Origin of the sequence: uncultured Cloacibacillus sp., assembly GCF_963926575.1 — a bacterium.
Taxonomy (GTDB): Bacteria; Synergistota; Synergistia; order Synergistales; family Synergistaceae; genus Caccocola; species Caccocola faecigallinarum.
In genome coordinates this window covers 281,564-321,943 of the sequence record NZ_CAWUXW010000005.1, presented here as the reverse complement: position 1 = coordinate 321,943, position 40,380 = coordinate 281,564, and the positions used below count along the sequence as shown (strand labels likewise).

Below are 40,380 nucleotides of genomic sequence, written 5' to 3'. Positions count from 1 at the left end.
ACGCGCTATCTCAGAGTGCGGCCCCGCGCGCGCGAAGCCGCTTTTTTTCGTTCTACCTCATGTTCGCGAAGCGTTCGACCGCCTTCGTGAAGCTTTTTATCGTCTTGTCAGCGTCGCCGTGTTCAATTCCGTCGCGCACGCAGTGGTTGATGTGCCCTTCGAGGACTATCTGCCCGACCCTGTGGAGCGCGGACTTCGCGGCGTTTATCTGCGCGAGCACGTCCTCGCACGGGATATCCTCGTCCACCATCCTGTCGATGGCCTTTACCTGCCCGATGATTTATTGAGCCTTCTGTGAAGGTTCTCCGCGTCCATACATTGTCTCATTCGTCCTCACTCCGTTCCGCCTTTATGGTAGCACGCGCGCCGCCGCAGCCGCAACGGCGCGCGTGCAGCGTGCAGAAAAATCCCCTCCGCGAGCGAAGGGGATTAAGTTTTGCGTTATGCTGAAAATTTCCGCGGCAGCGCTACATCGCGCCCGCGGATTCCTCCACCATCTTGTCTACGTCTTTGCGCAGCGACTCCGGCAGGCCTAGGATGTCGAGCGAGAGGAAGCCTTTGATGATGAGCGACTGCGCCTCAGTCTCGCTGAGGCCGCGCGCCATAAGGTATTCCGTCTCCTCCTGGTTTATCTTGCCGACCGCGGCTTCGTGCGACATTTCGAGATCTTTGGTGGCGCGCCTCGAGCTCCGGTATGGCGTGGATTTTGCCTTTGTCGGAGAGCAGCAGGCCGTTGCATTCAAGATGCGCCTTGACGCCCTCCGCTTCGCCGATGAGGTGTCCGCGCGCGTATATTTCGCCGCCCGTGGAGACTGTGCGAGATACTATCTCGGCGCGGCTGCCGCGCCCGCGCAGGTATACGCGCGATCCAGTGTCCATCTTCGAGCCTTCGCCCGCCATGAGGACGGTGTTGAATGTCGCGACGGAGCGGTCGCCGTTCAGATAGACGGTCGGGTACATTTGCAGGTCTTTCGCCGGCTTAAGGCAGATGTAGTTCGATATGTATTTGCCGCCTTCTTCGACGACGACGACGGTGCGCGGGCGGACGGCCATCTCTTCGGCCCAGTCGTGCACCATCGTGAAGGTCAGCGTCGCGCCTTTTTTGATGTAGATTTCGGAGACGCCGACGTGGAGGCCGGAGCGGACGTGCGGCCCGGATGCGCAGCCGGAAATTACGCTGAGCTCCGAGCCTTCTTCCGCGATGATGATGTTGTGAACGTCCTGCGCGAGCGCGTCCGTCTCGATGTACATGCAGGCCTGCACAGGGAATTCCGCTTTCGCGCCTTTTTCTGCGCGTATGAAGTAGCCGCCCTCTTTGCGGCTGGCGGCGCGCTCTGTGAAGGCGTCTTTGTCTTTTTCGATGAGCTTCCAGCTGTAATCCTCGAGGCCGTACTTGAACTGCGCGTAGGAGACTGGCATGACCTGTACGCCCTTTAGGTTCGCGTTGCAGAAGACCGTATCGTGGTCGGTGTGGACTATGGTCCCAGCCGATTTCTCTTTTTCGTCTATTCCAGCGCGCAGCATGCGCTCGCGGTCTTCGGCGGGGAGCTCTGCGAGATTTTTGACCTCTCTGTGCTCCGGCGCGTCGCTGCGGAATTGGTCGAGATGTTCTTCAACTTTATATTCTTTCATTACGCTCTCCTCCCTGCGCATCCGGCGCAGCGGAAGCACTCCGTGTAGCCGTGGCTGCGGATCTCGCCGAGCAGCTCGGCGGCGTTGCCCGAGCATACGATTTCGCCGTTCATCAGCACGTGGCCTTTGTCGACGAAAATATGGTCCATTATCTGCCCGGGTGTGCGTTATGACGAGCCCTGCTTTGTAGTCGGCGCGGCGGCTCTTTATCGAGCGGCAGCCCGCTCCGTCGAAACTGTCGCGCCCCAGCGCGATGCGCGCGGCCTTGCCGATGAGCGCCATGTTTTCGAGGTCTACGCCGGACTCCGGCTCGTCGAGGCAGACGAAGTCGGGCGACTGCAGGATTATCTGAAGCATCTCCGTGCGCTTCATCTCTCCGCCGGAGAGCCCCGCGTTTATCTCGCGGTCGAGGAACTCGCGCGCGTCGAGCTTCTCAGCCGTGCGCTCGATCTCCTCGTCGGTCAGCGACGGGCGGCTGAACGAAATAAGCGAGCGCAGCGTGACGCCGCGTATCGTCGGCGGCCTCTGGAACGATATGCCGACGCCGAGGCGCGCGCGCTCGTCTATCGTCGCGTGCGTTATGTCCTGCCCCTTGAAGCAGATCGAGCCCTGCGTCACATGGTAGCGCGCGAAGCCTATCACTGTGTTCAGCAGCGTCGTCTTGCCCCGAGCCGTTGGGCCCGAACAGCGCATGGATCTCGCCCTCGCCGACCGAGAGCGAAACGCCTTTCAGGACCTCCGTGCCGTCTACGGTCACGTGCAGGTCTTTTATTTCAAGCAATTTTTCTTCCGCCATTATCTATCTTCAACCTCTTATCCAAGAGAGATTCGTGAGAAAATTCCCACACCCACGCATTGAAGTATATAACTTAATATCGTTTTGCGGAAGATTGCAGCGCGCCCAAAGCCGCCGTTCGGAAAAATGTGTAAAGCCCCGCGCCGAAAAGCCGGAAAAACGTGTAAAAACCGCCGCGATTTTGCCGGAAAAATGTGTAAAACATAGGCTTGTTTTGCCGGAAAAATGTGTAAGGCCGGCGCAAAGCCTGGCGCGGCGCGGGTTTTCAGCGCGCGCCGCCGCGCTGCATCCCCGGATACTCGAAATCCTTCACCCGCATCGCGGCGTAGGCGGCGTCTATTTCGGCGAGCAGCGAGGCGAGCGCGGGGCGGCCGGGATATTTCGCGGCTTCGTCGCGAAGGCAGCGCAGCGTGTAGAAGGCGTTCTCAGCGCGCGGGGCCGTCCGCGCCGAAGATTTCGCGGTACATCGTGAGGTCGACGGGCATGTCGAAGCCCTCTTTGACGGCTTCGTAGCCGTATAGCATCCAGACTTCGCGGAAGCCCGCCCATGCTATCGCGGATGCGCACATAGGGCATGGCGCGTGGCTCGCGACGAAGATGCAGTCACGAGGCGCGGGACGCTCCGCCAGCGCGAAGAAACGGCGCAGCGTGTCTATCTCGCCGTGGTAAATCGGGTTCTCGACGCGGTCGTTGCTGCCCGCCGCGACGACGGAGCAGTCCTCCGCGCGCAGCACGAGGCCGCCGAATACGTGGTTGCCGCGCTCGACCATGCGCTCCGTCAGCGGCAGCAGCGCGCCGCGTATCGCGCGCAGGATTCTCTCTATCTTTTCGGCTTCGGTCATTTTTATCACTCCCGGTTTTTAGTTTGTCGGCTTGCTTCGCCTGCTGCGGCGATGTTTCAATGAATTCTTTTGCCCATAGCGGCTGAAAAATTCAGCGGCTGTGTGCTATCATTATATTGAACATTATAGCCTGTTTAGGCGTAAGTATTCATTACGGAGGCGCGTCATGGAGGAGATTCTGCGCAACGGCTATCTCGAACAGCTCCTGTCATACCGATGGGACGGGCAGGTGAAGGTCATAACCGGCATAAGGCGCTGCGGAAAATCTTACCTTCTGCGGCGGCTTTTCAGAAATTATCTGCTCGCCAATGGCGTGCGCGAGGAGCAGATAATTTCAGTCGAGCTCGACCTGACGCGCGACATACGTTTCCGCAATCCGCTCGAGCTCTCGGCCTACGTCCGCGGCATAGCGGAGGGGAAAAAGGATGAATATTATCTTTTTCGTCGACGAGATACAGATGTCCGACGAGACGGCTAATCCGTACAATCCCGCCGGAAAGAAGATAACCTTCTACGACGCGCTGAACGACCTGCGCAGTCTGCCGAATCTCGACGTTTACGTGACGGGCAGCAATTCGAAGATGCTTTCGTCGGACATTCTGACGGAGTTCCGCGGGCCGCAGCGACGAGATCCGCGTCCACCCGCTCAGTTTTTCGGAATTTCTGCCCGCCTCCGGCTGCGGCAGGGACGAGGCCTTCGAGCGGTACGCGTTTTACGGGCGGCATGCCGTTCGTGCTTTCGCGCCCGAACGAGGCTGCGAAGATGAATTATCTGAAGTCGCTTTTTTCTGAGGTCTATCTGAAAGACATCGTGGAGCGTAAAAAAATCGAGCGCGAGGACGCGCTCGGCATGATTCTCGACCTTCTCTGTTCCTCGGTCGGCTCGCTGACGAATCCCGCCAAGATTACCGACTCGCTGAAATCGCGCTCGCGCGTCAGCGTTTCTCCGAACACGGTAAGGGGCGTACATATCGCATCTGGAGGACGCGTTTCTTTTCTCCGAGAGCAAGCGATACGACGTAAAAGGAAAGTCGTATTTCGATTATCCGAGCAAATATTACTGCGAGGACGTGGGGCTGCGGAACGCGCGTCTCGGCTTTCGCCAGCAGGAGATGACGCATATCATGGAGAATATAATCTACAACGAGCTCGTCTCGCGCGGCCTGTCGGTGGACGTGGGCGTGGTGTTCGCGCGCACGGTGAACGACAAGGGAAGCTCCGTCCGTTCGCCGCGCGAGATAGATTTCGTCGTCAACTCTGGCGGGCGGGCGCGTCTATATCCAGTCGGCCTACGCGATGGAGACGCCGGAAAAGGCCGCGGCCGAGGCCCGCCCGTTCGCGCTCACCGGGGATTCCTTCCCGAAGATAATCGTGCGCAGGGACACCGCGGGACGATGGTACGACGAAAGCGGCGTGCTGAACATCAACGTTATGGATTTCCTTCTGGATAAAAACCTTATCTGAAGCGGCCGCGCAGTCTCATTGAATTCTTCCGCCCATTGCGGCGAAAGTATTCAACGGAGCGTTTCAGCTCAGCTGCGGGGGCGCGGCGCGTTTTGTGCGCCTTCTGCCGCCGCGTCTTCTCGGGCGGCGCGGGGCGGGCGTCTCGTTTTCGGCGCGCATCAGCCAGTTGTTGAGGGCGTTCGCGCTCATCGCCGTCTCCTTCGCGAGCTGCGCCTCCGGGTTGTGGTGCAGGAGGCGCTTCGCGCGGCCCAGCTCGCGCGCCTTGGGGCAGTCGGCGAGGCGGATGTTTTTCTTGCTTTTGAGGCGGCTGATGTATTTTTTCGAGCTCCTCCAAATCCGCGCAGGAGAGTGTGTCGGGAAGGTCGGGCTCGGGGACCTCCGGCGGCTGCGAGAGCTCGGCGAGCTTGCGGAACGAGTCTATGCCGAGCTCGCCCGCTATCTTGAGCGCGAGCCGCGCGCAGCCCTCGGCGTCGGAGCCGGCGTGGTGCGCGCGCAGCGGCACGGAGTAGCGTTCGCAGAGAGATTCGAGGCTGTATTTGTTGTTTTCGCCGTGGATACCGGCGCGCAGCGCGAGCTCGAGCGTGCAGATGTAGCCCGCGGCCTTGTAGTCGTATTTGAGGCGGAACGAGCGCAGCGCCGCTTCGAGCGTCTTCGCGTCGTCGCGGAAGCTGTGCGCCGCGAGCGGACGGCCCTCGATGTCGGGCAGTATCTCGCGCCAGACCTCGGCGAAGGAGGGCGCGTCGGCCACGTCCTCGTAGGTTATGCCGTGTATTTCGACGGGCTTCTGCTGGAAGAAGCAGATGCGCTTCGGCGGCTTCACGAGGTATTCGGCGCATTTTACGACGCGCCCGCGCTCGACTACGCAGAGCCCTATCTGGCATATCGAGCTCTGGCAGTTGTTCGCGCGTTCGAAATCTATCGCCGTGAAGGTGAATTCGTCGCTTTTCGGCAGATTGTCGGCGGTCTTGATAATCATGCGCGCGCCTCCGAACCTGGCAGGCTCTCCGCAAGGTAAGGGCGCGTCACGGATTTTTCGCAGGAGAGCATGTCGCGCGGCAGTCCCGCGAATATTATCTCACCGCCGGAGTTTCCGCCGCCCGGGCCGAGCTCCACGATGTAGTCGGCCTCTTTCATTACGTCTACGCTGTGTTCGACGAGGAACAGCGTGTTGCCCGCGTCGGTCAGCTTGTTGAAGAGCTTCATGAGCGTCTTTATGTCGTCGAGGTGCAGGCCGTCGGTCGGCTCGTCGAGGATGAAGATGGAGCCGCGCTCGTTCAGGTGCGAGGCGAGCTTGACGCGCTGGAGCTCGCCGCCCGAGAGCGTCGTCATCGACTGGTTCAGATGCAGGTAGCCGAGGCCCGTGCGGCGCAGCGAGGTGAGCTTTTCACAGAGCGGGCGGCCCGCGAAGAATTCCGCGGCCTCGTCGACGGTCATGTCCATAACCTCGGCGATGTTCTTTCCCTTGTAGGTGTAGGCGAGCGCCTCCTTCGAGTAGCGTTTTCCGCCGCAGAGGTCGCAGACGGTCTCTATCGAGTCCATGAAGGCCATGCCCGAAACTATGACGCCCGAGCCTCCGCAGGCGGGGCAGGCGCCCTTTGAGTTGAAGCTGAACCACGCGGAGGAGACCTTGTTTTCCGCGGCGAATATCGCGCGTATGTCGTCGGCGACGCCGAGGTAGGTCGCGGGCGTGGAGCGCAGGTTGATGCCTATGTTTTTCTGTCCTATGAAGATTACCTCTTCTTTTATCTGATTCTGGAAGGATTCCATCAGCGAGCTCTTGCCCGAGCCCGCGACGCCAGCGATCACCGTCATTACGCCGAGCGGCAAATCGACGGAAACGTCCTTGAGGTTGTGCAGGCTCGTCGGCCCTACGCGGAACCAGCCCTTCGGCTCGCGGAGCGTTATTTTGAACGGGCTCTTCATCCGGAGCATCCGTCCCGTAACTGTGCCGGACTTCAGCAGCTCGTCGTAGCTGCCCTCGAAGACCACCTCGCCGCCCCTGCTTCCCGCCCCGGGCCCCATGTCCACGACGTGGTCCGCGAGCTTGACGACCTCGCGGTGGTGCTCGACGATGAGCACGGTGTTGCCGTGGTCGCGCAGCGCGCGCAGGGATTTCTTGAGCAGGTCGATGTCCTTAGCGTGGAGGCCGACGCTCGGTTCGTCGAGGACGTAGGCCATGTCGGTGAGCGCCGAGTTGATGTACTTCGCTATCTTGATGCGCTGCGCCTCGCCGCCCGAGAGCGTCCCGGTGCCGCGCGAGAGCGAGAGGTAGCCGAGGCCGATCTGCACGAGCGCGCCGAGCCTGCGGCCCAGCTCGCGCTTGATGTCCGCCGCCATCGGGTCCGTTATCGAATTTACGAACTCGAGCGCCTCTGGCACCGGCATCGCCGTAACGTCCGCGATGTTCCTGCCGTTAATCAGGCAGCTGCGCACACGCTCGTTGACGCGCGAGCCGCCGCAGTCGGGACAGGTGAAGGTCGTCACCATATTGTCGAGGATGTGCTTGAAGCGCGCCCCCTCCTTCGTGTTTATGATGCTGCGGTACATGCGCGGGAAAATCCCCTCGAACTTCGCGCTCTTGGGCCAGTTCGACGGCGGGTTCTTGAGCCGTATCTGCGGCGAGTGGAGGAAGAGCTCCAGCTCCTCGGGGCTGTAGTCTTTGATTTTCTTGTCGAGGTCGAAAAGTCCGCTGTAGGCGTAGCGCTTCCAGCGCCAGAGGCCGCGTCCGAAGGTCGGGAAATGTATCGTGTCCTCGTCGTTGAGGCTCTTGTCGAAGTCCACAAGCTTGTGGATGTCGAGCTCCGTCACCTCGCCGAGGCCGTCGCATCTCGGGCATTTTCCGGCGGGGTGGTTGAAGGAGAATGTGTCGGAGTAGCCGATGAAGGGCCGCCCGACGCGCGAGAAGAGCAGGCGCAGAATCGAGTAGATGTCCGTGTAGGTGCCGACCGTCGAGCGCGTGTTCGCGGCGGGCTTCTTCTGGTCTATGACTATCGTGACGGGAAGGTTCGCGATGCGCTCGACCTCGGGCCGCCCGTACTTCGGCAGAAACTGCTGCACGAAGCTCGGGAATGTCTCGTTCAGCTCGCGCCGCGACTCGGCGGCAATCGTGTCGAGGCAGAGCGACGACTTGCCCGAGCCCGAGACTCCGGTGAAGACCGTAACGGCCTTCTTCGGTATCCGCACCGATATGTTTTTCAGATTGTTTTCGTAAGCGTTGGTGATTTCTATATAATCGCGAAATTCGCGCGGCATTTCCTGCTCCGCTCCCCGTCCTGTCGTTTACCGGATTATTATATCACCCGCGCGAGGGGCTTCGCGCCTGCGAGGCTGCGTGCGCCGCGGCGCGCGACGCTGGAATAAACAGTGAATAAAAATTCAAAACAAAATTGAAATAAATAGCGTTATATTTTTATACCGGCCTTTTAGCGGGGCGTCATTATTCGGCTCATTCGTGATAATAAGCGAAGGATTGGAAATATATATACGCTTGTGAATGTCATTGTGACGAATAACAAAGTTATAAAATTTTTTTTGCTGACATAAAGCCCTAAAAAATCCGCTTCACGATAATGTACAAGCGATTTTTATTTCGTATAGGTAAAAATACTTAGCGATGACAGCGTAAAATACGCTGATAAAAACACAACTACAATAGAATAAAAAGAAAACGATATTTTTAACATATTAAGATTTGTGATTTTACGTATTATTTACTTTATTAAAGCGATGTGATATATTTTTCGAGGCAGGGGTTACATCATTAAAAAATGACCGAAAGGTCAAAAATATCAGAAAGAACGGTGATAGTTGTGAGAAAATTTGCATTTTTACTGTTATTGGTTTCCCTGTTCGCTTTTGCGGCCGCCCCGGCATTCGCCGACGCCGCCTCTAAGGAAGGCTGGCCCGAGCAGCTCAAGTTCTCCGCAGGACCTCCCGGCGGAAACTGGTTCGCCCTCGGCAGCACGCTCTCCGATATGTGGTCGAAAAACACTATCTCCGTCACCAGCAGCTCCGGCGGCGGCGTCTCGAACATCATCAACTGCGACCGCGGACGCGGAGACTTCGGCTTCACCAACACCTCGATACTCGGAGCCGCCATCAAGGGCGAGCAGGACTTCGAGGGACGCGCGACCAAAAACGCCACCATCCTCGCCAACCTCTACACGCAGTACACCTATTTCGTAATGAACAAGAGCTTCGCGGAGAAGCACCAGATAAAGACCTTCGGCGACATCATCACGAAAAAGATCCCGACCAGGATGGCGACGCTGAAGCCCGGCACCGGCTCGGAATTCGTCTTTAAGTCGCTGCTCGCGAAGGGCTACAACACGAACTACGACGCGCTCAAGGAAATGGGTTGCTCCATCGAGTTCGCCTCCTACGAGGGCGGCGCGGACCTCATGGCCGACGGACACCTCGACCTCTTCGTATTCTCCGTCGGTAAGATAGCCTCCATCGTTATGAACATCGAGAGCAACACCGACATCGTCTGCCTCGACGTCGACCAGCCCGCGCTCGACGCGCTCGCGGCGGCCTACGGAACCGTCACCTTCACGATAGAGCCCGGCATCTACAAGAGCGTCACGAAGCCCGTCAAGACCGTCGGAGACTACACCTGCATAGTCGTCCGCGACAACCTTCCCGACACGCTCGCCTACGAGCTCTGCAAGTCGATGTGGGAACACAAGACCGAGCTCGCCCAGGCCGTCAAGGACATAGACGAGCTCAACCCGCAGATAGCAATCCCCGACGGCGTGCCGATGCAGGCCGGAGCGAAAAAATACTGGGAAGAAATGCGCGCCCAGTCCAAATAACCCTACCGTCAGCAACGCGGCGGAGCCTGCCTCCGCCGCGCTTTCACGAAATTTCAATCTCTGCACGTCCGACAACCCCCTGCGCATAAAAATCCACGGCCTGTCCCAGGCGGACAGAGCAGGAGAGTGTTAAAAAATGAGAAAACTAAGCGGCTTAAGCTACAAATTCATCTACGTCTATTTCGTCATCATCGGACTGTTCCACCTTTACACCTCCGTATTCGGAGCTTACGAATCATATTTGCAGAAGAACATCCATCTCGGCCTCGTGCTTCCGACGGCCTTTTTCCTCTTCCCGATGTACAAGGGCGCGCCGAAGGACCGCGTGCCTATATATGACTGGATACTCGGCGCGATATCGGCGATACCGTCGCTCTACGTCGTACTCAACTACGACGACATCGTCATGCGCGTCATACAGGTAGACCCAGTCACGCAGGCGCAGTTCATCTGTGGAATCCTGCTTTTCGTGCTGCTGCTCGAGGGGACGCGCCGCGTCGTCGGAATACCGCTGACGCTCATCGCCTTCCTCTTCGCGGCCTACATGTACTGCGGGCAGATGCTCCCGGGCGACCTCAAGGGGCTTTCGTTCACGATGCACGAGGTCGTGGAGCAGATATACCTCACCGACGAAGGCATATTCTCGATGCCGCTCGGTGTCTCCGCGACGCTCGTCGCCTCGTTCCTCATCTTCGGCGGCTTCCTTGAAAAATGCGGCACGGGGCCGTTCTTCATGGACGTGGCGCAGGCCTTCACCGGCACAGCCCCCGGCGGCCCCGCGAACATAGCAGTCATGAGCTCCTGCCTCTTCGGCTCGATCTCCGGCTCCGCGGTCGCCAACGTCTACGGCACGGGAACCTTCACAATCCCGCTCATGAAGAAGATAGGCTACGCGCCGCACTTCGCGGGAGCGGTTGAAGCGGTCGCCAGCTCCGGCGGGCAGATAATGCCGCCTGTCATGGGCGCGGGCGCGTTCCTCATGGCCTCCTTCCTCGGCCTGCCCTTCACCGACATAATCATCGCGGCGCTCGTCCCCGCGCTGCTCTACTACGCGGCGGTATTCTTCATGATCCGCCTCGAAGCGATGAAGAACGGCCTCCGGGGGCTCTCGAAGGAAGACCTTCCCGACAAGCGCGAGGTTCTCAAAAAAGTCTATCTCTTTATACCGATAGTCGGCCTCGTTGCCTTCCTATTCATGGGCATGACGCCGATGCGCGCCGCCGCGATAGGCGCCTTCCTCTCGTGGCTCGTCTCTCTTCCGCAGCCCGAGAACCGCATGGGGCCGAAGGCGATAATCGACTCCATCTACAGCGGCGTCAAGAGCATCACGCTCGTCTGCGTCGCCTGCGCCACGGCTGGCATCGTCCTCGCCTCCGTCTCGCTGACCGGCGTCGGAGTCAAGCTCGTCGGAATAGTGCTCGCGCTCACGCATGGCATCCCGCTCCTCGCGCTTGCTCTCGTCATGGTAGTTTCGCTCATCCTCGGAATGGGGCTGCCGACGACCGGAGCCTACATCCTCGCCTCGGCGCTCGGCGTGCCGGTGCTGACGAAGCTCGGCTTCGAACCACTCGCGGCGCACCTCTTCGTCTTCTACTACGCGATTATTTCCAACATCACGCCGCCCGTTGCGCTCGCGGCATACGCCGCAGCCTCGATCGCAGGCTCGAACCCGAACCGCACTGGCTTCACGGCATGCCGCCTCGGCTTCCTCGCCTTCGTGACGCCCTTCGCCTTCTGCTACGACCCGGGCATCCTGCTGCAGAGCGACCTGATAGGCAACATTTACGGAATAGTGGCCTGCGTCGCGGCCTGCTTCGGCTTCGGCTTCGCGATGGAGGGCTACCTCAACCGCCTGCTCGCGCCGTGGGAGCGCGCGCTCTTCGTCGTCTTCGGCTGCATGGGGCTGCACCCGAACCCGATGATAACAACCGCAGGCGCCGCCGGCGTCATCATTTTCTGGATCTTCATCGTGAAAACGGGGAAAAAGAACAAAGCCACGCCCGCTGCGGCGTAGCGCCGAAAGTTAAAAAATCGACGGAAAAAGGGGCGGCGCTGCGCCGCCTCTTTCGTTTTGCGCGCACGGCGCGAACCGTGCGCGCTTTGCTATAATAGCGCCAAAGAGGTGGAATTTACGATGAAAAAGGCCGTTATAGATATAGGGACGAATTCCGTGAAACTCACGCTCGGGGAAGCGGCGCCGGACGGCGGCGCGAAGATGATCTGCGACATGAACGTCATCACGAAGCTCGGCGAGGGGATGCGCGCGAGCGGCGCGCTCGGCGCGGAGGCGATGGAGCGGACCGCGCAGGCCGTCGCGAAATTCGCGGACTTCGCGCGCGCGGAGGGCGCGGACGAGATTTTATGCGTCGGGACTATGGCGCTGCGCCGCGCGTCGAACGCGGATGACTTTTCATCGCGCGTCAAAGCGCTCTGCAATCTTGACGTTTGCGTGCTGCCCGGCGAGGCCGAAGCGGAGCTTTCAAGCCAAGCCGCGATAATGAGCCTCGATGGCGCCGGCTGCGGATTCGTCACGATTTTCGACACCGGCGGCGGAAGCACGGAGTTCGTTTTTCTGAAAGACGGCGCCAGCCTCGACGCGGTCAGCGTCGACGCAGGGGCGGTGACCTTGACGGACGAATACTTTGCAAAATCACCGGCGAATCCGCAGACCGTCTGCTCCGTCACGGCTTCGCTGATCAAAAAATTCGCAGAGGCCGGAGTCGGGCGCGAAGAGGGGCGCGTTATAGGCGCGGGAGGCAACCTCACTGCGATGGCAGCCGTCGCGGCCGGCATGGCGGAGTTCGACCGCTCGAAAATCCACGGCGCAAAGCTCTCAAAGACGGAGGTCATGCGCCAGGTCGCGCTTTACGCGCAGAGCACGGCGGAAGAGCGGCGAGCGATCCCCGGCCTCTCGCCAAAGCGCGCTGATATAATTCTCGGCGGGGCCTGCATAATACTCGCCGTCATGGAGGCAGCTAAAGCGAACGAAATCACGGTCAGCGACCGCAGCCTGCGCCACGAGCTGCTGCGCCGGCTCTGCGCTGGGGAAGGCGCTCCGCTCGCATAAAGGACGGCCGCGCCGTGAATTTCGCAGCTTTTTTCTCATACGTCATACTTTCGACGATCACGCCGGGGCCGAACAACATAATGTCGATGAGCAACGCCGTGCGCTACGGCTTCATGCCGTCGCTGCCGTTCAATTTCGGCGTCCTCGCGGGAAATCTTTGCCTGATGTCCGCCTGCGCGCTGTTCAGCTCGCTGCTGTACGAGCTCATCCCGACGATAGAGCCTTTCATGCTCTGCGCGGGCGCGGCGTACATTTTGTGGCTCGCCGTCACGGTCCTGCGCACCAAGCCGCGCGATACGCAGACGGGCGATTTCGCCAACAGCTTCACCGCGGGCACGACGCTCCAGTTCGTCAATGTGAAGGCGATACTCTACGGCGTCACCGCGATGTCCTCGTTCGTCCTGCCGCACTACCGCGAGCCGGTCGACGTCGCCGGCTTCGTGCTCTTCCTCGCCTTCATGGGCTTTGCGGGAACGCTCTGCTGGGCGGGCTTCGGCGCTGTATTCGAGCTCTTTTTCAGCAAATACAGAAAGCCCTTCAACATCGCGATGGCGCTGATGCTCGTATACTGCGCCGTGACGATGATTGCGGAGCTGTGGAAGTAGCGGGGGAATAAAGATTGAGCGGAGTCGTTTACACAAATATCCCGCCGGTTATGGCGGCGATAAAGGATGGGGATATAGAAACGCTTCGCGCCTTGCTCGACGCGGGGCACTCGCCGGACGAGCCGCAGCGCTATCTGTGGAAATGCGGAAATATGGATCGGGAAGGAGAGGCCGCGCCGCTTGAACTGGCCGTCATCGAAGGCCGGAAAGATATGGCGGAGCTGCTGATCAGCCGCGCTGCGGATATTTCGCGCTGCGGCGACGAGCTGCTGTACGCCTCGCTGCGCGGCGCGCTGTACGGTAGGGAATCCAGGCTTTCGATGTTCGCCTTCCTAATCGGCGCTGGGGCCGGAATAAGCGCGAATCAGAAATCAGTATCGCGGCTTTTCTCACATCTGGAAAATTATCACGGCTCGGACGTTCCGCCGCTTCTCGACAGGCTCGGCATGAACTTGGAAAAATTCGGCGGCGAAGCCCTGCGTACTATGGCGGCTTTCGGAAACATGACGCTGGCGGAATATCTGCTCGCCAAAGGCGCCGACATAAACTATCACAAGCCCGATATGGTATTCCCGTACGCATCGACGCCCGTCACGGAGGCGGCGCGCCGGGGAGATTTCGAGATGGTGCGTTTCCTCGTCGAACACGGCGCGGACGTCACCATTGCGGACAAATACGGCGACCGCCCGTACACACTGGCGGTGCAGAGTAAAAATCAGGAAATGGCGGATTATCTCATGGCGCTTGAGCCGGAGGACTGGCACAACGAACAGGAAAAGGCGCGCCAGCTCAAGCCCTACAAGCTGCCCGCGGCTATGACGGAATATCTGAAAACGGGGCCTCTGCGCCTTGAGTTCCCGGAGTACGAGCTGACGAAATGGGCGGAGCTTTACTCCTATATGGACGTTCAGGAGACCGTCTGGAAACGGCGGAAGCTGCTCTCAATCATGACGCGGCTCGACAATTACGACGGCTATATGCTTCTGTGGAGTCCGAAGGACAAACGGCTCTGGTATCTCGACGAAGAGCACGAGGAGTTCCACCCGCTCGCCGCATGGGACGATTTCATCGCCGCCCCGGGCCGCTACCTCAACGGCATGATAGAGGGAGAGTTCGAAGAATAAGGACGAGCGCGCGGCAAAACAGAAGCGGAAAAAGCTTGGCGTCGTCTTCTTCAGCAAATACAGGAAGCCATTCAACATAGCGATGGCGCTGATGCTCGCATACTGCGCCGCGACGATGATTGCGGGGCTGTGGAAGTAGGGCGGGCCTTTATTTTTTTGCCTCTTGCGCGGCTCGGCGGGATGAGGCTGGGCTGTAATGAAAAAGGCCGGCGCGGAGAACGCCGGCCTTTTCGCGCGCACCGCGGCGCTTACTCGCGGGCGCGCCTGTCGGGAGAGTTGACGCGGGTTATGGAGATGCTCTTACTCTTACGATAATCGCGAAAGCTTCGCTCTAGTCCTCCATCATGTAGGGGTACTTGAAGTCGCGCGGCGGGAGCAGATTTTCCTTAATCGTCCGCGGCGAGACCCAGCGGCTCAGGTTCAGCCGCGTCCCGGCCTTGTCGTTCGTGCCCGACGCGCGCGAGCCGCCGAAGGGCTGGAGCCCGACGGAGGCCGCGGTCGTCTTGTCGTTGATGTAGAAGTTCCCCGCCGCGTAGCGCAGGAGGCTCTTCGCCTCCTCTATCGCGGCGCGGTCGGCGGCGAAGACGGAGCCCGTCAGCCCGTAGGGCGAGGTCTCGTCGCAGAGGCGCAGCGTCTCCGTCCAGCGCGCGTCGTCGTAGACGTAGACCGTCAGTATAGGGCCGAAAATCTCTTCCTCCATCGAACGGAAATGCGGGTCCGTCGTCTTAATGACCGTCGGCTGGACGAAATAGCCGACGTTCTTGTCGCCCGCGCCGCCGTAGAGGATTTCCGCGTCGGGCGAATTTTTCGCGTAATTTATATAATCCATGCAGTTGTCGAATGAGGCCTCGTCGATTACCGCGCAGACGAAATTGCGGAAGTCTCTCGGGTCGCCCGTGCGCGTCTCGGCGAGCATCGCGCCGAGCTCCGCGTTCAGCTCGTCCCAGCGGCTCGCCGGAATATAGGCGCGCGAGGTTGCGGAGCACTTCTGCCCCTGGTACTCGAATGCGCCGCGCATCAGCGCCGCGGCGACGGCCTTCGCGTCCGCCGAGGCGTGCATCACGAGGAAGTCCTTGCCGCCGGTCTCGCCGACCAAGCGCGGGTACGAGACGTACTTGTTCAGGTTCTCGGCCACGCCGCGCCAGAGGCTGTTGAAAACCTGCGTCGAGCCCGTGAAGTGTATGCCCGCGAGCTCCTTGTGGTTCAGCACGACGCGGCTGCCGACGGAGCCCGGCCCCGGCATGAAGTTCAGCACGCCCGCGGGGACGCCCGCCTCCATGAAAATCTTCATCAGATACCAGCTCGAGAGCAGCGACGTGGTCGCGGGCTTCCATACGACGGTGTTGCCCATGATGACGGGAGCCATTGGAAGATTCGCGGCGATGGCGGTGAAGTTGAACGGCGTCACGGCGTAGACGAAGCCCTCGAGCGGCCTGTACTCCAGCGAATTGATGACGCCCTCCTCCGACGCGGGCTGGTCGCCGTAAAGCTCATCCATGCAGTGCACCGTGAAGCGGAAGTAGTCTATCGTCTCGCTCGCCGCCTCAATCTCCGCCTGCCACACGGTCTTGCTCTGCCCGAGCATCGTCGCGGCGTTCAGCAGGTAACGGTACTTCTTGTCGACAAGCTCCGCGATTTTCAGCGAAATAGCCGCGCGCTCCGTCCACGGCGTCGCGGCCCAGCGCTCGTGCGCCGCCGTCGCCGCCTTTATTGCGCGCTCCATCTCCTTCGCGCCCGCCTTGTGATATACGGCGAGCGTATGCGCGTGGTCGTGCGGCATGACTACGCGCCCCGTATCTCCCGTATATACCTCCTCGCCTCCGATGACGAGCGGAATCTCCGCCGTCTCCGACTCTATCTGCTTTATAGCCTCGCGCAGCAGCGCCCGCTCGGGGCAGCCCGGCGCGTAGCTCATCGAATGTTCGTTCTCCGGCCTCCTGAATCTGAAAAGCGCGTTGTTCATGCAGAACCTCCTGAAAGCTTTAATCGCAACTAAATTGCAATAAAAGCATAGCACCGCGTCCCGTGCCGTTCAAGCAAACAGAAGCGATATAAAACAACTAAAAGCCGAATTTAACGGAATAAAAACATGCGCGGAAATGATTTTTTGAAATTTTATACGCTGATGAATTTCGCCCTGCGCTCTCTCCGATTGGGAGAAAGACCGCATAAAGAAGCGGCGGGGCGTTTTTTGCGCTCCGCCGCTTTGCATGTCGTTTTCCCGTTTTCTACGCCTTTATCGAAACTACCTCGAATCCCGCGTCCTCTACGGCGCGGCGGATTTTTTCGTCTTCGACGGGGCGGTCGTAGGAGACTACCGCGGTTTCGGATTTGAGGCTTACCTTTGCGGAGGCTCCGTCGATTTTGTTTATCGCCTCGGTGACGCTGCGGACGCAGTGGTCGCAGTGCATTCCGGAGATTTTTACCGTTTTTCTGCCGAGGACGGGGCTGTCTAGCCGCTTTTCGGCGGGGGCCTTCGTCAGGCCGGAGCCGCCGCCTCCGCAGCAGGGGCTTTCGCCCTTGAAGTGTTTTACAGCGCCGCGCACGGCGAAGAACATGAGCGCGGCTACAAGCGCCAGTATTACGGCGTCAGTCATTCAACGCATCTCCCTTTTTGCTTTTCGTCCTACTTTTTGCGCAGCTTGCCGCTGATGAACTTGTGTCCGCAGTAGACGGCCGCGCCGATGAAGTATATGACGAGGAACGCCGCGAAGGCGTAGAACATCGAGCCTGTGGAATCTCCCATTTTTCTAGTCCTTTTTCTCTTTGAAGAGGTTTTCGTAGCGGTATGCGTCACGGCACGCCGAGCTGCAGCCCGCTCACCCGCCTCCGCACGCGCCCGCGGCGTTTCCTTTTTTCTTTTTGAGGCTGCGCGCCGCGACGAATATGCAGTACGCGGCTATAGCGGCTATTATCAGGATGTCTGCGCTCACGGGCTTTTCACTCCTTTTTGATGAACGGAGCCGGATACTTTTTTGCGTACCCGGCCCCGTTTCGGACTTTACTCAGATTATACCAGTCTTACGCGGCCTGCTGCACGGAGCGTTTCGAGTAGACCTTCTGGTTCTTGTACGGGTCGGGTCTGAAGAGCATGTAGAGGAGGAAGAGCGCCACTATGAAGGCCACTCCGGTCCAGAGCGTGAAGCCGCCGCCCGTGAAGAACGTGCCGAGCTGGAAGACGCAGAGGCAGACCATGTAGGAGAAGATGTTCTGGAAGAGTATCGCGAACCAGAACCACTTGCGGCTCTGCATCTGCTGCGCCATGGTTGCGATAGCCGCGAGGCAGGGCGAGTCGAGCATGTTGAAGAGCAGGAAGCTGAAGGCCGCGAGGGTCGTCGGGAACCATGCCGCCACCGCTTCCGCGACGGTCACGGCGTCTTCCACGTCTCCGGTTACGTTGGCGAGCACGCCCATCGTGGAGACGATCGCCTCTTTAGCGGTGAAGCCGGAGAGCGAGGCCGCGACGGACTGCCAGTTGCCGAAGCCGAGCGGTATGAAGAGCGGCGCGATGGCTCCGCCGATTTTGGCGAGGAGGCTCGCGGAGCTGTCTTCGACCATGCCGAAGCCGCTTTCGGTGAAGCCGAAGCCGCCGAGGAACCACATTACTACGCAGGCGACGAAGAGTATTGTTCCGGCCTTGATTATGAAGCCCTTGAGTCGCTCCCAGACGTGCATGAGGACGGTCTTAGCCGAGGGCACGTGGTACTGCGGCAGCTCCATGACGAAGGGCGCGGGCTTGCCGGAGAAAGGCGCGGTTTTCTTGAGCATTATCGCGGCGCAGAGTACCGCGGCGATTCCGATGAAGAACATGAGCGGCGCTATCACTCCGCCGGCCTCGTAGCTGCCGGTCGCGTAGCTCGCTATGACTCCGCCCATGAGCGCGATGACGGGGAGCTTCGCTCCGCAGGGGATGAAGGTCGCCGTCATTATCGTGAGGCGGCGGTCGTTGTCCTGTTCAATCGTGCGCGAGGCCATGATTCCGGGGATGCCGCAGCCCGAGGAGATGAGCAGCGGGATGAAGCTCTTGCCGGAGAGGCCGAAGTGGCGGAATACGCGGTCCATGACGAAGGCTATGCGCACCATGTAGCCGCAGTCTTCGAGTATCGAGAGGAAGAGGAAGAGTATCGCCATCTGCGGCACGAAGCCGAGCACCGCGCCGACGCCGCCGATGATTCCGTCGACGACGAGGCTCATGACGAGGTCGCCAGCGCCCACGGCTTCAAGCGCGCCGCCCGCGAGCCCCTGCACCCAGCCGACGAAGGTGTCGTTCGTCCAGTCCGTCACCCACGTTCCGACTGTCGTGACGGAGATGTAGTAAACGACGAACATGACGGCCATGAAGATGGGGATGCCGAGCAGGCGGTTCGTCACTATCTGGTCTATCTTGTCGGAGGCGGTCATCTGCTCCTTGCCCTTCTTGACGGCGGTGGAGACTATTTTCTGGATGAACTTGTAGCGTTCGTCGGTGACGATGCTCTCCATGTCGTCGTCGTGCTTCTCCTCGACGGCTTTTCTGACGGCGGCGAGAGCCGCGGCGCCGCTCTCCGAAAGCTTCATGCTTTCCGCGACTTTGCTGTCGTTCTCGAGCAGCTTTATCGCGTACCAGCGTTTCTTGTCCTCGCCGACCGACTCAGGCAGCACGGCCTTCACGTCGTCGATGGCTTTTTCCATCTCTTTGGAGAAAATTTCGCGCGGCAGGTCGGCCTCTTTTTTCTGCGCTACTTTGACTGCCTCTTTGATAAGCGCGTCGAGCCCCGTCTCCTTGAGCGCCGAGGTCTCGACGATCGGGCAGTCGAGAAGCATTGAGAGGCGCTCTGTGTCTACCTTGATGCCGCGCTTCGCGAGCAGGTCGGACATGTTGAGCGCGATGACGACGGGAATGCCCGTCTCGATGAGCTGCGTCGTGAGATACAGGTTTCTCTCGATGTTCGTCGCGTCGACGAGGTTGATTATTACATCCGGGTTTTCCTTGAGCAGATAGTCGCGGCTGACGACCTCTTCGAGCGTGTAGGGGGAAAGCGAGTAAATGCCGGGAAGGTCCGTGATGATGATTTCCTCGCCGGTTTTGACGCTTTTCAGCCGCCCCTCTTTCTTTTCCACCGTGACGCCGGGCCAGTTGCCTACGTACTGGTTGGCTCCGGTCATGGCGTTGAACATGGTAGTCTTGCCGCAGTTGGGGTTGCCGGCAAGCGCGAATCTCATGGTCATTCCATTTACCTCCTTGAAAAATTCCTATAAACGCAAATAATTCCGCAGGCTATTTGACCTGCACGCACTGCGCGTCGTTCTTTCTTACCGACAGCTCGTAGCCTCTGACCGTTATTTCCACGGGGTCGCCGAGCGGCGCGACCTTTCTTATATAAAGCTCGGTGCCTTTTGTGATGCCCATGTCCATGATGCGGCGTTTGTACGCGCCGTCTCCTTCGATCTTCGTCACGACCACCGTGCTTCCGACCTGCGCTTCGCCTAGAGTCATCGCCCTATCTCCTTTCCGTTCCTCTTCGAAATATCTATGAATACAACGGGCTATATCAGTATGTGGCGCGCCATGTCCTCGTTTATCGCAACGCGCGAGTCCTTGACGTTCACAATGACATTTCCCCCGATTGCCGAAATTACCGTGATTTCCGCGCCGGTGATAATCCCGAGGTTTCCGAGGAACCTTCTTGTCTCCTCGCTGCCTCCTACGCGGCCTATCACGTTTTTCTCCCCTACTCCCGCAAGCGTCAGCGGCATCATTTCTGCATCAACCCACTTTTGTTTCGGCGCGCCTGAGCACGCTGTGTTAGCGGCAACTAATCCGCTTCGTTCGTTAGTTTATGCTAACATTTGTGTATCGTCAAGGGGGTTAGCCGCAATTTACCGAAATTAAAAATTAAAAAAATCCGGTCTGCGGCACGCCCGGAGAGGCTTGTTTACATATACCCCTATGGGTATAATGACGGTGGAAACGCAATCGTTTTTTATACGGAGGGTGACTGCGGTGATTGTTGAAAAACTGGAAGAACTTCTCGAATGGGGCGGCGTGAAGCGTGACGCCGCGTTCCTCGCCGTCTCGGGCGCGGCGCTCGCGGCGAGCTTTTTCGGCGCGGACGTTCTGCCCTTCGACGCGGCGTGGATTGCAATCGCGCTCTGCGGCGCGCCGATAATCCTCGAAGCCTTTATCGGCCTCGTCACGGCCTTCGACGTCAAGGCCGACCTGCTCGTCTCGATGGCGCTCATCGCCTCGGTGAGCATCGGCGAGGACTTCGCGGCGGGCGAGGTGGCCTTCATCATGCAGATAGGCGCGCTGCTCGAAGACCTGACCGTCGCGAAGGCGCGCGCGGGCATAGAAAAGCTGGTGCGCCTCACGCCGAGGACGGCGCGCGTGCTGCGCGGCGGCGCGGAGGAAATCATAGCCGCGGAGACGGTGGCCGCGGGCGACGTAATCCGCGTGCTGCCGGGCGAGACGATACCGGCGGACGGAATTGTGCTTGACGGGCAGACATCCGTGGACCAGTCCGTGATGACGGGCGAGCCGATGCCTGTGGACAAGGGGCCGGGAGACGAAGTTGCGAGCGGCACGGTGAACCAGTACGGCAGCTTTACGATGCGCGCCTCGCGCGCGGGCGAGGACAGCTCGTTCCGGCGCATGGTGCGCCTCGTGCAGTCCGCCGACGCGGGCAAGGCGAAGATAGTGCGCCTCGCCGACCGCTGGGCGACGTGGATAGTCGCCGCCGCGCTGAGCTCGGCCCTCGCGGTCTGGCTCGTCACGGGCGAGGCGATACGCGGCGTCACGATTCTCGTAGTCTTCTGCCCCTGCGCGCTCGTGCTCGCGACGCCGACGGCAATCATGGCGGCGGTAGGCAACTGCACGAAGTACGGCATCCTCGTGCGCGAGGGCGACGCGCTCGAACGGCTCGCCGCAGTCAAAAACGTCGCCTTCGACAAGACCGGAACGCTGACCTACGGAAAGCCCGCCGTCGCCGCGGTGCGAAGCTTTGCGCCGGGCGTGACGGACGCGGAGCTGCTTTCGCTCGCGGCGTCGGCCGAGCTGCGCTCCGAGCACCCGCTGGGCAAGGCGCTCGTCGAGCGCGGCCGCGCCGAGGGCGCGTCTTTGCGCGAGCCCGAGGAATTTTCCATGCTTCCGGGGCTCGGGGTATCTGCTTCGTCCGCGGGGCGTAAAATCCTCGCGGGCAACGCGGAGCTGCTCGCGCGCGGAGGCGCGTCGCCGTCGCCCGAAATTCAGGCCGCGGCGGCGGAATACGCGAAAGAGGGGGCCATCGTCGTCTGGCTCGCGCTCGACGGAAAATGCGCGGGCTTCGCGGCGTTTTCGGACGAAATGCGCCCGAGCGCGCCCGAGGCCGTCCGCCGGCTGAAAAAGCTCGGCGTCGCGCCCGTGCTGCTCAGCGGCGACCGCGGCGAGGCCGTCGCGCACGTTTCGCGCATGGCCGGAATCGACAAAACGCGCTGCGAATGCCGCCCCGAGGATAAAATCAGGATAATCAGGGAATTCCAGGCCGCGGGCAGTCCCGTCTGCATGGTCGGCGACGGCGTCAACGATGCGCCCGCGCTGCGCGCCGCGCACGCGGGCATAGCGATGGGCGCGGTTGGCAGCGATATAGCCGTAGAGTCGGCGGACATCGTGCTCGTCGGCGACGACATAGGCGTGCTGCCGCACCTCTTCGCCCTCTCGCGCCGCATGATGAGGACGATAAAGCTGAACATGGCCTTCTCGATGGCGCTGAACTTCGCCGCGATAGCGCTCGCCGCCGCGGGGATACTCCACCCCGTGGCCGGCGCGCTTGTCCACAACGCTGGCTCCGTGCTCGTAATCATAAATTCGTCGCTGCTGCTGAAGTGGAAGGGCGCGGCGTAACACAACAAAAAAGAGGGGCCTCGCGGCCTCTCTTTTTTTGCGTAAATCCTCTTCTGTATCATTTGTGGCAGAAAATTTTCCGCCGCTCCTATAAAATCGCCTCAGAGTCCGGCTCGACCGTTTCGAGCGAGCAGCGGCGCGCGAGCGCCTCGCGGTCGGTTATTTCGACGCGGCCGCGGCGCGTGCGCACGACGCCCTCGCTTCGGAGCTGCGCGAGGCCGCGCGTGAGGTTTACGCGGCTCGTGCCGAGGATGTCCGCGAGTTCCTCCTGCGTTACCGCGTCGAGGCCGCCCGCGGGGGCGAGAAGGTAGAGCAGGTTGCAGAGCTTGAGGAAAGAGCCGTTGTACTCCTGGTGCGCCGTCTCGTAGAGCAGCAGGTTCACGTAGGAGGCGTACCACTCGACGAGCGCCGCGGCGAGCGCGGGATTCTCGCGGAAGTCCGCCTTCGTAAACTCCAGCGTCTCGACCGGCGAGAGCGCCTCCGTCGTAATCGCGAGCTCTATCCTGTAGCCGCGCTCGTGGTAGACGGGGAAGAGCGTCCCCGCGCCGTGGAACGAGATTATTTTGCGCCGCCCGTTCTCGTGCTCGACGCAGCATCGCGCCGCGCCCGAGAGTATGTAGTGCATCCGCCCGAAGGGCTCGCCCGGCGGCCACAGAAATTCGCCGCGCGCGAAGCTCCGCCGCCCGTGCGGGCGCGAGAGGAAATATTCGTGAAAGGCGGAGAAGTCGCCCGTGAAAAAATAACGCGGCGTACGCACGGCGGTCACGCTCCTTTGCGGGGCTTTTTGCGTATTTTATCACGCGCGGACATGACGATGACGAAAGAACATAAAATGTGCGGGGAGGAAAAATTTATGAAAAAGGTAAAAATAACGGTGCTCAGGACGACGTTCGACAGGGAGCTGGCCGCGGAGTACGGCGCGCCGGGGCTCGGCCCCTGCCCGATGATGCTCGAAGGGCAGACCTTTTACGCGGACTACGCGAAGCCCGAGAGGCTCTGCGACGAGGCTTGGAAGGCGATATACCAGTATGTCTTCGCGCTCGCGCACGGGGGGAAGGATACGCTCTTCTATTTCGGCGACTGGATAGACAAGCGCGGCGTCGCGATATGCAGCTGCAACGACGGCCTGCGCCCCGTGATTTTCAAGCTCGCAGCGACGGACGAGGAGGCGGCGATAGATTATACGCCGGTGCGGTGAGGCGTGGAGAATCTGCTATAATGAGGGTGTAGGAGTAAAATCTCCAAAAAGCGGAGAACCATGCCATTAAGTTGGAACTGAAAAAGCGGAGCACCCTGCCATGAGTGGGAGTTAAAAAAGTAAGGCGCGGAGGATTTTTCGTCTCCGCACCTTTTTCGTTTTTTGTTGACTTTATTTGCCGAGGTAGCCGCCGTCTACGGGGATGACCGCGCCGGAGACGTAGTCGCTTGCGGCGCTGGCGAGGAAGAGCGTGACGCCCTTGAGGTCGTCGGGCTTTCCCCAGCGGTGCGCTGGGATGCGGCCCGTTATCTCTTCGTAGTAGCGCGGGTTCGTCGTCTTGATGTCTTTCGTGAGCGCCGTCTCCATGTAGCCGGGCGCTATCGCGTTGACGCAGACGCCGCGGCTTGTCCATTCGTTTGCGAGCGCCTTCGTGAGCTGCGCGACGCCGCCCTTGCTCGCGGCGTAGGCGGGGATGCGCTCGCTGCCGAAGAATGAGGTCATCGAGGCGACGTTGATGATTTTGCCGCAGCCGCGCGCGAGCATGGCGCGGCCCGCGAGCTGCGATAGCGCGAATACTGCGCTGAGGTTGACGTTTATTATCTTCTGCCATTCCGCGAGCGGGAAGTCCTCGGCGAATGCGCGATGCTGCACGCCCGCGCCGTTTACGAGAATGTCCGGCTCGCCGAGCTTCGCGGCGGCCCTTTCGTAGAGCGCTTCTATCTTGTCGAGCTCTGCGAGGTCGCCCGCTTCGTATAGCACCGGCGCGCCCTCCGCGCCCATCTCGCGAGCGGCGCGCGCGAGCGTAGCTTCGTCGCGTCCTATTATGAGCACGCGCGCGCCGGCCTCGTGCAGCGCCTCGGCCATCGCGCGGCAGAGGCCGCGGCCTCCGCCCGTGACTATGGCCTTTTTGCCTTCGATGTTGAAGAGTTCGCTGACGTTCATGCTTTTCGCTCCTTCGGTAAGCTCGTGACGCTTTGCCGGATTTTATAAAAAAATCCCGCCGAACGGCCGCCGCCCGTCGTTTTTGCCGCGGGCGCGCGCGTGCGGCGGTTTTCCGTGATTTCCGCGGCTTTCTGCTATTTCGCTTCCGCGCTTAATTTTTCGGCTATGCGCACGGTCTCCATCGCGTCCTTCGCGTAGTAGTCCGCGCCCGCATATTCTGCGAGGTGCGGCGTGAGCACCGCGCCGCCAACGATTATCTTCACGTCCGGGCACTCGCGGCGCAGCAGCGCGATAGTATCTTTCATGCTCGCGACTGTCGTAGTCATGAGCGCCGAGAGGCCGACTATCTTCGCGCCGGTCCCGCGCACGGCTTCGGCGACACGCTCTGGCGGCACGTCGCGGCCGAGGTCCGTCACGTCGAAGTTGTAGTTCTCTAGGATGACGCGGACGATGTTCTTTCCTATGTCGTGTATGTCGCCGTAGACGGTCGCGATGACGAGCTTCGCGCCCTTCTGCGCGCCGCCCTCGCGCGCGAGCTTCGCGCGCAGCACCTCGAAGGAGGCTTTCGCGGCCTCGGCGGATTTTATGAGCTGCGGCAGGAATATCGCGCCGGTCTCGTAGTCCTTGCCGACGGCGTCGAGCGCGGGGATTATCTTTTCTTCTATAACTTCCATCGGCTGCGTGCCGCCCGCGAGCAGCTCTTCTGCGGCCTTCGCGGCTTCGTCCTCGAGGCCGTGGGTTATCGCGTAATGTATGTCGGCGCGGCTTTCCTGCTTAGCTTCCGGCTTCTGCTCTGGCGCGGCGGCGGAGCAGCGCGCTATGTAGGCGGCGGCCTCTTTGTCCTCGCCGAGCAGCACGCGGGCAGCGGCTACGGTTTCAGCCATTCCCGCGTCGCCGGGGTTCATTATCGGCGCGTCGAGCCCCATCGCGAAGGCCATCGCGAGCATCGTGCGGTTGACGACGGGGCGCATCGGCAGGCCGAACGATACATTGCTGACGCCGAGGACTGTTTTGACGCCGAGCTCTTTTTTGACGAGCGCGAGCGCCTTCAAGGTCTCGGCGGCCTGCTCCTGCTGCGCGCTCGCGGTCATAACGAGGCAGTCTATGAGCACGTCCTCGCGCGGGATTCCCGCGGCTTTCGCGGCCGCGACTATGCGGCGCGCGATTTCAAGGCGCGCCTCGGCGGTCTTCGGCACGCCGTTTTCGTCGAGCGCGAGGCCGAGGACGGCGCAGCCGTATTTTTTCGCTATCGGGAGAATTGATTCGAGAGATTCTTTTTTGCCGTTGACGGAGTTGAGCAGCGGCTTGCCGTTGTAGACGCGCGCCGCGCGTGCGAGCGCCTCGGGCGACGAAGAGTCGAGCTGGAGCGGCAGCGGCGTGACGGCCTGGATTTTCTGTGCGGCCTCCGCGAGCGCCGCGGCTTCGTCGATGTCGGGCAGCCCCGTGTTGAGGTCGAGCGCTTGCGCGCCCTGCTCCTGCTGGCGAAGCGCCTCGCGCAGCAGGTAGTCGGTGTCGTGCGCACGCAGCGCCGCCTGGAGCGCTTTTTTGCCGGTCGGGTTGAGCCGCTCGCCTATGACCGTGATTCCGCCGTCGAAGTCAACGACGCGCGACGGCGAGCAGATTACGGTGCGGCGCGGAGCGTCCGGCTCCTTCGGCGCAAGGCCCTCTATCGCGCCGCGGACGAGGCGGATGTACTCGGGCGTCGTGCCGCAGCAGCCGCCTATGAAGCGCACGCCCTCCGCGACGAATTCGCGCGCGTACTCCGCGAACTGTTCCGGGGTAACGTCGTATGCCGTTTCGCCGTCGCGTATGACGGGCAGCCCGGCGTTGGGCTGAACGAGGACGGGGATGTGCGCGCAGGCGAGGATGCGCTTCACTATCGGCGCGAGCTGTTTCGGCCCGAGCGAGCAGTTGACGCCGAGCGCCGAGACGCCGAGCGCCTCGAGCGTCGCGACCATCGATTCGACGCACGCGCCGAAGAAGGTCGTGCCGTTCTCCTCGAAGCTCATCGTCGCGAATATGGGCAGCTTCGAGTTTTCCTTCGCCGCTATGACGGCGGCCTTGAGCTCGTAAAGGTCCGTGAAGGTTTCGAGCAGTATGAAGTCCGCGCCCTTGCCCTCTCCGGCGCGGACGATTTCGGCGAACACCTCGACGGCCTCGTCGAATTCGAGGTCGCCCGAGGGCTTGAGCACGCGGCCGCACGGGCCGATGTCGAGCGCGGCGTAACGTCCGCCGAACGAATCCGCCGCGGCTCTCGCGTTGCGCACTCCGGCGCGCACTATATCCGCGAGCGGCGCTCCGGCCTTTTCGGCCTTGAAGCGGTTCGCGCCGAAGGTGTTCGAGAGCACGACGTCGGCTCCCGCTTCGAGATATTCTTTATGTATCGCCGTTATCTCTTCGGGCGCGGTCAGGTTCAGCGCCTCGGGCACGGCCCCGAGCTTCAGGCCGCGGCGCTGGAGCATCGTCCCCATAGCGCCGTCGAAGAGCAGGATTTTGCCCATGTCTATCATTCCGGCACGCTCCTATCCGCGCTTGACGCGCAGCGAATAGAGCACGCCGCGGATGTTTTCGCAGATGCGCTTCGCTATCTCGGGCTGGTTCATCGTGTAGAGGTGGATGCCGTCGACGCCGCTTGCGAGCAGGTCTATTATCTGCGCCGTCGCGTAGGCTATGCCCGCCTCGCGCATCGCCATCGCGTTGTGTCCGTATGCGCGCAGCAGCTTCTGCACGCCCGCCGGCACCGACGCGCCGCAGAGCGTCACCATCTTGTTTATCTGCGCGGGCGAGGTTATCGGCATGATGCCCGCCTCGATGCGCTGCGTTATGCCGAGCGCGCGAGCCCTGTCGCGGAACTCGTAGAAATGCTCGTTGTCGAAGAAGAGCTGGCTTATCAGCGCGTCGACGCCGCACTCGCATTTCGCCTTGAGGTACTTCAAATCCTCCTCCATCGAGTATGCCTCGATGTGCTTCTCGGGATAGCATGCCGCGAAGATATGGAAGTCGTAATTTTCGTTGATGAATTTGATGAGGTCGCTCGCGTGCGAGAAGTCCTTCGTCCCCTCGCCGACGATGTCGCCGCGCATCGCAAGGATGTTCTGTATCCCCTTGTCGCGCAGCGCGTCGAGCGTCGCGCGCATCTCGTCGCGCGTCGAGCCGATGCAGGTGAGGTGCGCGAGCGCGGGGATCGCGTAGTCGCGCTGGATTCGCGAGGCTATCTCAGCCGTGTTCTCGCGGCTCGAGCCGCCCGCGCCGTAGGTGACGCTGATAAGGTCGGGGTCGAGGCTCGCGAGCGCGTCTACCGTGTTGAAAATCTGCGAGAGGTCGCCCTTGCCCTTGGGCGGGAAAATTTCAAATGAAAAAGTCGGCTTGTCGAGCTTGAAAAAATTCTTCATGTCCTTCGGTCTCCTCTATTCCTTCGCCGCGAGCGCGGCTTCGACTATCTGCGCCGCGCCGTCCTCAGTGTTCGGCGGGGCTACGATGTCCGCCGCCTCCTTCACCGCGTCGCGCGCGTTGCCCATCGCGACGCCCGTGCCGGCCCAGCGTATCATCTCCGCGTCGTTGCCGCCGTCGCCTATCGCCATAACGTCCTCGCGCGCGACGCCGTAGAGCTCGCAGACGCGGCGCAGCGACTCCGCCTTGTTCACCGACGGATGCACCATCTCGATGAAGGCGTTCCACGAGGTCGCCTGATAAATCCGTCCGCCGAACTCGCGGCGCACGTCGTCGCACATCTTGGCGAAAAGCTCCTTGTCGAACGAGACGCCGAGCATCTTCGCCGAGTCGCAGCCGCAGGTCCAGAACCTCTCGCCGAGCGCGACGGCCTTCTGTCCGCAGATGTTCTCGTAAAATTTGCAGCGCTCGTCCGCGTCGTCCATGACGACGAGCCTGTCGTCGCAGTACATCTGCACGTACCAGCCGCGGTCGCGGAAGAACGAGAGTATGTCCGCCGCGAGCTCGCGCCCGAGATAGCGTTGGTACAGCGTCTCGCCGGTCGCCGTGTCGCGTATCAGAGCGCCGTTGTAGAAGATGCATGCGCCCTTTATGCCGACGTCGTTTATATGTATCATCGCGGAGGGGTACATTCGCCCCGTCGCCGCGACCACGCGGATTCCGGCGTCCTGCGCGGCGCGCAGGGCGCGCTTCGTCCTCTCCGTGAGGCGGCTCTCGCCGTCGAGCATCGTCCCGTCCATGTCAAGCGCAATAAGTTTCGGTCTTTTCATATCGCCCACACCGCCATTGAAATAATTTCCGAGGCCACGGCGACGGCTCCCATTACGTCGCCGTTGGTCCCTCCGAGCCTTTCGTTCATATATTTAGCCGCCGCGAAGCCCGTGAGTCCCGCCGCCGCCGCGCATACCGGAAGCCGCACGGGGGCGAAGGGAAGGAAAATCACGAGCGCGGCGAGCGCGCTGAAAAGGTCGTAGAGCGTATAGTCGTCTACCCAGCCTTTCGCCATGCCGCTCTCCCACGGGTAACGCCCGAAGTAGGCCGCGGCGTTCTCCGCGAAGCGCGCCGCCGCCGCCGCGGTGACGCAGGCGCAGAGCCTTTCGCCGGGCGCGACGGACGAGAGCAGCGACGTCCAGAGGCCGAAGGCGATTACGAGCGACGCTCCGCCGAACGAGCCGAGGCGGCTGTCCTTCATCACCTCGCGCAGCTTGTCGCCCGAGCGCCCGGAGCCGATTCCGTCCCAGACGTCGCCCCAGCCGTCGAGGTGCAGCGCCCAGCCGATGACGAAATAGAAGGCCGCGCCGGCCCACGCGCAGGCGAGCGGCGCGAGGCCGAAGAATCCGGCAACAGTCACGACGAGCCCCGTGAGCAGCCCCATGAGGCCGCCCGCCGCTGGCGCGAGCGTCAGCACGCGGTTCCCCGGCGGCATCGTCTCCGGCCACCATTTCTGCGGCAGAGGGATGCGCGTCAGCAGAGTCCATATAACGACGAAGCGCGCCGCTATGTCGCGGCGCATCGAGGGCGAGGTCAGCTCGGCCTCCAGCCGTTCGGAACATTCGCGGAATTTATCTTTGAAACCTTCTATTGGAGCCACCTCCGTGAAATGAAGAAAAGAGCGGGATTTTTACAGGCCGAGCGGCGCGCCGCCCTTGACCCAGAGCGGGCAGCCCGCGACTACGAGAGCGACGCCCTCCGCGTAACCGGCGCAGAGCTGGTTCATGCGCCCCTGCATGTCGCGGAAACGCCGCCCCATGCGGTACGGCGGCACGAGGCCGAGGCCGACCTCGTTGCTCACGACGACGAGCGAGGCGTCGGGCTTCACGCTCTCGAACAGCCCGCGCGCGAGCGCCGTAATTTTCGCCTCCTCGGCGAGCCATTCTGCCTCGCCGCCCTCCTCCGAGGCGGGGGAGGCGAGGAAGAGCCGCGTCAGCCACATCGTGAGGCAGTCCATGAGCATCAGCCCGTCCGTGCGCGCGACTGCGGCGGGCAGCCCGCGCGGATCGCCCTCCCACGTCGCCCACGAGGCGGGGCGGCGCGCGCGGTGCAGCTCGATTCGCTTTTCCATCTCCGCGTCGGCGCAGTCCGCCGTCGCGAGGTACGTCACGGGGCCTTTATATGCGAGCGCTATCTTTTCGGCGTATGTGCTCTTGCCGCTCCTCGCGCCGCCGAGGATGAGAGTTATATGTCCCATGATTAAAGCCCGAAGTCTATGTTGTTGATGAGGTTTTCGAGCGTCTGGCCGACGAAGTCGCCCTTGCTCGTGCCGCCGCCCGTGTCCGTGCCAGGCCCCATCGGTATCTCGAACTTGAAGCGGAAGGTCGTGTTGCCGTCCTTCATCGTCTCGTTGTCCTCGGGGTCGCCGCCGCTCGACGGTATCAGCGCCTTCGACGAGCGCATGTTCATCGCCTGCGAGACGCGCAGATGCGTAATCTCGGGATTCGAAACCGTGCCGCCGATGCCCATGCCGATGAACTTGAATTCGTTCTTCGCGAAGCCCGATATGACGCCGCCGAGAAGGCTCTGCAGCGCCTCTTCCTTGTTGAGCGTGCCGGAGGCGAGGTCGGAGCCGGCGCTGATGATGCCCTGGAAGGCTCCGAGCACGGAGTTCAGCGCGCGGATGTTGACCTTGCCGAGCGCGAAGAACGAAAGCTCCTTCTCGCTGTTTATCGCGCCGTCGACCATGACGTTGCGGTAGAGCATGTCGCCGTCGGGCGCTATCGCCTGGCTGCCGGGCAGAAGCGTGAAGATGCCGTCCATGTAGGTGAAGGTCGCCTGCACCGTCTTGTAGCGTATCGGCTTGCCGCCCGTGAACTTCTTCGCCTTCTCGACGAAGCTGAAGCCCGAGAGTTCGCCGTCGGTGAGCGAGAGCGCGCCGCCGCCGCGCACCGTGGACATGCGGCCCGTCTCGCCGCTGCCGCGTATCTTGAGGTCGGCCTTGCCGCTTATCGAGCCCTTCATGTTGGGCGCGAGCTGGCTCATGAGCGCCTTTAGGTCCGTGCCCATGACCGTGAGGTTGCCGCCCCAGCGGCTGTTTTCAAAGTCGAAGCCCGCGCCGCCGGAGAGCGTGCCGCCGTTGGTCTTGGCCTTGAGGTCTTCGACTATCATGTAATGCTTGGAAACGTAGAACGGCGCGCTGAGATCCTCAAACTTCACGCCGAGCAGCCGCAGGTAGGGCGAGGTTATCGAGCCTGTGCCAGATATCTCCGCGAGCTTGCCGGAGCCCTCCATCGAGAAATTCGCCGTGCCGCCGAGGCGCGCGCGGAAGTTGTCGGGCATGTAGGCGCTGAACTGGCGCACGTCTATATCCGTGCCCTTGATGTTGAAGTCGCCGTACCATTCGCCCTCCTCGGACCAGAAGCGGCCGTGGGCGCCGAAGTCCCCGTCGCGCAGGACTGCCTTCGCCTCGGTGATTTCGACCTCTTTCATCGTGCCGCCGCATTTTACGTTTATCATCGGAAGCATGAAGCCGCGGTATCTGAGCGGCGCGACGTGCGCCGTCGCGTCGAAGCGCGGATTGCCCACCGTGCCGCTGACGACCACGTCGCCGTCGACGAGCCCCTGCACGGAGCGCGCGGCGGGCAGATGGCGGCGCACGAGCTCGTAGAGATTGAGCTTTTTGATGCCGGCGCGTATTTCAAGCTTCGCGTCGGAGAAGGACTGCCCCGGCGCGGGCATTTCGATGCGGCCCGTGCCGCTCGTCTCGCCCTTGAGGAACAGCCCCGAGGTGCTTTCTATTAGAATCTCCTTCGGGCTGCCCGTTATCACTCCCGCGAGCTCGTCTACGCGGAATTCGCGCCACGCGAGTTTTTTGCCCGAGAAGTCGAAGCTCCAGTTCAGCCCGTCCGCGGCGGAGCCCGCAGTGACCTTGCCCGAGACCTCGCCCGAGATGTCCTCGTTCGCTTCGAGCAGGCCGTTGATTATCGAGAAGTCGACCTTCGAGAACCGCCCGTCCATCTTCCACGACGCGGGGACGGCGGTGCCGTCGGCCTTCTTCGACGGAAGCGTCACGTCGCAGTTCACCGTTCCCGTGCCGCCGCCTGCGTATGCCGTCACGGGCGAAAGCTTGAGCGAATCGCCCGAATAGGCTATCCCGGCCTCGAGCTTCGCTATCTTGAGCGTGCGGAACTGCGCGGCTCCGGTCTTGACAGTTGCCTTTACGACGGGCGCGGAGGGCGCGCCCGCGACGCTCCAGCTGCCGCTCGCGACGCCTGAGACCTTGAGGGTCTTGAGTATGTCCGCGTAGGAGTAGAAGCGCTTCACGTCGGCGTTCTTAAAGGTGCCCTTGAAGTTGAGCGCGCCGCCGTTCGCCGCCTTCTGCGAGAATGTACCCTCAGCGGTCGCCGTGACGCCGTTCCACTGCGCCGATGCGCGTTCGAGCGAGAATACGCCCGTCTCCATCGCGTAGGATGAAATTACGCTGATATTTGAAATTTTGCCGATTTTGTCGACGCTGACCGACGGCGTCGAGGCGCGCAGGCCGACGACCCATTTGCCCATCAGCCCCTTGCAGGTGCCGGAGACCGCTATGCTGCCGTCGGCCTTGAGCTTCGCCGTCTGCGGGAAGCTTTTCAGCACCTTGTCGAGCACTATGCCCTCGCTTGTGAATGTCAGGTCCGTCGGAATTTTATCGCCGAGGCTCAGCGTCCCCTTCAGCGCGAGGACGCGCCCCTCGGAGGTTCCCGTCAGGTCGAGCACGCCCGCGGGCTTTCCGTCGAAGACCGCGCTGCCGCGCAGGTCCTTCAATTTTATCTGCTTATAGCCGAGCTGCGAGGGGCCGAGCTCCACGCGGCCCTTTAGCGCGTTGAGCGGCCCTTCGAGGTTCGCCGTCAGCGATGAAATCTCGCCGCTCGCCGCAGCGGCCGCGCCGTTCGCGCTGCCGCCGAGCTGGCTCTTCCAGTCGTCGAATTTCAGATTTTTCGCCTCTGCGGAGAATTTGAGATATTTGTCGGGCTTCGTCATGTCGAGCTCAAGGCTGCCCGCGAGCTCGGAATCGAAGACCTTGCCCTGGTTCAGCTCCGCCTTTATCAGCTCCGGCGTGACGCTCCACTTTACCGCGACGCCGTCTAGCGGCATGCCGCGGACGACGGCCTTGTTCAGCGTTCCGGAGCCCTCGGAGACGAATTTGCCGTCCGCGAGCGAAGCCGAGCCCTCGCCCGAGAGCCGCCCCTTCACGCCGTACTCGCCAATCTTCGGCACGAGCTTCGCCGCCGTCGAAAGGTCGAAGTCCGCCAGCGCGAACTTCACGTCCTGCGAGGGGAACAACGCGCCGGAGATCTCCGCGCGCCCGCCGTCGAGCTCCACGGCGAGGCCGCTCGAGCTCCAGCCGCCCTCCGGCGTGTTTTCCACAGCGCCGTCTATCACGACCGCGACGCCGTTCACGGAGGCGCTCGCCTCCGCGTCGAAGTGCTTCGAATCCTCTATGCGCAGCGCGCCCTTATCGACAGCGACCGCGCCGTAGGGCGTCTCCACCTTGACATCCCGAACGAATATCAGGTCTATCGGGATGTTGAGCGGCGCGCTCTCTTCTTTCTTTTCGGTCTTGGGGATGAGCGACTGTATCTTCTCCATCGATGTGTCGACGCCGGAGACCGCGAGGCGCGACAGCCGCGGCGAGCCGCTCACGAGGCTCGGCACGGAGAGCGAGGCCGTTACGCGCCCGACCGAAAGCATCGTCTCGCCGCCGCGCGATATCTCGATGTCGCGCACGGAGAGGCCGAAGACCGGATGCCAGCGCAGCGCGCCGACTGTGAGGTCGGCGTTCAGATACTGCTTCGCGTACTCGGATATCTTGGCGCGCGCGAAGGCGCTCAGCGAATCCATCTTGTAATAGGCGACGCCTCCGCCGCCTCCGATGAGGAAAATCAGCAGTACGAAAAATACGAGCCAGCCGCGCCCTCGCGCGCGCGGTTTCTTTTCTTTTTTATCTATATTTTCGACGGCTTCCGCGTTCTTGTTCTCTTCTGCGCCGTTCTGCAAGATGATCACCCTGTTACGCCGCGCCTCCGGGCAGCCTCCGACGCCCGCGCACGGCACATTTTAGTCTCGCGTCGTTACAGTGAGACACGATAATTTTATCACGTCAAGAGCCTTTTTTACGCCCTTCCGCGCTCTTCGCGGCGCGCGGCTTTTTCTCCGTTGCCGCGGGGTCCGCCGCGTCGGGCAGAGCGCCGCCCGCTACCTCCCACAGATACATCGCGGCGAGCGTCCCGCAGGGCGAGTAGCGGCGGCGGTAGCGCTCGAAGCGCTCGCGGTCTATCTCGCGGTGACGGTAGAGCATACGAAGCCCGCGCCTGATGCCGAAGTCTCCGAAGCTCAGCACGTCGCGCCGCTGGAGCGTGAAGGTCAGCAGCATCTCCGCTGTCCACAGCCCGACGCCGCGCAGCCGGCAGAGATATTCGGCGGCCTCCTCGTCGCTCATTCCGCGCAGAGCCTCCGCGTCGAACTCTCCCGAGGCCGCGCGCCGCGCGAGGTCGAATATATAGTCCGCCTTGCGCGCCGAGAGGCCGAAGGGCATGATCCCCTCCGCGCCGCGCGCGAGGATCTTCTCCGGCGTCACCTCGCCGAGCCCCTCGCGCACACGGGCCCAGACGGCGCGCTGCGCCGCGCCCGAAATCTGCTGGCCGACTATGTGATGCACGAGCGCGGGGAAAATCTCCGGCTCGACCTCGCGCCGTATCGGCCCGATGACTTCGATGGCGGCCGCGAGCTTTTTGTCCCGCTTCTTCAGGTATTCGACTTCTTCGTCAGTGTAGGAAAAGTACATAGCGCCGTCCTCCCGCCGTAAGCTTACGGAAAAGATTATAGCGTGACGGCGCGCCGCGGTCGAAGCGGAAAGGCGCGAAGCGCGCGCGGGCCGCGCGGAGTTTGCGGCGCGGGCGCCGAATATGGAAAGACGGCCCCGCGCGCGGAGCCGTCCGTTTGCTGCAAAGCTTTGGAAATTTTTGCTTCTATATATAAAACGCCGCGGCCTGCCTAGAAGAGCTTCTTCTTCCACAGCAGCCACGTCGCGGCGAGCGTCAGCGTGACCGCAACGCAGCCGACGATGACGAAACCCGCGGGGTTGTCCGTCCACGGCACGGGGACGTTCATGCCCCAGAAGCTCGAGACCATCGTCGGAATCGCCATGACTATCGTTATCGAGGCGAGCACCTTCATGACTATGTTAAGGTTGTTCGAGATGACGGAGGCGAAGGCGTCCATCATGCCCGCGAGAACGTCCGTCTGAATCTGCGCCATCTCTATCGCCTGGTCGTATTCTATGCGCACGTCGTCCAAGAGGTCCTCGTCCTCCTCGCGGAACTTAATGAGATGGCTCACCTGCGAGTTGGAGCAGAGGCGCAGCAGACGCTCGACGACGACCTTGTTCGAGCGCAGGGACATGGAGTAGTAGGTAAGACCCTTCTGGAGGTCGAGGAGCTGAAAAAGCTCCGCGTTCTTCATCGACTGGCGAAGGTCCTGTTCTATCTGGTCGGAGCGCCGCGTCATCTGGCGCAGGTCCTTCAGGAAGAGCATCGCAGAGCGGTAGAGTATCTGGAAAAGGAAGCGCGTCCTCTTCCACGTGTTGAAGTAGCGGAAGCGCGACTCCGAAAAATTCTGAATGACGTCGTTGTGTTCCTGACAGACGGTGACGAAGTAGTCCGGCGTGATGATTATGCCGAGCGGCAAGGTGTCGTACTCGGAGATGTTGCTGTCGTGGTTGACCGGAACGTTGATAAGGACGAGGATGTGATTGTCTTCTATCTCTATACGCGAGGATTCCTCGGGGTCGAGCGCCGAGCGGACGAAGTCCTGCGGCGCGCCCGTGATGTCTTCTACCTCGTTGAGCTCGTCCGCCGTCGGACGGATGAGCGAGATCCACGCGCCGGACTCGATGTTCTCCGGCTTCAGCTCGACGAGCTGCGTTTCTGTCGTCTTGATTATCTTGAGCATTGAATTCCCTCCATACCCGGTTCATCCCGGGCATGGAACGGCCCGGGAAAGGCTAGCTGCGAATTGTGCGTGATTGTCCTACAGGTTCAGGACTGGGGCCGCTTGCGTCCATACAGAAAATTTCTCCTTCGTAGAATTTATAAGGCCGTTAAACCGGCACAATAAAAGTTTAGTCGCTTAACGTAACGCGGTCAAGCCGCTTTCGTAACAATAGGCGGCGGTTCGCTTTAGGCGATTCCGTCGAAGCGGATTATCGTTATATATTTCTTGCCCCGTTCGTTAAGCGCGGCGTCTATCCGCTCTTTAATCTCCTTTTTCTTTTCTATCATCGAGTAGGGGACGCCGAGGTCGAAGACAAGCTTCGACTGCGCCGAGCCGCGCACGATGCGGAAGTCGTGAATGGAGAAGGCCGGATTCAGCTCGCGGATTATCTCGCCGACGGTCCGGCGCATCTCGTTCTGCTCCGCGTCGTTCTGCACGACGGGGTCGTAATGGATGACGAAGTGGACGTTCATCTTTTCCAGCACGTCGCACTCTATGTCGTCGATTATGTCGTGGCAGGCCATCGGGTCCTCGTCGGCGCTCAGCTCCACGTGCGCAGAGGCGTAGCAGCGTCCGGGGCCGTAGTCGTGGACGAGCAGGTCGTGGACGCCGAGGACTTTTTCGTGGGAGAGCACCAGCTCCGTGATTTTGTCCACCAGTTCATCGTCGGCCTGCTGCCCGAGCAGCGGCGAGATTGTGTCCTTCGCGATGCCCACGCTGGAATACAGAATGAAAATCGCGACGGCGAGGCCGACGCAGCCGTCGATGTTGAGGCCGAAAAGGTAATTCACGAGGCAGCCCAGCAGGACGGCGCAGGTGGAGATTACGTCGTTCCGGCTGTCGACCGAGGTCGCGTAGAGCGCGGTCGAATTTATTTTCTTCCCGAGCGTCTTGTAGAATCCCGACATCCATAGCTTCACAGCGACGGAGGCGGCGAGCAGAGCTATCGTCGCCGCCGAGATGTCGATAGGCTCCGGGTTTATAATCTTGGCTATGGACGACTTCACAAGCTCCGCGCCGATGAGCAGAATCAGCGCCGCCACGGCGAGGCCGGAGAGGTACTCGTAGCGCGCGTGGCCGTAAGGGTGCTGCTTGTCGGCGGGGCGCTGCGCCATGCGGAAGCCGAGCAGCGTCGTGAGGGACGACGCCGCGTCCGACAGGTTGTTCACGCCGTCCGCGATGATGGCCATCGAGCCGACGAGCAGGCCGATGACCAGCTTTAACACCGTCAGCAGACAGTTGCAGACGATGCCGGTCAGCCCCGCCAGCTTCCCGATTGATGAACGGACAGCGGGATTCTGGGTATCGTCGCAGTTTTTTATAAAAAGCTTCAAAAGAATGTTCGTCATATTTTCGTCTCTCCTCCGACTATCGCTGCGGGCGCTGCATAAAAAAGCCCGCGAGATCGTCAAACGGTCCCGCGGGCGCTGCGTCCTTTCCCGCTGCCGGGTTGTCGTCCCGGCCCGGCCCCACGGCCCGGAAGGGCCGTCGCCTGCTCCATGTTCAATTATCGGGGATTATATTTGAAACATTTGCGCGCTGTCAAGGCGCGTCCCGCCGGTTCGGGCGCTTATGATAAAATACGGGTCGTACATATGCGCAAGGCCCGGAGGTAAAAATAAAATGAAAAAGATAATTTCAGCCGTTCTTCTGCTCTTTGCCGCGGCGCTCTCATTTTCCGCGCCGGCGGAGGCGCGCGAATACAGCGCGGCGAACCCGCCGAAGCCGGGCGAGCGTGCGCGGGCCGTGCTGCGCGCGCTCAACGCGTCGCAGAATCCCGTCTATCTGAAATACAGGACGCGCACGGAAGAGGGAAGCGCGACCGTGACCTTCGCCTCGAGCGGCGGCATGGCCTACACGGACGTCGAATCTCCGGGCGGGCGCATAAGCACGCTCTACGACGCTAGGACGCAGAACGTCACGATAATCTCGCACGATACGAAAAGCTACGTCGTCGCGCCCTCCGCGCCAGCCGTCGTGCCGTTTGAAGAGACGCTCGAGCGCGCCGCAGGCGGCGGAGGGTTTAAGGCATCGTCGGGCAGCGGGAAGATAAACGGCGCGCGTTACGACTTCGACAAAATCGTCTGGGAGGACGGGACGGAGGAGACGCTTTACTTCCTGCCGATGACCGACACGCTCAAATGGTGGCGCGTGAACGACGAGCTCTCCGAGGTGCTCGAATACGGAAGCCGCGGCGTGAAGGACGAATTTTTCAGAATCCCAGCGGGCTACAAAGAGACGAAGCTCCCGATGTAGCGCGCGGCGCGTGATATTTATAAAAGAAACATCTTCTTCGCCGCCGCGCTTGTGATATAATGCCATTCGCGTGTGCCCGTGCGCGCGCGAAAAACGCAGATTTATGCTGTGACATCAGTAATGAAATACAAAGGAAGATGATTAGGAATGCTGCGTCACGTTCTGCCCCTCGTCATGCTCTTGGTCTCCAACGTCTTCATGACCTACGCATGGTACGGACATCTGAAATACCTCGCCGCGAAGCCCGTCATGTTCGCGGTGCTCATAAGCTGGGGCATAGCCTTTCTCGAATACTGCTTCCAGGTCCCCGCGAACCGCATCGGCAGCACCGTCTACACGCTCCCGCAGCTCAAAATAATCCAGGAAGTCATAACGATGACCGTCTTCGCCGCCTTCTCCTACTTCGTAATGAAAGAGCGGCTCACGATGAACTACCTCTACGCCGCGCTCTGCATGGTCGGCGCGGTCTTCTTCATATTCAGAGGAAATTAGAGAAAAGCCCGATAAAAAACAGCCGCCGCACATCGTCGAACGTGCGGCGGCTGTTCTGCGTTATGCGGTCAGCTCGTCGAAGCTCGTGATAAACACGCCGCGCGGCGACGAAAGCAGCTTTCGCACAGCCATCAGCACGCCGCCCGTGAAAACCCCGCTTGAAAAGTCGTCCACATTTATCGTTATAACTTCATCTTTGCGTGCGAGCCTTATCGTATGCCCCGAAAACGGCCCCGGATACGAAAGCCTCTCGGCAAAAACCTGCGTTCCGCCGATATTCGCGCCGAGCGCGCCGTCGTAGGTCTCCTTGCTTCGAATCGTTCCCGCTTCGCGCTCGGACAAAATTCCCGCCAGCATCGCCGCTGTACCGCTCGGCGCGTTGCCCATCTCCGCGGGATGGCGGTCCGTCACCGAGGCGTAGGGGTAATACTCGCGCGCCTCGCGCAGGAACTTGGCGACGAGGTTTATCCCGAGCGCGTAATTCGGCAGCGCCGACCAGCGCAGCCCCTGCGCTGCCGCGCGCGCGCCGAGCTCCGCAAGCTTGTCCGGCTTCAGCCCCGTCGTCCCTATCACCGCGTCCGCGCCGAGCCGCAGATAACATTCGAGATTGTCCTCCATCACGGCCGCCGCCGAAAACTCCACGACGACGTCCGGCTTCGACGCCGCGACGCCCTCCTCGAGCGAAGCCGACGCCGCGACGCCCAGCGGCGCGATTCCCGCGAGCGTCCCCAAATCCTTGCCCGCTTCGAGACACCATCCTCCCGCGAGCTCAAACTCGCCGCCAGCAGCAATCTCGCGCACGAGCGCCTTGCCGACGTTGCCCGACGCGCCCGAAAGAAAAATCCTCGCCATAGAAAACCAGCCTCCTTTTTAAGCGCGGCCTGCGCCGCGAAGCTCGAGCCTCATATCGACGTGCGGCACGCCCGCGTCGTCGTAAGGCTCCGAAATCTCGACAAAACCGAAAGAGCGGTAAAACTCCCTTAAATAAACCTGCGCGCCTATCGTCAGCGCGCAGTCCCCGAACTCTGCGCGCGCGAGCTCAATCGCCCGCGCCATCATATTGCGCGCAAGCCCGCGCCCGCGGATGGCCGGCGCGACGGCCACGCGCCCGAGCGACGGCGTCTCGAAAGTCGCGCCCGCCGGAAGCACGCGCATAGACGCGGCGAGCGCATCCCCATCGTAGGCGAAAACATGCAGCGCACAGAAATCCGCGCCGTCCACGTCGTTATAGGGCGAACTCTGCTCCGCGACGAAAACCTCGCTCCGCATCCTCAAAATATCATAAAGCTCCTGCTTCGTAAGCTCGTCGAAAGTCTTTACCTGCCACTCCATAGGTATGCTCCCCTCTCGTAAAATCGCGCCACGCCCGACAGCACTGCGGAAGCTATGGCGCGCGCCGCCTCATCCGGCGAAATTCCGTCCGCCGGCACAACCTCGCCGAAGGCGTCGAACTCGCGCCTTCGCGCAAGGCTTCGCTCAACGATTCCGCTGTCGCGCAGCCCTCTCTCAACGTCGCGCGAAAGCCTGCGCGTAAGCTCCGCCTCCGAAACGTCGAGAGTAAAAAGAAAAAATCTCGCGCCCGATAAATCCAGCCGCGCCAGCAAGTCATCGACAACGGCACGCTTGTGCATCACCCAGCAAAAAATAACATTGCCGCGCCCGTCGAAGGCGAGATAGCTGTTAAGAAGAAAGGCGATATTGCGCAGGACGAGCGCGCGCTCCGCCGCGCCGGGTGCAAACGGCTCCATATCCCAGCACCAATCGCCGTCGAGGAAAAACGACGGCGCGAGAATTTTTTTAAGCTTGCGCGATACGGCGCTCTTGCCCGCGCCCATCGTCCCGTTTATAAAGATCAAATTCTTCACCGCGTTC

The 40,380-nt window shown here is 61.3% G+C and carries 38 protein-coding genes and 1 riboswitch; of the genes, 13 read left to right on the top strand and 25 right to left on the bottom strand.

Translation table 11 applies throughout. The annotated features are described in order from the left end of the window. Nucleotides 1-52 precede the first annotated feature (52 nt). The 3 genes from ABGT66_RS12805 to ABGT66_RS12795 all read right to left on the bottom strand — a co-directional run bounded on the left by ABGT66_RS12805 (nt 53) and on the right by ABGT66_RS12795 (nt 2,325). Complete coding sequence (locus ABGT66_RS12805; RefSeq protein ID WP_346691138.1) at nt 53-250, bottom strand: metal-sensing transcriptional repressor; 198 nt, start codon at nt 248-250, stop codon at nt 53-55. Between the two features lie 217 nt (nt 251-467). Beyond that, entirely contained in the window at nt 468-659 is a 192-nt protein-coding gene (locus ABGT66_RS12800) for a SufD family Fe-S cluster assembly protein (protein WP_346691136.1), read from the bottom strand. Next, the gene (locus tag ABGT66_RS12795; protein WP_346691134.1) at nt 580-2,325 is read right to left on the bottom strand and encodes a SufD family Fe-S cluster assembly protein; all 1,746 of its coding nucleotides are present in this window, start codon (nt 2,323-2,325) and stop codon (nt 580-582) included. The genes ABGT66_RS12800 and ABGT66_RS12795 overlap by 80 nt, the downstream gene beginning before the upstream one ends. A 47-nt stretch (nt 2,326-2,372) precedes the next feature. On the opposite strand from ABGT66_RS12795, the gene ABGT66_RS12790 reads away from it, so the two are divergent. Next, nucleotides 2,373-2,900, top strand: a complete 528-nt coding sequence (locus ABGT66_RS12790; RefSeq protein ID WP_346691132.1) for a hypothetical protein — start codon at nt 2,373-2,375, stop codon at nt 2,898-2,900. Here ABGT66_RS12790 and ABGT66_RS12785 read toward each other — a convergent pair. After that, nucleotides 2,854-3,270, bottom strand: a complete 417-nt coding sequence (locus ABGT66_RS12785; protein WP_346691131.1) for a deaminase — start codon at nt 3,268-3,270, stop codon at nt 2,854-2,856. The two genes, ABGT66_RS12790 and ABGT66_RS12785, sit on opposite strands and share 47 nt — an antisense overlap. Before the next feature lie 166 nt (nt 3,271-3,436). On the opposite strand from ABGT66_RS12785, the gene ABGT66_RS12780 reads away from it, so the two are divergent. The 3 genes from ABGT66_RS12780 (at nt 3,437) to ABGT66_RS12770 (ending at nt 4,734) form a co-directional block, all read left to right on the top strand. Next, nucleotides 3,437-3,748 (top strand): AAA family ATPase, encoded by a 312-nt coding sequence (locus ABGT66_RS12780; protein WP_346691129.1) that lies wholly within the window; start codon nt 3,437-3,439, stop codon nt 3,746-3,748. After that, nucleotides 3,696-4,037, top strand: coding sequence for a hypothetical protein (locus tag ABGT66_RS12775; protein ID WP_346691128.1), 342 nt, complete (start codon nt 3,696-3,698; stop codon nt 4,035-4,037). Before ABGT66_RS12780 ends, ABGT66_RS12775 begins: the two co-directional genes overlap by 53 nt. A gap of 529 nt (nt 4,038-4,566) precedes the next feature. Beyond that, nucleotides 4,567-4,734 (top strand): hypothetical protein, encoded by a 168-nt coding sequence (locus tag ABGT66_RS12770; RefSeq protein ID WP_346691126.1) that lies wholly within the window; start codon nt 4,567-4,569, stop codon nt 4,732-4,734. Here the strand turns inward: ABGT66_RS12770 and ABGT66_RS12765 are convergent. Continuing rightward, nucleotides 4,727-5,710 (bottom strand): exonuclease domain-containing protein, encoded by a 984-nt coding sequence (locus tag ABGT66_RS12765; protein WP_346691124.1) that lies wholly within the window; start codon nt 5,708-5,710, stop codon nt 4,727-4,729. The two genes, ABGT66_RS12770 and ABGT66_RS12765, sit on opposite strands and share 8 nt — an antisense overlap. Next, nucleotides 5,707-7,986, bottom strand: a complete 2,280-nt coding sequence (locus ABGT66_RS12760; protein ID WP_346691122.1) for an excinuclease ABC subunit UvrA — start codon at nt 7,984-7,986, stop codon at nt 5,707-5,709. The genes ABGT66_RS12765 and ABGT66_RS12760 overlap by 4 nt, the downstream gene beginning before the upstream one ends. Before the next feature lie 584 nt (nt 7,987-8,570). On the opposite strand from ABGT66_RS12760, the gene ABGT66_RS12755 reads away from it, so the two are divergent. From ABGT66_RS12755 to ABGT66_RS12735, 5 genes are all read left to right on the top strand, one after another. After that, nucleotides 8,571-9,548, top strand: a complete 978-nt coding sequence (locus ABGT66_RS12755; protein WP_346691121.1) for a TAXI family TRAP transporter solute-binding subunit — start codon at nt 8,571-8,573, stop codon at nt 9,546-9,548. A gap of 136 nt (nt 9,549-9,684) precedes the next feature. Beyond that, a complete protein-coding gene (locus tag ABGT66_RS12750; RefSeq protein WP_346691120.1) occupies nt 9,685-11,562 on the top strand; it encodes a TRAP transporter permease in 1,878 nt (625 codons plus the stop codon). Nucleotides 11,563-11,682: 120 nt separating this feature from the next. Beyond that, the gene (locus ABGT66_RS12745) at nt 11,683-12,615 is read left to right on the top strand and encodes a Ppx/GppA family phosphatase (protein ID WP_346691118.1); all 933 of its coding nucleotides are present in this window, start codon (nt 11,683-11,685) and stop codon (nt 12,613-12,615) included. Nucleotides 12,616-12,629: 14 nt separating this feature from the next. Then, nucleotides 12,630-13,220 (top strand): LysE family transporter, encoded by a 591-nt coding sequence (locus tag ABGT66_RS12740; protein WP_346691117.1) that lies wholly within the window; start codon nt 12,630-12,632, stop codon nt 13,218-13,220. Between the two features lie 14 nt (nt 13,221-13,234). Beyond that, complete coding sequence (locus ABGT66_RS12735) at nt 13,235-14,344, top strand: ankyrin repeat domain-containing protein (protein ID WP_346691115.1); 1,110 nt, start codon at nt 13,235-13,237, stop codon at nt 14,342-14,344. Between the two features lie 331 nt (nt 14,345-14,675). Here the strand turns inward: ABGT66_RS12735 and pruA are convergent, their stop codons facing one another. The 5 genes from pruA to ABGT66_RS12710 form a co-directional block, all read right to left on the bottom strand. Continuing rightward, nucleotides 14,676-16,307 (bottom strand): L-glutamate gamma-semialdehyde dehydrogenase, encoded by a 1,632-nt coding sequence (gene pruA / locus ABGT66_RS12730; RefSeq protein ID WP_346691114.1) that lies wholly within the window; start codon nt 16,305-16,307, stop codon nt 14,676-14,678. Nucleotides 16,308-16,572: 265 nt separating this feature from the next. Continuing rightward, nucleotides 16,573-16,941, bottom strand: a complete 369-nt coding sequence (locus ABGT66_RS12725) for a heavy-metal-associated domain-containing protein (protein ID WP_346691112.1) — start codon at nt 16,939-16,941, stop codon at nt 16,573-16,575. 424 nt (nt 16,942-17,365) lie between these two features. Further along, nucleotides 17,366-19,552 (bottom strand): ferrous iron transport protein B, encoded by a 2,187-nt coding sequence (gene feoB / locus ABGT66_RS12720; protein WP_346691110.1) that lies wholly within the window; start codon nt 19,550-19,552, stop codon nt 17,366-17,368. Between the two features lie 49 nt (nt 19,553-19,601). After that, complete coding sequence (locus ABGT66_RS12715; RefSeq protein WP_346691108.1) at nt 19,602-19,820, bottom strand: ferrous iron transport protein A; 219 nt, start codon at nt 19,818-19,820, stop codon at nt 19,602-19,604. Between the two features lie 50 nt (nt 19,821-19,870). After that, the gene (locus tag ABGT66_RS12710) at nt 19,871-20,083 is read right to left on the bottom strand and encodes a FeoA family protein (RefSeq protein WP_346691106.1); all 213 of its coding nucleotides are present in this window, start codon (nt 20,081-20,083) and stop codon (nt 19,871-19,873) included. Nucleotides 20,084-20,327: 244 nt separating this feature from the next. On the opposite strand from ABGT66_RS12710, the gene ABGT66_RS12705 reads away from it, so the two are divergent. After that, the gene (locus ABGT66_RS12705; protein ID WP_346691105.1) at nt 20,328-22,202 is read left to right on the top strand and encodes a cation-translocating P-type ATPase; all 1,875 of its coding nucleotides are present in this window, start codon (nt 20,328-20,330) and stop codon (nt 22,200-22,202) included. Between the two features lie 88 nt (nt 22,203-22,290). Here ABGT66_RS12705 and ABGT66_RS12700 read toward each other — a convergent pair whose 3' ends face one another. Next, a complete protein-coding gene (locus ABGT66_RS12700) occupies nt 22,291-22,968 on the bottom strand; it encodes a Crp/Fnr family transcriptional regulator (RefSeq protein WP_346691103.1) in 678 nt (225 codons plus the stop codon). Between the two features lie 87 nt (nt 22,969-23,055). Between ABGT66_RS12700 and ABGT66_RS12695 the strand changes: the two genes are divergently transcribed. Next, nucleotides 23,056-23,400 carry a TIGR04076 family protein gene (locus ABGT66_RS12695; RefSeq protein WP_346691102.1) on the top strand — a complete coding sequence of 115 codons (345 nt, stop codon included), beginning with the start codon at nt 23,056-23,058 and terminating at the stop codon, nt 23,398-23,400. 171 nt (nt 23,401-23,571) lie between these two features. Here the strand turns inward: ABGT66_RS12695 and ABGT66_RS12690 are convergent, their stop codons facing one another. The 10 genes from ABGT66_RS12690 to ABGT66_RS12645 all read right to left on the bottom strand — a co-directional run bounded on the left by ABGT66_RS12690 (nt 23,572) and on the right by ABGT66_RS12645 (nt 37,109). Further along, complete coding sequence (locus ABGT66_RS12690; protein ID WP_346691100.1) at nt 23,572-24,342, bottom strand: SDR family NAD(P)-dependent oxidoreductase; 771 nt, start codon at nt 24,340-24,342, stop codon at nt 23,572-23,574. Nucleotides 24,343-24,476: 134 nt separating this feature from the next. Next, nucleotides 24,477-26,852 (bottom strand): homocysteine S-methyltransferase family protein, encoded by a 2,376-nt coding sequence (locus ABGT66_RS12685; RefSeq protein WP_346691098.1) that lies wholly within the window; start codon nt 26,850-26,852, stop codon nt 24,477-24,479. A 12-nt stretch (nt 26,853-26,864) separates the two neighbouring features. Continuing rightward, a complete protein-coding gene (gene metF, locus ABGT66_RS12680; RefSeq protein WP_346691097.1) occupies nt 26,865-27,734 on the bottom strand; it encodes a methylenetetrahydrofolate reductase [NAD(P)H] in 870 nt (289 codons plus the stop codon). A gap of 15 nt (nt 27,735-27,749) precedes the next feature. Further along, complete coding sequence (locus ABGT66_RS12675) at nt 27,750-28,562, bottom strand: Cof-type HAD-IIB family hydrolase (RefSeq protein ID WP_346691095.1); 813 nt, start codon at nt 28,560-28,562, stop codon at nt 27,750-27,752. Continuing rightward, entirely contained in the window at nt 28,559-29,383 is an 825-nt protein-coding gene (locus ABGT66_RS12670; RefSeq protein WP_346691093.1) for an adenosylcobinamide-GDP ribazoletransferase, read from the bottom strand. Before ABGT66_RS12670 ends, ABGT66_RS12675 begins: the two co-directional genes overlap by 4 nt. 30 nt (nt 29,384-29,413) lie before the next feature. Beyond that, nucleotides 29,414-29,980, bottom strand: coding sequence for a bifunctional adenosylcobinamide kinase/adenosylcobinamide-phosphate guanylyltransferase (cobU, locus tag ABGT66_RS12665; protein ID WP_294192355.1), 567 nt, complete (start codon nt 29,978-29,980; stop codon nt 29,414-29,416). A gap of 2 nt (nt 29,981-29,982) precedes the next feature. Continuing rightward, entirely contained in the window at nt 29,983-33,774 is a 3,792-nt protein-coding gene (locus tag ABGT66_RS12660) for an AsmA-like C-terminal region-containing protein (protein ID WP_346691091.1), read from the bottom strand. A 94-nt stretch (nt 33,775-33,868) separates the two neighbouring features. Continuing rightward, a complete protein-coding gene (locus ABGT66_RS12655) occupies nt 33,869-34,552 on the bottom strand; it encodes a DNA-3-methyladenine glycosylase 2 family protein (protein WP_346691089.1) in 684 nt (227 codons plus the stop codon). Between the two features lie 209 nt (nt 34,553-34,761). After that, nucleotides 34,762-35,718 (bottom strand): magnesium transporter CorA family protein, encoded by a 957-nt coding sequence (locus ABGT66_RS12650; RefSeq protein ID WP_294192346.1) that lies wholly within the window; start codon nt 35,716-35,718, stop codon nt 34,762-34,764. Between the two features lie 227 nt (nt 35,719-35,945). After that, on the bottom strand, nt 35,946-37,109 hold the full coding sequence (locus ABGT66_RS12645; RefSeq protein ID WP_346691087.1) for a cation diffusion facilitator family transporter: 1,164 nt from the start codon (nt 37,107-37,109) through the stop codon (nt 35,946-35,948). 62 nt (nt 37,110-37,171) lie between these two features. Next, nucleotides 37,172-37,270: riboswitch (NiCo riboswitch) on the bottom strand. A 113-nt stretch (nt 37,271-37,383) separates the two neighbouring features. Between ABGT66_RS12645 and ABGT66_RS12640 the strand changes: the two genes are divergently transcribed. After that, the gene (locus tag ABGT66_RS12640) at nt 37,384-38,016 is read left to right on the top strand and encodes a hypothetical protein (protein ID WP_346691086.1); all 633 of its coding nucleotides are present in this window, start codon (nt 37,384-37,386) and stop codon (nt 38,014-38,016) included. 147 nt (nt 38,017-38,163) lie between these two features. Beyond that, nucleotides 38,164-38,508, top strand: coding sequence for a DMT family protein (locus tag ABGT66_RS12635; protein WP_300264539.1), 345 nt, complete (start codon nt 38,164-38,166; stop codon nt 38,506-38,508). A 60-nt stretch (nt 38,509-38,568) separates the two neighbouring features. On the opposite strand, the gene ABGT66_RS12630 is transcribed toward ABGT66_RS12635, so the two are convergent. The 3 genes from ABGT66_RS12630 to ABGT66_RS12620 are packed head-to-tail and all read right to left on the bottom strand — an operon-like array spanning nt 38,569 to nt 40,373. Beyond that, on the bottom strand, nt 38,569-39,360 hold the full coding sequence (locus ABGT66_RS12630; protein ID WP_346691085.1) for a dihydrodipicolinate reductase C-terminal domain-containing protein: 792 nt from the start codon (nt 39,358-39,360) through the stop codon (nt 38,569-38,571). Nucleotides 39,361-39,378: 18 nt separating this feature from the next. Further along, complete coding sequence (locus ABGT66_RS12625; protein WP_346691083.1) at nt 39,379-39,840, bottom strand: GNAT family N-acetyltransferase; 462 nt, start codon at nt 39,838-39,840, stop codon at nt 39,379-39,381. Beyond that, nucleotides 39,825-40,373 (bottom strand): AAA family ATPase, encoded by a 549-nt coding sequence (locus tag ABGT66_RS12620; RefSeq protein ID WP_346691081.1) that lies wholly within the window; start codon nt 40,371-40,373, stop codon nt 39,825-39,827. The genes ABGT66_RS12625 and ABGT66_RS12620 overlap by 16 nt, the downstream gene beginning before the upstream one ends. Nucleotides 40,374-40,380 lie beyond the last annotated feature (7 nt).

Bases quoted from the DNA above. Each gene is read 5' to 3' on its own strand.
- ABGT66_RS12805 (WP_346691138.1), bottom strand. From the start codon at position 250: ATGGTGGACGAGGATATCCCGTGCGAGGACGTGCTCGCGCAGATAAAC.
- ABGT66_RS12800 (WP_346691136.1), bottom strand. From the start codon at position 659: ATGTCGCACGAAGCCGCGGTCGGCAAGATAAACCAGGAGGAGACGGAA.
- ABGT66_RS12795 (WP_346691134.1), bottom strand. From the start codon at position 2,325: ATGCGCTGTTCGGGCCCAACGGCTCGGGGCAAGACGACGCTGCTGAAC.
- ABGT66_RS12785 (WP_346691131.1), bottom strand. From the start codon at position 3,270: ATGACCGAAGCCGAAAAGATAGAGAGAATCCTGCGCGCGATACGCGGC.
- ABGT66_RS12780 (WP_346691129.1), top strand. From the start codon at position 3,437: ATGGAGGAGATTCTGCGCAACGGCTATCTCGAACAGCTCCTGTCATAC.
- ABGT66_RS12775 (WP_346691128.1), top strand. From the start codon at position 3,696: ATGAATATTATCTTTTTCGTCGACGAGATACAGATGTCCGACGAGACG.
- ABGT66_RS12770 (WP_346691126.1), top strand. From the start codon at position 4,567: ATGGAGACGCCGGAAAAGGCCGCGGCCGAGGCCCGCCCGTTCGCGCTC.
- ABGT66_RS12765 (WP_346691124.1), bottom strand. From the start codon at position 5,710: ATGATTATCAAGACCGCCGACAATCTGCCGAAAAGCGACGAATTCACC.
- ABGT66_RS12760 (WP_346691122.1), bottom strand. From the start codon at position 7,986: ATGCCGCGCGAATTTCGCGATTATATAGAAATCACCAACGCTTACGAA.
- ABGT66_RS12750 (WP_346691120.1), top strand. From the start codon at position 9,685: ATGAGAAAACTAAGCGGCTTAAGCTACAAATTCATCTACGTCTATTTC.
- ABGT66_RS12745 (WP_346691118.1), top strand. From the start codon at position 11,683: ATGAAAAAGGCCGTTATAGATATAGGGACGAATTCCGTGAAACTCACG.
- pruA (WP_346691114.1), bottom strand. From the start codon at position 16,307: ATGAACAACGCGCTTTTCAGATTCAGGAGGCCGGAGAACGAACATTCG.
- ABGT66_RS12725 (WP_346691112.1), bottom strand. From the start codon at position 16,941: ATGACTGACGCCGTAATACTGGCGCTTGTAGCCGCGCTCATGTTCTTC.
- feoB (WP_346691110.1), bottom strand. From the start codon at position 19,552: ATGACCATGAGATTCGCGCTTGCCGGCAACCCCAACTGCGGCAAGACT.
- ABGT66_RS12715 (WP_346691108.1), bottom strand. From the start codon at position 19,820: ATGACTCTAGGCGAAGCGCAGGTCGGAAGCACGGTGGTCGTGACGAAG.
- ABGT66_RS12710 (WP_346691106.1), bottom strand. From the start codon at position 20,083: ATGATGCCGCTGACGCTTGCGGGAGTAGGGGAGAAAAACGTGATAGGC.
- ABGT66_RS12695 (WP_346691102.1), top strand. From the start codon at position 23,056: ATGAAAAAGGTAAAAATAACGGTGCTCAGGACGACGTTCGACAGGGAG.
- ABGT66_RS12690 (WP_346691100.1), bottom strand. From the start codon at position 24,342: ATGAACGTCAGCGAACTCTTCAACATCGAAGGCAAAAAGGCCATAGTC.
- ABGT66_RS12685 (WP_346691098.1), bottom strand. From the start codon at position 26,852: ATGATAGACATGGGCAAAATCCTGCTCTTCGACGGCGCTATGGGGACG.
- metF (WP_346691097.1), bottom strand. From the start codon at position 27,734: ATGAAGAATTTTTTCAAGCTCGACAAGCCGACTTTTTCATTTGAAATT.
- ABGT66_RS12675 (WP_346691095.1), bottom strand. From the start codon at position 28,562: ATGAAAAGACCGAAACTTATTGCGCTTGACATGGACGGGACGATGCTC.
- cobU (WP_294192355.1), bottom strand. From the start codon at position 29,980: ATGGGACATATAACTCTCATCCTCGGCGGCGCGAGGAGCGGCAAGAGC.
- ABGT66_RS12655 (WP_346691089.1), bottom strand. From the start codon at position 34,552: ATGTACTTTTCCTACACTGACGAAGAAGTCGAATACCTGAAGAAGCGG.
- ABGT66_RS12650 (WP_294192346.1), bottom strand. From the start codon at position 35,718: ATGCTCAAGATAATCAAGACGACAGAAACGCAGCTCGTCGAGCTGAAG.
- ABGT66_RS12645 (WP_346691087.1), bottom strand. From the start codon at position 37,109: ATGACGAACATTCTTTTGAAGCTTTTTATAAAAAACTGCGACGATACC.
- ABGT66_RS12640 (WP_346691086.1), top strand. From the start codon at position 37,384: ATGAAAAAGATAATTTCAGCCGTTCTTCTGCTCTTTGCCGCGGCGCTC.
- ABGT66_RS12635 (WP_300264539.1), top strand. From the start codon at position 38,164: ATGCTGCGTCACGTTCTGCCCCTCGTCATGCTCTTGGTCTCCAACGTC.
- ABGT66_RS12630 (WP_346691085.1), bottom strand. From the start codon at position 39,360: ATGGCGAGGATTTTTCTTTCGGGCGCGTCGGGCAACGTCGGCAAGGCG.
- ABGT66_RS12625 (WP_346691083.1), bottom strand. From the start codon at position 39,840: ATGGAGTGGCAGGTAAAGACTTTCGACGAGCTTACGAAGCAGGAGCTT.